This window comes from Streptomyces sp. NBC_01296 (genome assembly GCF_035984415.1).
Taxonomy (GTDB): domain Bacteria; phylum Actinomycetota; class Actinomycetes; order Streptomycetales; family Streptomycetaceae; genus Streptomyces.
In genome coordinates this window covers 5,463,068-5,518,306 of the sequence record NZ_CP130720.1, presented here as the reverse complement: position 1 = coordinate 5,518,306, position 55,239 = coordinate 5,463,068, and the positions used below count along the sequence as shown (strand labels likewise).

54 protein-coding genes, 4 tRNA genes and 1 pseudogene (2 of these 59 only partly in view) are annotated in these 55,239 nt (G+C 73.1%); 21 read left to right on the top strand and 38 right to left on the bottom strand.

The genetic code is table 11. The features are described from left to right. The 3 genes from OG299_RS25110 to OG299_RS25100 all read left to right on the top strand — a co-directional run. On the top strand, positions 1-1,053 hold the 3' portion of the coding sequence (locus tag OG299_RS25110; protein WP_266629066.1) for a helix-turn-helix domain-containing protein. It extends 120 nt beyond the left edge of the window; 1,053 of the gene's 1,173 nt are visible here — the last part of the coding sequence; its start codon lies beyond the left edge, outside the window; the stop codon is at positions 1,051-1,053. A gap of 92 nt (positions 1,054-1,145) precedes the next feature. Then, positions 1,146-1,748 (top strand): oligoribonuclease, encoded by a 603-nt coding sequence (gene orn, locus OG299_RS25105; RefSeq protein WP_266629064.1) that lies wholly within the window; start codon positions 1,146-1,148, stop codon positions 1,746-1,748. A 106-nt stretch (positions 1,749-1,854) separates the two neighbouring features. Continuing rightward, positions 1,855-1,927 (top strand) — tRNA-His (locus OG299_RS25100). Positions 1,928-2,091: 164 nt separating this feature from the next. On the opposite strand, the gene OG299_RS25095 is transcribed toward OG299_RS25100, so the two are convergent. After that, positions 2,092-2,766, bottom strand: a complete 675-nt coding sequence (locus tag OG299_RS25095) for a hypothetical protein (protein WP_327362697.1) — start codon at positions 2,764-2,766, stop codon at positions 2,092-2,094. 62 nt (positions 2,767-2,828) lie between these two features. Continuing rightward, positions 2,829-3,650 carry an NAD(P)H-binding protein gene (locus OG299_RS25090; RefSeq protein WP_327362696.1) on the bottom strand — a complete coding sequence of 274 codons (822 nt, stop codon included), beginning with the start codon at positions 3,648-3,650 and terminating at the stop codon, positions 2,829-2,831. Positions 3,651-3,790: 140 nt separating this feature from the next. Between OG299_RS25090 and OG299_RS25085 the strand changes: the two genes are divergently transcribed. The 3 genes from OG299_RS25085 (at position 3,791) to OG299_RS25075 (ending at position 5,929) form a co-directional block, all read left to right on the top strand. Beyond that, positions 3,791-4,294, top strand: coding sequence for a MarR family winged helix-turn-helix transcriptional regulator (locus OG299_RS25085; RefSeq protein WP_327362695.1), 504 nt, complete (start codon positions 3,791-3,793; stop codon positions 4,292-4,294). A 133-nt stretch (positions 4,295-4,427) separates the two neighbouring features. Continuing rightward, on the top strand, positions 4,428-5,756 hold the full coding sequence (locus OG299_RS25080) for an MFS transporter (RefSeq protein WP_327362694.1): 1,329 nt from the start codon (positions 4,428-4,430) through the stop codon (positions 5,754-5,756). Between the two features lie 35 nt (positions 5,757-5,791). Further along, positions 5,792-5,929: a hypothetical protein gene (locus OG299_RS25075; RefSeq protein ID WP_327362693.1), complete on the top strand. Its 138-nt coding sequence runs from the start codon at positions 5,792-5,794 to the stop codon at positions 5,927-5,929. A 75-nt stretch (positions 5,930-6,004) separates the two neighbouring features. On the opposite strand, the gene OG299_RS25070 is transcribed toward OG299_RS25075, so the two are convergent. From OG299_RS25070 to OG299_RS25060, 3 genes are all read right to left on the bottom strand, one after another. Further along, positions 6,005-6,679 (bottom strand): NADPH-dependent F420 reductase, encoded by a 675-nt coding sequence (locus OG299_RS25070; RefSeq protein ID WP_327362692.1) that lies wholly within the window; start codon positions 6,677-6,679, stop codon positions 6,005-6,007. Positions 6,680-6,798: 119 nt separating this feature from the next. Further along, positions 6,799-8,184 (bottom strand): sensor histidine kinase, encoded by a 1,386-nt coding sequence (locus OG299_RS25065; RefSeq protein ID WP_327362691.1) that lies wholly within the window; start codon positions 8,182-8,184, stop codon positions 6,799-6,801. A 55-nt stretch (positions 8,185-8,239) separates the two neighbouring features. Continuing rightward, positions 8,240-8,929: a response regulator transcription factor gene (locus tag OG299_RS25060; protein ID WP_266629052.1), complete on the bottom strand. Its 690-nt coding sequence runs from the start codon at positions 8,927-8,929 to the stop codon at positions 8,240-8,242. A 79-nt stretch (positions 8,930-9,008) separates the two neighbouring features. On the opposite strand from OG299_RS25060, the gene OG299_RS25055 reads away from it, so the two are divergent. Further along, entirely contained in the window at positions 9,009-9,545 is a 537-nt protein-coding gene (locus OG299_RS25055; RefSeq protein WP_327362690.1) for a hypothetical protein, read from the top strand. Between the two features lie 10 nt (positions 9,546-9,555). On the opposite strand, the gene OG299_RS25050 is transcribed toward OG299_RS25055, so the two are convergent. The 3 genes from OG299_RS25050 to OG299_RS25040 all read right to left on the bottom strand — a co-directional run bounded on the left by OG299_RS25050 (position 9,556) and on the right by OG299_RS25040 (position 11,264). Then, positions 9,556-9,762, bottom strand: coding sequence for a cold-shock protein (locus OG299_RS25050; protein ID WP_266629049.1), 207 nt, complete (start codon positions 9,760-9,762; stop codon positions 9,556-9,558). A 129-nt stretch (positions 9,763-9,891) separates the two neighbouring features. Further along, a complete protein-coding gene (locus OG299_RS25045; RefSeq protein WP_443066183.1) occupies positions 9,892-10,797 on the bottom strand; it encodes a spermidine synthase in 906 nt (301 codons plus the stop codon). Beyond that, complete coding sequence (locus OG299_RS25040) at positions 10,788-11,264, bottom strand: hypothetical protein (protein WP_266629048.1); 477 nt, start codon at positions 11,262-11,264, stop codon at positions 10,788-10,790. The genes OG299_RS25045 and OG299_RS25040 overlap by 10 nt, the downstream gene beginning before the upstream one ends. A gap of 275 nt (positions 11,265-11,539) precedes the next feature. On the opposite strand from OG299_RS25040, the gene OG299_RS25035 reads away from it, so the two are divergent. Then, on the top strand, positions 11,540-12,835 hold the full coding sequence (locus OG299_RS25035) for an NsdA family TPR-like regulatory protein (protein WP_266629047.1): 1,296 nt from the start codon (positions 11,540-11,542) through the stop codon (positions 12,833-12,835). Between the two features lie 47 nt (positions 12,836-12,882). On the opposite strand, the gene OG299_RS25030 is transcribed toward OG299_RS25035, so the two are convergent. Together OG299_RS25030 and OG299_RS25025 are read right to left on the bottom strand one after the other, a co-directional pair. Then, complete coding sequence (locus tag OG299_RS25030; RefSeq protein WP_327362689.1) at positions 12,883-13,056, bottom strand: VOC family protein; 174 nt, start codon at positions 13,054-13,056, stop codon at positions 12,883-12,885. A gap of 66 nt (positions 13,057-13,122) precedes the next feature. Beyond that, positions 13,123-13,719: a histidine phosphatase family protein gene (locus OG299_RS25025; protein ID WP_266629043.1), complete on the bottom strand. Its 597-nt coding sequence runs from the start codon at positions 13,717-13,719 to the stop codon at positions 13,123-13,125. Between the two features lie 135 nt (positions 13,720-13,854). Here OG299_RS25025 and OG299_RS25020 point away from each other — a divergent pair, with 135 nt between their 5' ends. From OG299_RS25020 to OG299_RS25000, 5 genes are all read left to right on the top strand, one after another. Then, positions 13,855-14,691 (top strand): phosphatase PAP2 family protein, encoded by an 837-nt coding sequence (locus OG299_RS25020; protein ID WP_266629041.1) that lies wholly within the window; start codon positions 13,855-13,857, stop codon positions 14,689-14,691. Continuing rightward, the gene (locus tag OG299_RS25015; protein WP_327362688.1) at positions 14,630-15,775 is read left to right on the top strand and encodes a hypothetical protein; all 1,146 of its coding nucleotides are present in this window, start codon (positions 14,630-14,632) and stop codon (positions 15,773-15,775) included. Before OG299_RS25020 ends, OG299_RS25015 begins: the two co-directional genes overlap by 62 nt. Then, positions 15,763-17,328 carry a hypothetical protein gene (locus OG299_RS25010; protein WP_327362687.1) on the top strand — a complete coding sequence of 522 codons (1,566 nt, stop codon included), beginning with the start codon at positions 15,763-15,765 and terminating at the stop codon, positions 17,326-17,328. Before OG299_RS25015 ends, OG299_RS25010 begins: the two co-directional genes overlap by 13 nt. Further along, complete coding sequence (locus OG299_RS25005; RefSeq protein ID WP_327362686.1) at positions 17,325-18,659, top strand: AAA domain-containing protein; 1,335 nt, start codon at positions 17,325-17,327, stop codon at positions 18,657-18,659. Before OG299_RS25010 ends, OG299_RS25005 begins: the two co-directional genes overlap by 4 nt. A gap of 238 nt (positions 18,660-18,897) precedes the next feature. Beyond that, positions 18,898-19,248 carry a DUF8844 domain-containing protein gene (locus OG299_RS25000; protein WP_266629035.1) on the top strand — a complete coding sequence of 117 codons (351 nt, stop codon included), beginning with the start codon at positions 18,898-18,900 and terminating at the stop codon, positions 19,246-19,248. 41 nt (positions 19,249-19,289) lie between these two features. Here the strand turns inward: OG299_RS25000 and OG299_RS24995 are convergent, their stop codons facing one another. Further along, positions 19,290-19,556, bottom strand: a complete 267-nt coding sequence (locus tag OG299_RS24995; RefSeq protein WP_327362685.1) for a hypothetical protein — start codon at positions 19,554-19,556, stop codon at positions 19,290-19,292. A gap of 377 nt (positions 19,557-19,933) precedes the next feature. Between OG299_RS24995 and OG299_RS24990 the strand changes: the two are divergent. Both OG299_RS24990 and OG299_RS24985 read left to right on the top strand, forming a co-directional pair. Next, positions 19,934-20,540: pseudogene (locus OG299_RS24990) on the top strand (bifunctional DNA primase/polymerase). Then, positions 20,531-20,604 (top strand) — tRNA-Lys (locus OG299_RS24985). Before OG299_RS24990 ends, OG299_RS24985 begins: the two are co-directional and overlap by 10 nt. Positions 20,605-20,663: 59 nt before the next feature. Here the strand turns inward: OG299_RS24985 and OG299_RS24980 are convergent. After that, positions 20,664-21,857: a M6 family metalloprotease domain-containing protein gene (locus tag OG299_RS24980; protein WP_442817531.1), complete on the bottom strand. Its 1,194-nt coding sequence runs from the start codon at positions 21,855-21,857 to the stop codon at positions 20,664-20,666. 387 nt (positions 21,858-22,244) lie between these two features. Between OG299_RS24980 and OG299_RS24975 the strand changes: the two genes are divergently transcribed. Together OG299_RS24975 and OG299_RS24970 are read left to right on the top strand one after the other, a co-directional pair. Further along, positions 22,245-24,086 (top strand): putative bifunctional diguanylate cyclase/phosphodiesterase, encoded by a 1,842-nt coding sequence (locus tag OG299_RS24975; protein ID WP_327362682.1) that lies wholly within the window; start codon positions 22,245-22,247, stop codon positions 24,084-24,086. A gap of 130 nt (positions 24,087-24,216) precedes the next feature. Beyond that, positions 24,217-24,945, top strand: a complete 729-nt coding sequence (locus OG299_RS24970; protein WP_327362681.1) for an ALF repeat-containing protein — start codon at positions 24,217-24,219, stop codon at positions 24,943-24,945. A 47-nt stretch (positions 24,946-24,992) separates the two neighbouring features. On the opposite strand, the gene OG299_RS24965 is transcribed toward OG299_RS24970, so the two are convergent. The 4 genes from OG299_RS24965 to OG299_RS24950 form a co-directional block, all read right to left on the bottom strand. Continuing rightward, positions 24,993-25,181, bottom strand: a complete 189-nt coding sequence (locus OG299_RS24965; RefSeq protein WP_327362680.1) for a DUF397 domain-containing protein — start codon at positions 25,179-25,181, stop codon at positions 24,993-24,995. Continuing rightward, on the bottom strand, positions 25,141-25,716 hold the full coding sequence (locus OG299_RS24960; protein WP_327362679.1) for a helix-turn-helix domain-containing protein: 576 nt from the start codon (positions 25,714-25,716) through the stop codon (positions 25,141-25,143). Before OG299_RS24960 ends, OG299_RS24965 begins: the two co-directional genes overlap by 41 nt. Positions 25,717-25,882: 166 nt before the next feature. Then, positions 25,883-27,592, bottom strand: a complete 1,710-nt coding sequence (locus OG299_RS24955; protein WP_327362678.1) for a glycosyl hydrolase family 18 protein — start codon at positions 27,590-27,592, stop codon at positions 25,883-25,885. 254 nt (positions 27,593-27,846) lie between these two features. Further along, complete coding sequence (locus OG299_RS24950; RefSeq protein WP_327362677.1) at positions 27,847-28,971, bottom strand: LLM class flavin-dependent oxidoreductase; 1,125 nt, start codon at positions 28,969-28,971, stop codon at positions 27,847-27,849. A gap of 230 nt (positions 28,972-29,201) precedes the next feature. On the opposite strand from OG299_RS24950, the gene OG299_RS24945 reads away from it, so the two are divergent. Beyond that, a complete protein-coding gene (locus OG299_RS24945; protein WP_266629008.1) occupies positions 29,202-29,960 on the top strand; it encodes an IclR family transcriptional regulator in 759 nt (252 codons plus the stop codon). Between the two features lie 90 nt (positions 29,961-30,050). On the opposite strand, the gene OG299_RS24940 is transcribed toward OG299_RS24945, so the two are convergent. From OG299_RS24940 to OG299_RS24920, 5 genes are all read right to left on the bottom strand, one after another. Continuing rightward, a tRNA-Lys gene (locus OG299_RS24940) sits at positions 30,051-30,124 on the bottom strand. A 63-nt stretch (positions 30,125-30,187) separates the two neighbouring features. Further along, positions 30,188-31,867, bottom strand: a complete 1,680-nt coding sequence (locus tag OG299_RS24935) for an AMP-binding protein (protein WP_327362676.1) — start codon at positions 31,865-31,867, stop codon at positions 30,188-30,190. 39 nt (positions 31,868-31,906) lie between these two features. After that, entirely contained in the window at positions 31,907-32,500 is a 594-nt protein-coding gene (locus OG299_RS24930; RefSeq protein WP_266633527.1) for a lytic polysaccharide monooxygenase auxiliary activity family 9 protein, read from the bottom strand. A 212-nt stretch (positions 32,501-32,712) separates the two neighbouring features. Next, on the bottom strand, positions 32,713-34,782 hold the full coding sequence (locus OG299_RS24925; protein WP_327362675.1) for an SPFH domain-containing protein: 2,070 nt from the start codon (positions 34,780-34,782) through the stop codon (positions 32,713-32,715). Then, positions 34,779-36,137 (bottom strand): peptidoglycan-binding protein, encoded by a 1,359-nt coding sequence (locus tag OG299_RS24920; protein WP_327362674.1) that lies wholly within the window; start codon positions 36,135-36,137, stop codon positions 34,779-34,781. Before OG299_RS24920 ends, OG299_RS24925 begins: the two co-directional genes overlap by 4 nt. Before the next feature lie 228 nt (positions 36,138-36,365). Between OG299_RS24920 and OG299_RS24915 the strand changes: the two genes are divergently transcribed. Next, positions 36,366-36,439 (top strand) — tRNA-Lys (locus OG299_RS24915). Positions 36,440-36,629: 190 nt separating this feature from the next. On the opposite strand, the gene OG299_RS24910 is transcribed toward OG299_RS24915, so the two are convergent. From OG299_RS24910 to OG299_RS24850, 13 genes are all read right to left on the bottom strand, one after another. Further along, on the bottom strand, positions 36,630-37,385 hold the full coding sequence (locus OG299_RS24910; protein WP_327362673.1) for a class F sortase: 756 nt from the start codon (positions 37,383-37,385) through the stop codon (positions 36,630-36,632). 10 nt (positions 37,386-37,395) lie between these two features. Continuing rightward, positions 37,396-38,043: a hypothetical protein gene (locus tag OG299_RS24905; RefSeq protein ID WP_327362672.1), complete on the bottom strand. Its 648-nt coding sequence runs from the start codon at positions 38,041-38,043 to the stop codon at positions 37,396-37,398. Between the two features lie 78 nt (positions 38,044-38,121). After that, positions 38,122-38,901: an HAD-IIA family hydrolase gene (locus tag OG299_RS24900; RefSeq protein ID WP_266628998.1), complete on the bottom strand. Its 780-nt coding sequence runs from the start codon at positions 38,899-38,901 to the stop codon at positions 38,122-38,124. Between the two features lie 136 nt (positions 38,902-39,037). Then, the gene (locus OG299_RS24895) at positions 39,038-40,585 is read right to left on the bottom strand and encodes an alkaline phosphatase family protein (RefSeq protein ID WP_327362671.1); all 1,548 of its coding nucleotides are present in this window, start codon (positions 40,583-40,585) and stop codon (positions 39,038-39,040) included. 182 nt (positions 40,586-40,767) lie between these two features. Further along, positions 40,768-41,868 (bottom strand): 2-aminoethylphosphonate ABC transporter substrate-binding protein, encoded by a 1,101-nt coding sequence (locus tag OG299_RS24890; RefSeq protein WP_327362670.1) that lies wholly within the window; start codon positions 41,866-41,868, stop codon positions 40,768-40,770. A gap of 25 nt (positions 41,869-41,893) precedes the next feature. Further along, a complete protein-coding gene (locus OG299_RS24885) occupies positions 41,894-42,691 on the bottom strand; it encodes an ABC transporter permease (protein WP_266628992.1) in 798 nt (265 codons plus the stop codon). Beyond that, positions 42,678-43,733 carry a 2-aminoethylphosphonate ABC transporter permease subunit gene (locus OG299_RS24880; protein ID WP_327362669.1) on the bottom strand — a complete coding sequence of 352 codons (1,056 nt, stop codon included), beginning with the start codon at positions 43,731-43,733 and terminating at the stop codon, positions 42,678-42,680. The genes OG299_RS24885 and OG299_RS24880 overlap by 14 nt, the downstream gene beginning before the upstream one ends. Further along, entirely contained in the window at positions 43,726-44,775 is a 1,050-nt protein-coding gene (locus tag OG299_RS24875; RefSeq protein WP_266628990.1) for an ABC transporter ATP-binding protein, read from the bottom strand. The genes OG299_RS24880 and OG299_RS24875 overlap by 8 nt, the downstream gene beginning before the upstream one ends. Then, positions 44,772-45,500 (bottom strand): phosphonatase-like hydrolase, encoded by a 729-nt coding sequence (locus OG299_RS24870; protein ID WP_327362668.1) that lies wholly within the window; start codon positions 45,498-45,500, stop codon positions 44,772-44,774. Before OG299_RS24870 ends, OG299_RS24875 begins: the two co-directional genes overlap by 4 nt. A gap of 5 nt (positions 45,501-45,505) precedes the next feature. Beyond that, positions 45,506-46,627 carry a TIGR03364 family FAD-dependent oxidoreductase gene (locus OG299_RS24865; protein ID WP_327362667.1) on the bottom strand — a complete coding sequence of 374 codons (1,122 nt, stop codon included), beginning with the start codon at positions 46,625-46,627 and terminating at the stop codon, positions 45,506-45,508. Between the two features lie 158 nt (positions 46,628-46,785). Further along, positions 46,786-47,550, bottom strand: coding sequence for a GntR family transcriptional regulator (locus tag OG299_RS24860; protein WP_266628987.1), 765 nt, complete (start codon positions 47,548-47,550; stop codon positions 46,786-46,788). Positions 47,551-47,638: 88 nt separating this feature from the next. Further along, positions 47,639-48,379 carry a hypothetical protein gene (locus tag OG299_RS24855; protein WP_327362666.1) on the bottom strand — a complete coding sequence of 247 codons (741 nt, stop codon included), beginning with the start codon at positions 48,377-48,379 and terminating at the stop codon, positions 47,639-47,641. Positions 48,380-48,799: 420 nt separating this feature from the next. Beyond that, positions 48,800-49,888 carry an ROK family transcriptional regulator gene (locus OG299_RS24850; protein ID WP_266628984.1) on the bottom strand — a complete coding sequence of 363 codons (1,089 nt, stop codon included), beginning with the start codon at positions 49,886-49,888 and terminating at the stop codon, positions 48,800-48,802. A gap of 56 nt (positions 49,889-49,944) precedes the next feature. Between OG299_RS24850 and OG299_RS24845 the strand changes: the two genes are divergently transcribed. Continuing rightward, on the top strand, positions 49,945-51,072 hold the full coding sequence (locus tag OG299_RS24845) for a Gfo/Idh/MocA family oxidoreductase (RefSeq protein WP_327362665.1): 1,128 nt from the start codon (positions 49,945-49,947) through the stop codon (positions 51,070-51,072). 81 nt (positions 51,073-51,153) lie between these two features. Then, positions 51,154-52,326: an ALF repeat-containing protein gene (locus tag OG299_RS24840; protein ID WP_327362663.1), complete on the top strand. Its 1,173-nt coding sequence runs from the start codon at positions 51,154-51,156 to the stop codon at positions 52,324-52,326. Between the two features lie 133 nt (positions 52,327-52,459). Here OG299_RS24840 and OG299_RS24835 read toward each other — a convergent pair whose 3' ends face one another. The 4 genes from OG299_RS24835 to OG299_RS24820 all read right to left on the bottom strand — a co-directional run. Next, positions 52,460-53,317, bottom strand: coding sequence for a fumarylacetoacetate hydrolase family protein (locus tag OG299_RS24835; protein ID WP_327362661.1), 858 nt, complete (start codon positions 53,315-53,317; stop codon positions 52,460-52,462). 121 nt (positions 53,318-53,438) lie between these two features. Continuing rightward, complete coding sequence (locus OG299_RS24830; protein WP_327362660.1) at positions 53,439-54,119, bottom strand: YidC/Oxa1 family membrane protein insertase; 681 nt, start codon at positions 54,117-54,119, stop codon at positions 53,439-53,441. A gap of 104 nt (positions 54,120-54,223) precedes the next feature. Continuing rightward, positions 54,224-54,550: a DUF6412 domain-containing protein gene (locus OG299_RS24825; protein ID WP_266994679.1), complete on the bottom strand. Its 327-nt coding sequence runs from the start codon at positions 54,548-54,550 to the stop codon at positions 54,224-54,226. A 49-nt stretch (positions 54,551-54,599) separates the two neighbouring features. After that, positions 54,600-55,239 carry the 3' portion of a class E sortase gene (locus OG299_RS24820; protein WP_327364592.1) on the bottom strand. Its footprint extends 137 nt past the window's final position, so only the last 640 of its 777 coding nucleotides appear in the window; its start codon lies off the right edge, out of view — the gene reads right to left on this strand; it ends in the stop codon at positions 54,600-54,602.

Genomic DNA, 55,239 nt, shown 5'->3' with positions numbered 1-55,239 from the left:
CCACTTTCCGTGTTCGGCATCGACCGGCAGGACGCGGGAGTTCCACGCTATCGACTGCTCGTATGCGCCGGGGAAGACGGTCCGCTGCGGACCACCGGCGGACTCGAGCTCACCGCGCCGTACGGGTTGGAGGCGATCGCCCGGGCAGGCACGGTCGTCGTTCCGGCCTGGCGCTCGATCACTTCACCGCCGCCTCCGGAAGCGCTCGACGCACTGCGTCTGGCGCACGAGGAGGGCGCCCGGATCGTCGGACTGTGCACGGGAGCCTTCGTACTCGCCGCCGCCGGTCTGCTGGACGGCCGGCCCGCGACGACGCACTGGATGTACGCGCCGACGCTGGCCAAGCGGTACCCGTCCGTCCATGTCGATCCGCGCGAGCTGTTCGTCGACGACGGTGACGTACTGACGTCCGCGGGCACCGCGGCCGGAATCGACCTGTGCCTGCACATCGTGCGCACGGACCACGGCAGCGAGGCGGCCGGGGCACTGGCCCGCCGGCTCGTCGTCCCGCCGCGCCGCACCGGCGGCCAGGAGCGCTATCTCGACCGGTCGCTGCCGGAGGAGATCGGCGCCGACCCGCTGGCCGAGGTCGTCGCCTGGGCGCTGGAGCACCTCCACGAGCAGTTCGACGTGGAGACCCTCGCCGCCCGGGCGTACATGAGCCGGCGCACGTTCGACCGGCGCTTCCGCTCGCTGACGGGCAGCGCGCCGCTGCAGTGGCTGATCACCCAGCGGGTGCTCCAGGCGCAGCGGCTGCTGGAGACCTCCGACTACTCGGTCGACGAGGTCGCCGGGCGCTGCGGGTTCCGCTCGCCGGTCGCCCTGCGCGGGCACTTCCGGCGGCAGCTCGGGTCCTCCCCGGCCGCCTACCGCTCGGCCTACCGGGCGCGCCGGCCGCAGGCCGACGTGTCCCAGGTGGCCGAGATCCAGGGGAACCCGGTACCGCACCAGCGCACACCGCAGCCCCAGCGGGCCGCGGCGGCCCTGGCCGCGGCCGGCCCGACGGTGACCGAGCTGTACGCCCCGAACCGGGTCCTGCGCGAGCACGCGTAGCTATCGCGACGGGCACTGCCTGACGAAGGTCCCCCGCATCGGTCGTCACCGATGCGGGGGACCTTCGGCGTAATCCGCATAAGCTGGGCCGCATGAACGATCGCATGGTGTGGATCGACTGCGAGATGACCGGGCTCTCGTTGACGGACGACGCACTTATCGAGGTGGCCGCACTGGTCACCGACTCGGAGCTCAACGTGCTCGGCGAAGGCGTGGACCTCGTGATCCGCCCGCCGGACGCATCCCTGGAGACCATGCCCGACGTGGTGCGCGAGATGCACACCGCCTCCGGCCTGCTCGACGAGCTGGCCGGCGGGATCACCCTCGCGGACGCAGAGGCGCAGGTCCTGGCGTACGTACGGGAACACGTGAAGGAGCCCCGCAAGGCTCCGCTCTGCGGGAACTCGGTCGGCACCGACCGCGGCTTCCTGCTGCGTGACATGCCCGCGCTGGAGAGCCACCTGCACTACCGGATCGTGGACGTGTCCTCGGTCAAGGAGCTGGCCCGCCGCTGGTACCCGCGGGCCTACTTCAACAGCCCGCCGAAGACCGGCAACCACCGGGCGCTCGCGGACATCAAGGAATCCATCGCCGAGCTGCGCTACTACCGGGAGGCGGTCTTCGTGCCGCAGCCCGGGCCCGACTCGGACACCGCCCGGGCCATCGCCGCCAAGCACACCCTGTCCGCCGAATAGGACCCGGCAGGACCCTCCGGAGACGGGCCGGGGGAAAGGGGGGCGCGAGCACCCTTCCGGACCCTGTACCCTTTTCTTCGGCCGGTCGGTTCTCCGACCGGACATGGTGGGTGTAGCTCAGTTGGTAGAGCACCTGGTTGTGGTCCAGGTGGCCGCGGGTTCAAGTCCCGTCACTCACCCTGCGAGAGGGCCCCGGTCCGCGAAAGCGGACCGGGGCCCTCTGCGTTTTCCGGGCGCGCCGGCGCTCCGGGCGGCGAGGACCTTGGTGCCGCGTCCCCGAAGTGGGGATGATCGTCGCCGCCCGGCTTGGGCGTGCACGCCACCAGCCGGTTCGAGGCGGGTCTCAAGGCGGCCCAGCCCGGCCGGCTCGGGCCCTCCGGGGCCGGGCGGACTCCCGGTCGGTGCGCCGCCGTTGGCCCGCGTAGACGAGGGCTGCGGCGGTCAGGGCGTAGAGGCCGGCGGTGATGCCCAGTCCGAGGGGGTCGACGCCGCGGTCGTCCGTGGCCTCGATCCAGGGATCCAGGCCGCCCAGCCGGTCCTCGAAGAGGACGACGCGCTGCCCTGTCGTGAACTGGCCGTGGCAGTTCTGGATGTCGCCCAGTTCGGCGCGGCTCCCCGAGTCGTTAACGACCCGGCAGAAGTGCCGGACGTCACCCTTGGCGCTGACCCGCTCCCCCGCCTCGACGACCACCGCGCCGGTCCGCTCACCGAGCTGCTTCATGTACGTCTCGTTGAGGTTGGACCCGGCGAAGAGGCCCAGTGCGAGGAGGGAGAACCCGACCAGGGTCGCGGCGCCCGCCCGGTTCCAGACGGACCCCGCCACGATCGGACCGGTTGCCGCCGCGGCCAGGACGATCAGGACCCCGACCCACAACATGCCGTACGGATACTGGCTGAGGAAGCCGCCCACCGTGGCCGCCGTAGGAGTCAGCGCGGCCCAGAACAGCGTGTTCGCCGTCCGCCGCGACCGCGGGGCCGCAGCCTCCCCTGCGCGCCCGGATATTCCGAATGCCTGCATGCCGATCCCCTCGAGCCCCGTGCCGCACCTCCCCGACACCCTACGCAGGGCGATCACCGCGGTCAGGCGCGGAAGGCGTCCGCGTGGTCCTCGGCCCAAGTTTCGAAGGAGCGGGCCGGGTGGCCGGTGAGGCGCTCGACGGCGTCGGTGATCTCGGCCGGGAGCCCGTCGCTCTCTGCCCAGTAGTCGAGGAGCGCATCGGCGTAGGGGCCGGGTATGTAGCCCTCGACCGCGGACTTCCACTGCTCGGCGGTGACGGGCTCGAAGGGCACCGGGGCGCCGAGCACCCCGCCGAGTATGGCCAGTTGGGTTGCGAAGGTCAGGGACTGCGGGCCGGTCAGGTGGTACGCGCGGCCGCCGAGGGCGGGGTCGGTGAGGACGGCGAAGGCGGCCTCGGCGAGGTCGGCCTCATGGACCGAGTCGCAGTGGGCGCCGGGGTAGGGCAGCTGGACCGTGCGGCCGGATTTCAGCGACCAGGCCCAGCCGAGGGCGTTGCTCGCGAACGAGCCGGGGCGCAGCAGGGTGGTGCGCAGCGGGGAGGCCAGCAGGGCCTCCTCGACGGCGAAATGGGAGGCGGACAGCGCACTGTCGGCGGCGCCCGGCCCGAGCACCGAGGAGGAGGACAGGAGCACGACGTGCTCGACTCCGGCGGTGACGGCCTCGTTCACGAAGTCGCCGATGGCGGCGGCCTCGGCGTAGAGGAAGACCGACCGGACGCCGGCCAGGGCGCCGGGAAAGGTCGAGGGATCGGTGAGGTCGCAGTGGACGGCATCGGGCGTGTCCGGCTCGCGGGAAGCGAGGCGGTGGGGGATGCCGCGGGCGGCGAGGAGGGAGACGAGGCCGCGGGCTACGGCGCCGCGGGCACCGGTGACGAGGATCGACATGGCGTGTTCCTGTTCCTGTTCTTGTTGCTGTTCCGGTTGCTGTCCCGGCGTGCGGCGCACGCTAGGATGAGTACGTGGCACAGATTCTGCACGACCAATATTCTGTGTCACGCAGATAAATTTCAGGCATGGAGAAGCCGATGTCAACCGATTCCCCTCGTTCGAGTGACTCCCGTGCTGAGTGGAGCCGCGCCGAGCTGCTCACGCGCATCGTCACCGAGAGCCAGCGGCACTACGCCGACTACTCGCTCTTCAACCAGGCCATGGCCGACCACGTCGGGCTGCACCCCACCGACATGCAGTGCGTCGCCCTCCTCGACATGGAGCCCGGCCCCGTCAGCACCGGCGACATCGCCCGCCTCACCGGCCTGACCTCCGGCTCCGCCACCCGCCTCGTCGACCGCCTGGTCAAGGCCGGCATCGTCGAGCGGCACGCCGACCCCCACGACCGCCGCCGCTCCCTCGTCTCCCTCGCCCCCGAGGCCCGCCGACGCATCGAGAAGGCCTGGGACACCCCCGGCCGTGCCTTCGGCGCGGTCCTGGAGAGCTACTCCGACTCCGAACTCGCCGTCATCGCCGACTACCTGCACCGCGCCGCCGAGGTCGGCCGGTCCCAAGCCCAGCGCCTCAACTCCGGCGGCTGACCTCCGGACCCCGCCTCCCCCGGGCGGGCACGCGGGTCTGCCGAAGCCGGCATTCCGCGGCTACGGTCCTGCCTGACGGGCAACGGTGCGCGCCGGAGACACGGGAGGGTCGGCGTGCGGATGGAGGTTGTCCGTGTCCGGATCCGACGCCGCCCCCGGCGGCTTCCGCGGAGTGTTCGCACTCGGCGGCAGCGCCCTGCCCGTCTACGCGTTCCTCGCGCGGCTGCCCGCCGCGCTGTGCCCCATCGGGACGCTCCTGCTCATCAACGAACGCGACGGAATCGGCGACGCCGGCACCGTCGCGGCCGCCCTCTGGCTCGGCCAGGCCCTCGGCGGCCCGGTCATCGGCCGACTCGCCGACCGCCGCGGCCACCGCCCCGTGCTGCTCGTCGCCTGCGTCGCGAACGCCGCCGTCCTGGCGGCCCTCGTCGCGGCCGTCCTCGGCGGGCTGTCGCTGCCCGCCCGGCTGGCCTTCGCCGTCGCCGCCGGGCTCACCGTGCCCCAGGTCGGCCCGCTGGCCCGGGCCCGCTGGGCGCACCTGGCGGGCGAGGACAAGGCCCTGATCGGTACGGCCCTGTCCTTCGACACCACCCTCGACGAGGTCGGGTTCGTGGTCGGGCCCGCGCTCGCCGGGATCCTGGCCGTGACCGTGCACCCGGCCTCCGCGCTCGTGCTCGCCGCCGGGCTGATCCTGCTCTTCGGGACCCTGTTCGCCGTCCACCCGACCGCGCCCGGCCCCCTCGGCGCACCGGATGCCGATGCACGTGCCGACGTACGACTGTGGTCGCCGCAGCTCGCGCTGCTGTGCGCGATGGCCGTGTTGCAGGGCGCCGCGTGGAGCGGGGCCAACACCGGGGTCAACGCGCTCGCCGAGTCGCTGGGCGAGCCGGGAACGGCCGGGCTGGTGTGGGCGGCCATGGCCGTGACCAGCTCGATCGCCGGCTTCGTGACGATCGCCCGCCCCGCGTCCGCGGACCTGGCCGTACGCCTGCGCCGCACCATCGGCGTACAGGCGCTGCTCACGCTGCCGCTGCTCGCCGTGTCGGGGCTGCTCGGCGCCACTTTGGCCGTCGCCGGCATCGGGCTGGCCGTGGCCCCGCACCTGATCGCGCTGTTCGGGCTCGTCGAGCGGGCGGGCCCGGCGCAGCGCATGGGCGAGGCCATGACCGTGGTGGGCAGCGGCCTGATCGTCGGTCAGGCGCTGGCCGCCGCGGCCGCCGGGCCGCTGGCGGGGGCATACGGGCACCGGGCCGCATTCGCCGTGTCGTGCGCGGCGGCGGCCGCCTCCGCGGTGCTCGCGTGGGCGGCCGCCGGCCGGGGGGCCCGGTCTCAGCCGGGTGAACCGGACGTCGCCGCGAGGCCCTTGGCCAGTCCGGCCGCGTCCATCACCGGAGCCACCTCCACCTCCGCGTTCTGCCCGAACAGGTCTTCCAGCAGCGGCGGCAGATCCGAACTCTCCTGAAGGTCGAAGACGATCCAGCAGGACCGGACCCCCTCATGGAGACCGAAGTAGGCGGCTTCGGGCTTGACCGTGTCCATGAGTTTCTTCACGGCGAGCGGGAGGGCACCGGTCTTGATGGCCTCATTGGTGGCGGCCGTGTCCATGTGCGCCCTGAGCATGACTTTCATGCCTGACTCCTTCCGTCAGGGCCCACACTCGGCGCGCCCACCGCGACCGGCAACAGCTCGGCGCCCATCCGGGACGGGCCCTCAGCCGCCCTGCTGCGCGCCCTGGATGTGGAAGTTGAAGTCCGTGTGGCCGAGGGTGCCCATCAGGCGGAGCCAGATGGGGAGGAGCATCTCGGTGCCGCGGGCCGTCTCGATGCCGCCCAGGTCCAGGACGCTCGCCTCCGGCCAGCCGAAGGAGTACAGCAGCTCGCGTACGGACTTCTTGGCGTCGGCGTCCTCGCCCGAGAGGAACACGGTGTGCTCGCCCGGCACGCGCGCCGGTTCGACCATGATCCGGCAGTTCATCGTGTTCAGCGTCTTGACCACCCGCAGCCGCGGGAACGTCCGCTGCAGCAGCTCGCCCAGGCTGTCGTCGTCCACCGGGTCGAGGGTGGGCGGGAACCCCTGGGAGAAGTCCAGCGGGTTGGCGATGTCGATCAGCACCTTGCCGTCCAGGTGCGCGGCGTCCGCCTCCGTCAGGGCGGCGACGCTGACCTGCCCGCCGGTGGCGTTGACCAGGGCCTCGCCCTGCCGGGCGGCTTCCGGGAAGGAGGCGAGGCCGACCTGCGGGTGGGCCTCCTGCCATTCGGCGTACTCGGTGCGGGCGAGGGTGGCCCGGGGGTCCCGGGTGCCGATGACCACCTCGTGTCCGAGCGAGACGAGGCGGCCGGCCACCGTTCGGCCGACGATCCCGGTGCCGAGGACTGCGTAGCGCATGACCAGTTCCATTCCGTTCGGGGGAAGGACAACCAACCACTCCGTACGGTATGCCGCCCGCGCCCGCCATGGGCGAAGTCCGGCGAACCGGGCGAACCGGCAAACCGGTGAACCGCCCGTCAGCCGCCGCGGCGCTTGCGGCGGCCGCGGCGCGTCCGCACGCCGCCCGCGCCGCCCCGCACCCGGTCGTCGAGGGCGATCCACACCCTGACCTCGGTCCCGCCGAGCATCGAGCGGCCGATCCGCACGTCGCCGCCCGTCGATTCCGCGACCCGGCGCACGATGTCCAGGCCGAGGCCCGTCGAGCCGTCCCGCCCGCCGTCGTTGCCGCGGCGCAGCGCCGCGTCCGGATCGGCTATGCCGGGCCCTGCGTCCGAGACGAGCACGATGACCGCGTCCCCCGCGTCGTGGACGTCCACCGCGAACGGGGTGCCCTCGGGGGTGTGCCGGAACACGTTGCCGAGCAGGGCGTCGAGGGCGGCCGCGAGCTCCGGCCGGGCGACCGGGAGCCGTACCGTACGGTCCACGCCCGCGAGCCGCACCTCGCGGCCCTCGTCCTCCGCCAGCGCCGACCAGAAGTCCATCCGGTCGCGGATCACCTCCGAGGCGTCGCAGCCCGCCCCGGCCCCGCCCGCGGCGGCCGCGGGTGCGCGCTGCTCACGGGCCGTACGGATGATCGTGTCGACCTCCCGTTCCAGCTGTTCCACCGCCGCCCGGGTCTGCTCCGCGGCCGGCCCGTCGCCGAGCGAGGCCGTGTTGAGCCGCAGCACCGTCAGCGGCGTCCGCAGCCGGTGCGAGAGGTCGGCGGCCAGCTCCCGCTCGTTGGCGAGGAGTTCCACCACCTGGTCCGCCATCGAGTTGAACGCGACGGCCGCCGAGCGCAGTTCCTTCGGCCCGTCCTCCGGCACCCGCGCCCCCAGCCGGCCCTCCCCCAGCTGGTGCGCGGCATCCGCGAGCCTCTCCGCCGGCCGCACCAGCCGGGCGCCGAGCCGGTCGGCGACCGCCACCGAGCCCACGATCAGCGCCAGTCCGACGCCCGCGAGGACCACCCAGGCCGTCGCGACGCCGTTGCTGACCTCGCTCTCCGGTACGAAGATCTCCACGACGGCGATGTCCCCCGACCCGAGGGCGGTCGGCTGGAGCAGCGCCGAACCGCCGCCGGCCAGCGGCGCCGTCATCGCCCGGCCCATCCGCCGGGTCTCCGCGACGGCGTGCGCCCCGGCCCGGCCGGTGCCGATCTCCACCGGCGCGCTGCCGCCGATCGCGGGCACGTGGACCGCCATCCGCTGGGCCGCGCCCATCTGCGTGGACTCCACGGCCTTGCGCAGCTGCACCGGGTCGGTGGTGATGGACAGGGTCGGCCCGATGGTGGCCGCCTGCCGCTCGGCATTGGAGAAGGCCCGGTCGCTGGCCATCTCCTGGACGACCAGCCCGAGCGGCACGGCGAAGGCCACGACCACCATGGCCGTGACCGCGAGGCACACCTTGACCAGCGCCCATCTCATCGCGCGCGCTCCGCCCCCACCGCGCCCACCAGGTTCACCGCGGCGTTCACCGCGTTCACCGGGGCGGCTCGAGCTTGACGCCGACCCCCCGCAGGGTGTGCAGATAGCGGGGGCTGGCAGCCGTTTCGCCCAGTTTGCGACGCAGCCAGGACAGGTGTACGTCGATGGTCTGGTCGTCCCCGTACGACTGCTGCCAGACCTCGGCGAGCAGCTCGCGCCGGGCCACGACCACCCCGGGCCGCCCGGCGAGGAAGGCCAGCAGGTCGAACTCCCGCCGGGTCAGGTCCAGCACGGCCCCGTCCAGCTCGGCCTGCCGCCGCAGCGGGTCGATGGCCAGCCCGCCCACCCGCAGGACCCGCGAGGGCGGTTCGGCCCCGGCGGCTGCGCGGGCGCGGCGCAGGACGGCGGACATCCGGGCGGAGAGGTGCTCCACGGAGAAGGGTTTGATCAGGTAGTCGTCGGCGCCGTCGTTGAGGAGCCGGACGATCTCGGCCTCGTCGTCGCGCGCGGTGGCGATGATCACCGGTACGTCGGTGATGCCGCGCAGCATCTTGAGCGCCTCCGACCCGTCGAGGTCGGGCAGCCCGAGGTCGAGGATGACCACGTCGAACCGGTGGTGGGCGACCTCGCGCAGCGCCTCGAGGGCCGTACCGACGCTCCGCACGGTGTGCGAGGCCTCGGTCAGGTGCCGGATCAGGGCGGAACGTACGAACTGGTCGTCCTCGACCACGAGCACACTTGCCATGGGCGGCACCGTAGTCCATTCGGGGGACCACGCGGGGTGTCGGGACGCCTCTGGGGCGAGTGGTGCAGTATGTGCCCTGATGCACCGAGGACTTGTTCATGCTCTCGCCTGGACGCTGGCGACCGGGGCGGCGGTGACGCTGTCCTGGTGGGGCGTGCACACCGTCATGTCCGGAACGGCCTACGATCCGCCGCTGGCGGTGCCGCTGACCACGCAGCCGCTGTCCTCCTCGACGCACAGCGCGGCGGCGCCGTCGCCCGAACCGGCCCCGGACTCCCCCTCCCCGTCCCCCTCGGCGTCACCCTCCGCCGCCGCCTCCTCCGCGAAGCCCGCGCAGAAGGCGGCCCCGCCGAGCCCGCGCCCGGAGGAGCAGCAGGGCGACGGCGGGGATCCGGGCAAGGTGAAGGCCTATCCGGTCACGGGTGGCCGGGTGGTCTTCGACCTCGCAACGTCCTCGGCCGAGCTGGTCTCGGCGACGCCGGACGCCGGCTGGCAGATGCAGGTGTGGAAGCAGCCGTACTGGATCCGGGTCACCTTCACCAAGGCGGGCCGGGAGATGTCGGTCTTCTGCACCTGGAACGGCCACCCGCCGCTGGTGGAGACGTACGAGGGCTAGCCTGCGCGCGTCAGGACATGACCTTGATGTTCGTCGCCTGCGGGCCCTTCGCGCCCTGGCCGAGGTCGTACTCGACCTTCTGGTTCTCCTGGAGCTCCCTGAACCCGCCCGACTGGATCTCGCTGTAGTGGGCGAAGACGTCCGCGCTGCCGTCCTCGGGCGCGATGAACCCGAATCCCTTCTCCGCGTTGAACCACTTGACGATGCCGTAAGCCATGCCGCTGTCTCCCTGTTGTCGATACCCGCTCGCCCGACGGGGCGTCCGAGACGAAGACCTACCCGCCCCCGCGGCGTTCGGAGCGCAAGGTCATCCGAACGAGGGCGTGTCGCGGCAGGTCACGACCCCTCAGCGGAAGACGGACGGCGGGGGCTCGGGCGAGGCCACCGCCGAGGCGTCGGCGACCGGGGCCGCTCCGCCCGCGAAGTCGGCGAGGGCCCGGCCGTGCTCGACCCGGCCGGGATGCGGGTCGCTCGCCACCCTGCGGGTGAACTCGGCGACCGGCAGCTCCCGGTCGGCGGCCGCCAGCACCGCATTGCCGAACCGTTTCCCCCGCCACACCACCGGGTCGGCGGCCAGCGCCAGGTGCTCGAAGCGGGACGCGGCCGTCGCGATCTGGCCCTTCAGGTGCGCGAGCGGCGGACCGTCCGCGAGGTTGGCCACGTACCACCCGCCCGGCGCGAGGGCGCGGCGTACGTCGTCCAGGAACTCGGCGCTGGTCAGGTGCGCCGGGGTGCGCGCACCGCTGAACACGTCCGCGATCACCAGGTCCGCCCAGCCGTCCGGCACCTTGGCCAGGCCCGCCCGCGCGTCCACCGCCCGGACCCGGACCCGCGCCTGCGGGTCCAGCGGCAGGTGCTCCCGTACGAAGGCCACCAGCGCGGCGTCGATCTCCACGACCTGCTGGGTCGAGCGGGGGCGGGCGGCGGCCGTGTAGCGCGCGAGGGTGAAGGCGCCGCCGCCCAGGTGCACCACGTTCAGGGGCTGCCGGGCGGGCGCGACGAGGTCGATCAGGTGGCCGATCCGCCGCTGGTACGCGAAGTCCAGGTACCCCGGATCGGCCAGGTCCACATGCGACTGCGGGGCTCCGTCGATGAGCAGGGTCCAGGCGTCCGCGCGCTCGCGGTCGGGAGCCAGCTCCGCCGTGCCGCCGCCCACCTGCCCGACGACCGCCTCGGAGGTACCGCGCCCGCGCGCTCTGCTGCTGCCTCTGCCCTTGCCTGCCACCACCCCATTGTCGCCGGTCAGCGGCAGTTGTCCGCCGCCTCGATGAGGCGGGCCGCCTCCCCGAGCGCGGCGCGCAGCACCTCCGGGTCGGTGACCGGACCGACGGCCTCCGGGGGCAGCAGCCAACCGGTGTCACCGGCGGTGGGTGACACGTCGACGTCACCGAAGCGCATGCCGCGCCCGTTGGTCTGGGTGCACGCGCTGCCCGGCAGGTCCCAGGCGTCGGCGGTGCCGGGCGGGACCAGGAAGCCGAGGGTGTCGCCGGACCCGTCGTGCAGCACGGGGCCGACCCCGCCGGCCAGGCTGGCGGCGCGGCGGATGATGTCCACGGCCTCCAGGCCTTGCCGGGTGGGCACGGTGACCAGGTCCGGCGCCTCCGCCGGGACGACGACCGCTGCGACCGCGACGGTCACGACACCCGGGGCGGCCGCGACGGCCGGGACGGGGGTCGCGCCCGAAGACGCGGGCGCGGTGTTCATTCCAGTGCTCTCCATGCCGCCCTCCACCAAGGGAACCCCTCCTCGATCCGCGTACGAGCGGGGCGGGAGTCAGCTCACACCCCGCATGGGCTCAACGCGCCAAAACGTCAACGGGTGCGGCGGCAAGACGCTGCAAAGGATGGCAGTTCATGGCGGATCGCGGGTGAGATATCCCTTTTGTAGCCAAACACCGCATGAGTCGCCCGCCGCTGGCGGTACGTTCATGCGCGCCGGGCCCGGCTCCATCCCGCGGTACCGGCGGTGCGTCCCTTGCCAGAGAGGCCACGTCCATGGCGGCGTTCCCCCACTCACCCAATCAGACGTTCCGGCGGCTGCGCGGGCAGCACTCCCCGGCCGAGTTCGCAGCCATGGTGCGCCGGGCCGCGAAGGAGATCGGAGAAACGGTTTCCTGCGACGCCCGCTACATCGGCCGGGTCGAGTCCGGCGAGATCCGCTGCCCCAACTACGCGTACGAGCGGGTCTTCCTCCACATGTTCCCCGGCCGGACCCTGGCCGATCTGGGCTTCTCCCCGCGCGAGGCGGTGCGCGGCCGGTCGGCGCAGCGCACCGGCCCCTTCACCCACAAGGAGAGCGACGTGCTGCGTCGCGCGTTCATGGCGGGCGGCTCCGCGACCGTGGCGGCCGCGACGATCGGCCTCCCCCTGCTCGGCGACACCCGTCGGCCGCCCTCCCGGGCCGGCGAGTCCGAGGCGGCGGCGGTCGAGGAGGCCGTACGCCAGATCCGGCTGCTGGACGACCGGCACGGGGCCGACGCCCTGTACCGCAGGGCCGCCGAACCCCTGCGCGCCGCGTACGCGCTGCTGGACGCGGGAGCCGCCCGGCAGTCCACCGAGGACCGGTTGCACGCGGGCGCCGGTGAACTGGCCATCTCGGTGGGCTGGCTGGCCCACGACTCCGGCCGCTTCGAGGACGCCCGCTCGCACTACGCGGAGGCCCTGGCGACGGCCCGGGTCGCGGGGGACGCGGGCCTGGAGGCGCACGCGTTCAGCAACATGGCCTTCCTGGCCCGGGACTGCGGGCGGCCGCGCGAGTCGGTACGGGCGGCCCAGGCGGGCCGCCGCGCCGCCCGCTCCCTCGGTTCCCCCCGGCTGCTCTCGCTGCTCGCCCTGCGCGAGGCGGGCGGCTGGGCGGGCCTGGCGGACCGCAAGGCCTGCGAGGAGGCGCTGACCCGGGCGCACACGGAGTTCTCCCGCGGCGCGGCGGGCGCGGACCCGGAGTGGATGTCCTTCTTCGGCGAGGCCGAGCTGGAGTCCCTGGAGTCGCGGTGCTGGGCGGCGCTCGGGGAGCACGCCCGTGCGGCCCGGCACGCCCGCCGCGCGGCGGACCTCCAGGATCCGCACTTCGCCCGGAACGTGGCCCTCTACACCGCCGAGCTGGCCGACGACCTGGCCCGGGCCGGCGCCCCGGACGAGGCGGCATGGGCGGGCGGGCGGGTCCTGGACCTGCTCGCCGAGGTCCAGTCCACCCGGATCCGGTCCATGCTGTCGGGGACGGCCCGCATCCTGGTCCCGCACCAGCGCAGCCCGCGCGTGGCGGACTTCCTGACCCGCCACGCCACGGCCTGACGGGCCGCACGGCCTGACCGGCCCCGGCCCGGCCGTCCCCGATCCGGTCAGCCGCTGACGTACTCGTACACCGCGCCGTCGGGGTGCCGGAGCACGGCCCGCCGCCCGTTCGGCGTGTCGGCGGGCGCCGCGACGACCTCGGCGCCGGGCGCCTCGCCCCGCGCGACGACCGCGTCCAGGTCGGCCACACGACGCCGCACTACCACGGATGTGATCGTCACGGCCCCGTCCTCGCAGCCGCATCGATCCCTCAACCACCCTCCCCGGTACGGGACTTCGGGCTGCTGTCAGCCGTCCAGGTGGCCCGTGTCGTTCCAGCGCTCCAGCGCGGGGGCCCCGTACGCCCAGCCCAGGACCGAGAGGGAGGCGGGCTCCAGGCGGATGCGGGCGCCGAAGGAGGCCTCGAAGCCGAGCCAGCGGGCGGCCAGGGTGCGCAGGATGTGGCCGTGGGCGAAGACCAGCACGTCGCGCTCGGCCGCACGGGCCCAGGCGACCACCTCGTCCGCGCGGGCCGCGACATCGGCGACGGACTCGCCGCCCGGGACGCCGTCGCGCCAGATCAGCCAGCCCGGGCGGACCGCCTGGATCTCGGCCGGGGTCATGCCCTCGTAGTCGCCGTAGTCCCACTCCATCAGCGCGTCCCACGGCTCCGCCTGGGCGCCGAAGCCCGCCAGGTCGCAGCTCTCGCTCGCGCGGACCAGCGGGCTGGTGCGGACCTCCACGCCGGGCAGGCCGTTCCACGGGGCGCGGGCCAGCCGCTCGCCGAGCAGCTTCGCGCCCCGCTTGCCTTCCTCCAGCATGGGCACGTCCGTGCGTCCCGTGTGCTTGCCGAGCTGGGACCACGCCGTCTGGCCGTGACGGGCCAGGAGGATTCGGGGGGCCATAGGAGATTCTCCCGGTACGTAAGGGCGTAATGATTCGCGTGCTTTTGTGATGGTTCGGGCGATTGCGTCGTCCGTCCATCATCCATCACATGAACACCAGGCAACCCACCCTGTCGCACAAGCGTCCTACACCGTATGACTGATCGGCAGAAGCCCACCCGCTGGTGGGCCGAACTGCTGCTCCTGGGGCTCGTCTACGGCGCGTACACCGGTGGCAGACTCCTCGCCCGGGGCGACGTGCACCTCGCCGTCGGCCACGGCCTCTCGATACTCCGGGCGGAGGAGCTGCTGGGGATCGACTTCGAACGGCCGCTCAACCGGATGTTCTCCCACCAGGGACTGCTCGGCATACCCGCCGACTTCGTCTACGCCTCCCTGCACTACCTCGTCACCCCGGCCGTACTGGTCTGGCTGTACCTGCGCCGGCCGCAGCACTACCGCAGCGCCCGCACCTGGCTGGTGGCCTCCACCCTCCTCGGGCTCGTCGGCTTCAGCCTGATGCCCACCTGCCCGCCCCGGCTGCTGGACACCGCGTACGGGTTCACCGACACGATGGCCCAGTACAGCGCGTACGGCTGGTGGGGCGCCGAGGCCAGTGCGCCGCGCGGGCTCGGGGGCCTGACCAACCAGTACGCGGCCATGCCGAGCCTGCACGTCGGCTGGGCCCTGTGGTGCGGGGTCCTGCTGTGGCGGCACGGGCGCCACCCGCTGCTGCGGGCGCTCGGCATCGCCTATCCCGCCGTCACCACGCTCGTGGTCATGGGCACGGCCAACCACTACTTCCTGGACGCGGCCGCCGGAGCCGCCGTGATGGCCGCCGGGTACGCGATCGCACGCCGACTGTCCTCTCGTACGGCCGGTTTCCGCGGTAAGACCACGATTGTCAGTGGCGGATGGGACACTTCCGCCCGTGAGCTCCTACCCGCCCAGCGGCCCGCCCCGGAAGACGACTCTGCGGCAGCGGCTCGCTGACCTGCGCGGCCCCGCCGTGCCGCCCCGCCCGCTCGACGCCCGCGCGCTGGCGGCGCTCGCCGCCAACCCCGGATGCGGCAGACGGGCCCTGCTCGACGGCGCCGGCGTGGACAAGACCGCCCTGGCCGCGGCCCTCGGCTCGCCCGCCGCCTTCGGCCAGTCGCAGTTCGCCATCGTCCGCGGGAACTCCTTCGAGGCCAGGGTCAAGGGCGACGGCGGAGCCGCCCTGCTGGAGCTGGTCCACCGGCACCTGGGCGCCGGAGCCGAACCGCCCGGCCCGGGCGCCCGCGTCCCCGACCTGACCGCCGCCGGGCCCGAGGGCCGCGCCGCGCGCACCGCGCTCGCCCTGCGCGAGGCCACCGCCGCCGGGGCCGCCACCGGGGCCTGGACCCTGCTGGACCACCCGATGCTGGCCCTGGAGGTGGCGGGCACCCCCGCCTATCTGGAGCCGGATGCCGTCGTGGTGCACCCCGACGGCCGCTGGACCGTCGTGGAGATCAAATCGTTCCCGCTGATCGACGGGGCTGCCGATCCCGCGAAGGTGGGCGCCGCCGCCCGGCAGGCCGCCGTGTACGTCCTGGCCCTGGAGAACACCGCCGAGAAACTGGCCTCCGCCGTGGTCGGGCACACCGTGCTGCTCGTCTGCCCGAAGGACTTCTCCAACCTGCCGACCGCCGCGCCCGTCGACGTCCGCCGGGAGCGCGCCGTGACCCGGCGCCAGCTGGAGAGGCTGACGCGGGTCGAGGAGCTGGCCGCGGCCCTGCCCGAGGGGCTCAGCTTCGACCCGGCGCGGCCCGCCGGGGAGCTGACCGAGGCGGTCTCGGCCGTCTCCGCCGCCTACGCCCCCGAGTGCCTGGCCGCCTGCGAACTGGCCTTCCACTGCCGGGAGCGGGCCCGCGCCGCCGCCGAGGTGACCGCCCTCGGCCGCTCCGTACGGGGGGAGCTCGGCGCGCTCACCACCGTCGAGGAGGCCCTCGCGGCCGCCGCCGGCGGCGGGTGCCCCGACGACCCGACCGCGGCCGCCCTGCACCAGGCGGCCCGGCTGCGCGCCGAGGCCCTGGAGGCGGCCGCATGTCCCTCCTGAACACCCTCGCGCGCCTCGAAGCCGTCCGGGCGGGCCGGGCGCGGGCGCTGGCGACCGTACGCCACCGGCATCTGAGCGAGCGCCCGCTGGTCCTCGTACCCCTGACGACGGCGGGCGAGGCCGGGGCCCCGCTCGGCGCGCTGATCGGCACGGATCCCGCCGAGCCGCGGCTCCTCGTGGTGGCGCAGCCGCGCGACCGGGACCTGCGCTGGGCGTTCCTGGCGGAGCTGGCGGACGTGGTCCTGCCGTACGTGGACGGGTACGCGGACGACGTCGAGTACGTGGAGCGGACCGAGACCGACCCGGAGACCGGCGCGAAGAGCAAGGTCTCCGCCGAACTGTGCCTGGACGCGCCCCAGGTGGTCGTGCCGAGCCGGGCCGGCATCGAGTACGTCCGGCTGCTGGGGCGGTCGATGCGGTTCCGGCGGACGGCCGAGGACGATCCGGAGAACCCGTATCCGGCGCCCACCCGGGTTCCGCTGCTGGGGCGCTGGTTCACGCACCTCGGCGAGCGCTCCCGGGTCCCGGGGGCCTCGATGCTGCTCTCGGCGACGGAGCTGCTGGGGCGCCACTGGGCCACCGGCCAGAGCAACCTGGAGGACCAGCACCTGGGCGCGCTCCTGTCGTGGATAGCCCCGCCGGAGGGGCAATCGGGCGCGGAGGCGGCCCTGCGGGCCGAACTCGGCCGCGACCGGGACGGGCAGCTGCTGGTCCCGCCCGCCGGACCGGCCACCGACCCGGCCTTCGACAACAAGCTGCTCGCCCCGGCGATGGCCCGCTACGACGCGGCGCGCACCGCGGGCGGCGGGCCGGCCCTGGACCGCGCCGAGGCGGCCGTCCGCGAGCTCGTCGCGGAGCAGATGCGGCCGACCTGGACGGCGGTGTGGCAGTCGCTGGAGCTGCTGCGCGCGCTGCCGCCCGGGGAGCGGGCCGAGGAGCGCTGGACCCGCGACCGCTGGTCGTACACCGGCCACCGGGACCGGGTCCGGGCGGGCGAGCCTCCGCAGCCGCGCCGCGACGACGCGGTGACGGCGGCCCGGAAGCTGGCGACGCGGGAGACCGAGCAGGTGCGGCTCGACGCCCAGGAGGCGCTGGACGATCCGCTGGTGATGGCGGGCCGGCGGCTGTCGGGTGAGGCGTTCGCGGGCGAGGTCACCGAGGTGGTGATGGAATGGACGGAGTCGAAGCGGCCGAGTCCGCGCCCGCTGGTGACGGTGGCCACGGAGGACCGTCCGCAGCTCGCGGAGGGCGGCGGGGGCAAGGTGTTCCGCTCGCTGGAGGGCCGCCCGCAGGCGGCGCAGTTCGTCCGCTTCGAGGAGGACGGCCGGCTCGTGCTGCGGCTGCTGGACAAGATGGGCCGCGGCCGGGAGCCGGAGCCGGGCTCGGTGCCGGACAAGGGCGACCGGGTCTGCTGGACGCTGTTCGAGCACGACGCGCGCGGCGGCCCGAAGCTGCCGGAGCCGGAGCAGACCCCGTGGACGCACGGCGGACCGCCGGGATCCGCGACCGCCGCTCCGCTTCCCGACGCCGTGACGGACGAGGACATCCTGTGAGCACCGCATTCGACCCGGGGGCCGCGGCCGCCGAGGCGACCGCCGCCATCCTGCGCGACACCCTGCACGGGAGCGAGCGCGGCGTGGTCGTCGACTCCCCGCCGGGGGCCGGCAAGTCCACGCTCGTGGTGCGGGCCGCCCGGGAGCTGGCCGCGGCCGGGCGCCGGCTGATGGTGGTCGCGCAGACCAATGCGCAGGTCGACGACCTGGTGCTGCGGCTCGCCGACAAAGACCCGGAGCTGAAGGTCGGCCGGCTGCACAGCAGCGACAGCGACGCGTACGACCCGGCGCTGCGCGAGCTGCCCTCGGTCACCCTCTCGGCGAAGCCGGGGGACCTGGCCGAGCTGCCGATCACCATTTCGACGGCGGCGAAGTGGGCGTACGTGAAGGACACGGAGCCCTGGGAGCACGCGATCGTCGACGAGGCGTACCAGATGCGCTCGGACGCGCTGCTGGCCGTGGCCGGGCTGTTCGAGCGGGCGCTGTTCGTCGGCGACCCGGGGCAGCTGGACCCGTTCAGCGTGGTCGGCGCAGAGCAGTGGGCCGGGCTGTCGTACGACCCTTCGGCGAGTGCCGTCAGCACCCTGCTGGCCCACAACCCGCAGCTGCCGCAGCACCGGCTGCCGGTGTCCTGGCGGCTCCCGGCGTCGGCCGCGCCGCTGGTCTCGCGGGCGTTCTACCCGTACACGCAGTTCCGCAGCGGTACGGGCCCGGGCGAGCGGCGGCTGTCGTACGGGGTCGCGGGCGACGGCTCGGGCCCGGACCGGGTGCTGGACGAGGCCGCCGAGTCGGGCTGGGGGCTGTTGGAGCTGCCTGCGCGGCACACCCCGCGCACCGACCCGGAGGCCGTGCGGGCGGTGGCCCTGGTGGTCCGCCGGGCGCTGGACCGGGGGGCGGTGACGGCGGACGAGCAGTCCGAGGTCCCGGCCCCGCTGACCGCCGACCGGATCGCGGTCGGCACGGCGCACCGCGACCAGGCGGCGGCGGTCCGCGCCGCCCTGGCGGAACTGGGCGTCGCCGGGGTCACGGTGGACACCGCGAACCGGCTCCAGGGGCGGGAGTACGACCTCACGGTGGTGCTCCACCCGCTGTCGGGCCGCCCGGACGCGACGGCGTTCCACCTGGAGACGGGCCGCCTGTGCGTACTGGCCTCGCGGCACCGGCACGCCTGCGTGGTCGTGGCCCGGGCGGGGATAGCGGAACTGCTGGACGACCATCCGTCCACGGAGCCGGTCCAGTTGGGGGTGACGATGAAGTTCCCGGACGGCTGGGAGGCGAACCACTCGTTCCTGGCCCACCTGGCGGAGCACCGCGTGGCATGGCGGCCGTGAACCGCATCGACCCGCCGAACCCGGCGCCGGGCCAGGGACGGTGCCACGGCCGCCGGACGGCTCGCAGGCGAATCATTCGGCCCTGGCGCACCCGGCCGAGCACCGCGTGGCACGCAAGCCCTGACGCCGTGGGGCCGGCGCAGCGGCCGGTCGCGGCCTGAGGGGCGGCGCTCTTGCGCGGCGTTGGACAATGGAGGGTGGCCCGGAAGGATCCCGAACGCGCAGCAGGAGGACACGCATGGCAGAGCCCGAGCGGACGACCGAGCGGAAGCTGCGGCCCGCGCCGCTGCTCTTCGAGCCCTCGGAGGCCGCCACGGACCCGGAGCACTTCTTCGACCTCGAGTCGATCGAGGACCCTCGGGAGCTGCTGGCCCGCGCCACCGAGCTGACGCTCGCGTTCCGGGCGGCCCAGGACCGGGCGGTGGAGTTCCAGGCGCTGGCCGCGGCGCAGCTCGCCGATCCGCGCCGGTTCGACCGGCTGCCGCCGGCGGCGATCGCAGCGCAGGCGGAGTGGACCGAGGACTACGCGCGCAAGATGATCGAGTTCGGCGAATCCCTCCAGCGCGAGGCAGGCCCGGAGGCTCCCTAGGGGGTGTCCGGGGGCTCGGGACGGGCTCGGGGCCGGCTCGGCTACTGGGGGGCCTCGCGGCACGCCGCGGTCGCGACGATCCCCGCCACGCCGGCCTGGGTCAGCCCCTTGGCGCAGCCGTCCTCGTCTCCCACGAGGCCCACGTAGCACGCGATCCGGATGGCGTCCGTGACCTCGGCACCCTGCAGCTGGACGATGTTCTGGCAGGCCTCGATGTCGGCGTGGGCCGCCGGAGCAGCGACGGCGACGCCGCCCAGGGCGAGGGCCAGGGCGGCGAGGACACCGGGGATACGAGCCGAACGACGCATGGGAACGCACCTGCTCTCGGTCGGTGCCGCGGTCCCGGGTGTCCCGGACCGCGCGCGGGGGCGGCGGCCGGGCCGCGCCCGAGGGCGGAGGCCGGATTCCCCGTGCCGGAGAGCGGGCTCACCGGCGGGCCGAGCGGGCGAACCCCCGCCCATACGACGCTAGAACAGTTCCGGAACGCACGCACTCGCGACCGGGGGCGCCGCCCTCGCGCCGCCCCCGCGCCGCCCTCGTGCCGCCCTCGTGCCGCCTCGCGCCGGGTGCGGCGTTCGACGCACCTGGCATATGCGGGGCGCAACATAGCCCACCATCCCCCGCCCTGTCCCGGTTTTCCGTAACTCCCGGAAACCGGATCGCTACGCCCGGTAGACCGGTCCACATGACGACGCTGACGACGGCACCCGCCTGCACCACCCCCGACGCACGCACCGCCTCCCACGTCACCCCCCAGGGCGCCGCCTGGCTCGCCTCCGCGTCGGCACATCCGCACAGCACCCTCGCCCTCTGGGAGGGCCGGGCCACCGCCCCCGCCACGCTGCCCTGCGGGACCGCCTTCGACGTCGTCAACGTCCCGCTCGTCCTCGGGCGCCGCATGCTCGACCTGCTGCGCGCCGAAGGCCCCGGCTCCGGGCCCGTCGCCGTGCACCGCGGGCGGATGCTGCTCTTCGCCGCCACCGGGACCGCCCACCGGCTCCCCGCGCTGCTCGCCTGGATGGGGGACCCCCCGACGAAGTCAGGGGGAGAATGGGGCGGCTCGGCGCCCGCACCCCTGTGCCACGGCCGCGGCGACGCCGTCACCGTGCCTCCGCTCGCCGCCACCCCCGGGCCGTCGCGCTGGCTCGTCGCCCCCGACACCCGCACCCCCTGGCTCCCCGGACCCGAGGCCCTCCTGTGGGCGTACGTCCGCGCCGCCCGAGCTGCGGATATCGATTTTTCCTTCCGGCCATCTCCCTGCTAATGTCTTCCTCGTCAGCAAGCGCCGCTAGCTCAGTTGGTTAGAGCAGCTGACTCTTAATCAGCGGGTCCGGGGTTCGAGTCCCTGGCGGCGCACAGACGGAAGAAGGCCCCCACGCAAGTGGGGGCCTTCTTCGTGTTCCGGCAGAACCGCCCTACGTGGTGATCTTGACCGTGTACGCGCCCGACGAGGTGCGGTCCGCCACCTCGATCCTGATCCGCTCCCCCGGCACCGTGAACGTCTGCCCCACCTCGAGCGGTGCGTCCGCCAGCGGCGGGTACACCGAGCGGTCCCAGCACGCCTCCGTGTCCGGATGCCCGTCGAGCACCTCGATCGGCCCGCCGCCCGACGCCGCTTCGTTGCGCACCCGGTAGACGAGGACCCCCTCCGTGCAGGTGTCCCCGTCGTTGCCGGCGGACCCCCGCGCCTCGACGGCGATCGCACTGCCGGTGCCCGTACGGATCACGGCGAGCCGGGTCCCGCCCGTGGCGCCCGCCACCGGGGCCTGCGCCAGCGGCAGCAGGGTGTGCAGCGAGGAGCCCGACTGCACGCAGTCCACCTGGGACGCGTCGAGCCAGCCGAGCTTCCACTTGTGCCAGGCGAACAGGTCCGGGGCCATCCCGAACTGGCTGCCCATGACGTCCCAGTCCCCGACGTGCGTGTCCCAGTCGCCCTTGCCGTCCGTGGGCCGGTGGTAGAGGTCGGGCAGGTCGAAGACGTGGCCGGTCTCGTGCGCCAGCACGTTCCGGTCCGGCGGGTGGCGCTCGAAGACGGTCACGATCCGCCGCAGGTCCGTCCCGTCCGCCCTGATCGGCCGGTCGAAGTTGACGACCTTGGTGGCGTCCGAGTCCACTCCGGGCGCGTCCGGGTCGGCGACGAAGTACACGACGTCGTACTGGGAGAAGTCCACCTCCCGGTCGGCGGCGGCGACCGCGTCCCGCAGGTACGCGGCCCGGTCCTCGGCCGCCCAGTCGCGCTGTATCCCGTACGCCGTGGACGGCTTGGGCATTCGGATCCACTGCTTCTGCGGGTGCGGGACCAGGTGGAACCTGCCGTACGAGGCCCGCTCGAAGAAGTCGCCGGTCGCGGGGAAGTAGTCGCCGGTCAGCTGCTCGGTCGTCAGGGTGGTCCGGTGGTCCGGGAAGGAGAGGAAGACCATGACCGCGTCGAGGGTGCGCTCCGGCTTGGGGTAGGCGCGGTTCCAGGTGTCCAGGCCGAGGGAGTGGTGTGCGGACGTACGGGTCAGGGCGCACGGCGCGGCCCCCGGAACGGCGACCGCGGGACCCGCGACGAGCGACATGGCGGCGAGCGCCGTCAGGGAGGTGAGCGCGGCCGCCGCGCTTTTCATGCGGGAGCGTTCCACTCCCCCGGGTGTCTGCTGTCGCGGCACATCGACCTCCGGTGGTGGATTCGTACCATCTCGTCCCACCTTGAGGCGATTGTCTTACTAATGCCCTGTTCCGCTGCCCCACACGAGTGAGGACCGCGGCAAGCCGGTGACCCCGGGGTTCACCCACATGCCTACAGAACGTCACGACCGATCACGGGAGATCAACGGGAGGCTTCCGCTGCTCAGAGCTGTGCAGAAACGATCGCCCGGGGTCCCGCCGACGAGGCGTCAGCACGCCGAAGTCCCGTGCCCCGCACGGCGACGCCGCTGGATAGGGCCGTACGGTGCCTCTATGATCGGCACACTTTCCTGCACGGACACTCACGAGCACTGCGGGAGCCAACGGTGAGCGGAACCTCAGAGGGAACCGGTTCGGCGGCCGACAGCATCCGATCGGCCATTACGGAGCGTTACCAAGCGGTGCCGGCCGTGCCGACGTCGCCGCCCCGCACCGAGTCCGAGCTGCACGATTACCGGGCCGCCTTCAACGCGGCCCACCTGGCGATGGCCGTCGTCGACCGCTCCGGCTACGTCGTCGCCGCCAACGCGGCGCTGGCCGGGCTGCTGGGCACCGAGCCGCACGCGCTGGTCGAGCAGTGCGCGGCCGACCTGGTCGACCTGGGCGCCGAGGCCCGCACCTGGCAGGCCTACCAGGAGGTGCTGCGCGGCCGGCAGGCCAGACTGCGCTGCACCCGCCGGCTCAAACACCCGGACGGGCACTCGCTGTGGACCGAGGTCACCCTCGGGCCCGTGCCCGGCACCCGGGACGTGCTGCTGTCCGTCGCCGACATCAGCGACCGCCGCGACCTCCAGGCCCGGCTGCGGCACCTCCAGATGCACGACCCGGTGACCCGGCTGCCCAACCGGGCGCTGTTCTTCGAGCGGCTCTCGGCCGCCCTGGAGGCCTCCTCGTACGAGCAGGGCGGCACCGGGCGGATCGGCCTGTGTTACCTCGACCTCGACGGGTTCAAGGCCGTCAACGACACCCTGGGCCACCGGGTCGGGGACCGGCTGCTGACCGCCGTCGCGGCCCGGCTGACCCAGTGCGCCGACCAGTCCGGGTACGGGCGCACCGGCGGGCACCTGGTGGCGCGGCTCGGCGGCGACGAGTTCGCCCTGCTGGTCGAGGACTCCACCGGCACCGAGCAGCTCGCCGACCTGGCGCGCAGCGTACTGGCCGCCGTACAGGAGCCGTTCGACCTCGCCGGGCAGCGGCTGTCGGTCTCGGCGTCGATCGGCGTCGTGGAGCGGGCCACGGACGGGACCTCGGCGACCGGGCTGATGCAGGCCGCGGACACGACCCTGTACTGGGCCAAGGCGGACGGCAAGGCCCGCTGGACGCTGTTCGACCCGGAGCGCAACGCGCACCGCATGACCCGCCAGGCGCTCAGCTCGACGCTGCGGCCGGCCGTGGAGCGGGGCGAGTTCGCGCTCGAGTACCAGCCGCTCGTGGACCTGGAGAGCGGTGCGGTGCGCGGGGTGGAGGCCCTGGTGCGCTGGAACCACCCGCAGTTCGGCACGCTGACGCCGAATCGGTTCATCGGAATTGCGGAAGAGGACGGCTCCATCGTCCAGTTGGGGCGGTGGGTGCTGCGGACCGCGTGCCGGCAGGCCCGGCGCTGGCAGATCGAGCAGCCGAGCGACTGCCCGGTCTTCGTCTCCGTCAACGTGGCGGTACGGCAGGTGTGGGACTCGGACCTGGTCGGCGACGTGGCGGGAATCCTGGCGGAGACGGGACTCGCCCCGCAGCTGCTCCAGCTGGAGCTGACCGAGTCGGCGGTGATGGGCTCCGCCGGGCGGCCGCTGCAGGCCCTCCAGGCGCTGAGCGACATGGGGGTGCGGATCGCCATCGACGACTTCGGCACCGGGTACTCGAACCTGGCGTACCTGAGCCGGCTCCCCGTATCAGTTCTGAAACTGGACGGTTCGTTCGTCAAGGGATTCCGCTACGAGGACGGGACGCACCCGAACCCGGCCGACGAAACGATCGTCGAAGCCCTGGTCCAGCTCGCCCACCGGCTCGGCCTGACGGTGACCGCGGAATGCGTGGAGACCGCCGGACAGGCGGCACGGCTGCGGCGCGTCGGCTGCGACACCGGCCAGGGCTGGCTGTACTCGCGGGCGGTGGCCCCGGAGCTGATCGCCGAGATGATCGGCACCAAGCCAGGTGCGGAGAACCGCCTCTAACGGCATTCCGCTTCCCTGCTCTGCGGTCACTTTGGCACCATTTGGGCGTTGGACAGACCGAAATCCCCCTGAAACGATCACCGGGCGAAGGGCTTTGACCAACTTCCGTGATTTGTGGGGGAACACCAGTATGAAGCTCACCCGTTCCGCGCTCGCCCTGACCGTCGGCGCTCTCGCTCCGGCCCTGCTGCTCGCCACCCCGGCCCTCGCCGCCGGCTCGGCCGCCGCCGCGCCCGCCAAGGTGGCGGCGGTGACGGCCGGCGAGTCGCCGTACGACACCATGTCGGACGCCGAGCTGCGCGCCGAGGTCACCCGCATCCTTGCCACCAACCCGGGCAAGGGCGTGACCCAGGAGGCCAACAAGGCGCTCGCCGGCACCACCGAGGACGTACGCACCTTCCTGAAGACGGGCCTGGCGAAGGCCCAAGACGACGACAACAAGGTCGCCATCCTCAAGATCCTGTTCGGTAAGCCGGGCAAGGGCGTGACCCGCGAGGCCAACGCGGCCCTCGACGGCACCCCGGCCGACCGCATCGCGTTCCTGGCCACCGGCTTCGCCAAGGCGCAGGACGAAGACAACATGGTCGCCATCGGCAGGATCCTGTTCGCCAACCCGTCCACCGGCAAGGCCGTCAAGCGCGAGGCCAACGCCGCCCTCAACGGCACCCCGGCCGACCGCACGGCCTTCCTGAAGACCGGCCTGCGCCTGGCCCAGGCCGAGGACGACCGCGTGGACGTCGGCCGGATCCTGGCCCGCCCCGGCATCAGCGACGCCCTGCGCGCGGCGGCCCAGAAGGTCGTGGACGGTACCCCCGAGGAGCTGCGCTACTTCATCACGGTCGGCCAGTACCAGGTCTGACCGCCTGCGGCAGCCCCCGCCGAGGGGGCTGCCGCTCCGGCATACGGTCAGAGGCTCCGGACGAACGCGCCGAACGCCTCCGGGGCCACTGTGAAGGCGGGGCCTTCGGGGTTCTTGGAGTCCCGGACGGCGACGAGACAGGGCTGGGCGGCCACCTCGATGCACTCGCCGCCGGTTGTTCCGCTGTAGGACGACTTACGCCACAGCGCGCCCGCCAGGTTCTGGTTGCTTCCCATAGCGTTCCTCCATTACGCGAGCGATCAGCGTGGCCGAGCGCTCCGGAGGGAGCGCTGCGGCTTGCAGTCGAGCGTTGCCGAACGAACGTTCCTTGATCACTGATGGGTTGGCCGTCATGTACCCCTGAGCGTAGCCCTCCTCGTAAATCACTTCTGGGTCGTCATCAAAGCGGAGGAGGGTGAACGACCCGAGCATTCCAGTATGTTGTCCGGCCGAAAAGGGCAGCACTTGGACCTGCGCCCACGGGTGCTCAAGGAAACTCAGCAGATGAGTGAGCTGCTTCCGCATCACGTCACGGCCGCCGACCTCCTGATGCAATACGGCCTCCGTCAGCGCCGCGTCCACCCGTTCCGAGAAGTCCCGGGTCGGCACCCGCTTCGTGCACTCCACCTGGCCGATCAGCGAGCTCGTGCAGTAGATGATGTCGCCCAACTGCGCCTGTTTCAGCCCGGCGGCCTCCCTCAGGCGGCGCAGTTCGTAGCCGTAGCAGTCCAGCGGCGAGGCGCTGGGGTCGAGGTCGCGGGCCAGGGCCATGGAACGGTCACCCCCATGGAGACGCGGGTCGGATTCGCCTGTGGCCGGCGGTAGCGATCCCGACACGGAGCGATGTCCGGAATCCGGCAACCATGTGACACACCTCCGCCCCGCACCCGGGATGCGGGGTGCGGAGCGGGGTGTCGCTCGGCGCGGGGTGGGGGGATCAGCAGGCGCCGAGGTCCTTCCAGACACCCCACTCGCCCGTGGTGCCCGGTGTCTCGTTCTGCGTCCACCACTGGGCCTTGTACTTGCGGCCGTTGTAGGAGACCTCCTGGCCACCGGTGTAGACCGTGCCCGCGACGTACGCCGAGGTCGAGCCGCAGCCCGTGGTCGGCGGGGTGGTCGGCGGCGTCGTGGGCGGAGTGGTCGGCGGGGTGGTCGGAGGGGTGGTCGGAGGCGTGGTGGGCGGAGTCGTCGGAGGCTGCGTGGTGCCGCCGAGGGCGTCCGAGATCTGGTTGAGCAGCGTGGTGTTGGCGTCCAGGCCGAGCAGGGAGTACATCATCGCGCCGGCCAGGCCGCGCTGCTTGCCGTAGTCCACCCGGGCCTGGACGGACCGCTGGTTCAGGCCGGTGAAGAACTCGCCGTCCTTGTAGAAGTACGAGGCCTTCGCCTGGTCGTCCCAGAAGGTGGTCGCCGGGTTGTCGACGATCCCGCCGAGCTCCTTGTAGTTGGCGATGCCGGCCTGCTGGCTGGTGGGCCGGGCCGCGGAGGGGCCGGTCGCGCTCTGGGCGAGGCCGTTGGTGGTACCGGCCGGGACGCCCTTCCAGCCGCGGTAGTAGAACTCGTAGCCCAGCGTCAGCTTGTCGGCGGGGAAGCCGCCGGCGATGCCGTACGCCGCGTTGCCGTCGAGCCAGGAGTCGATGGCGTTCTTGATGCCGTACTTCTGGGTGCCCGGCGCGATCGGGTCGGTCGGGTCGGCCGCCGAGTTGTCCAGCGGGGACTGGTGGTACGTGGGCCCGTCGCCGTCCCAGGCGCCGTGCATGTCGTACGTCATGATGTTCGCGTAGTCGAGGTACGAACCGATCTTGTCCGTCTCGATGTACTTGATCTTGTCCTGGCCGGCCGGGAGCGCCGCGGTCAGCAGGTACTTCTTGCCGCCGTTGGCCGCGCCGTACGCGTCGAGCTGCTCGCGGAACTCTTTGAGCAGAAGCGTGAAGTTCTGCTTGTCCTCGGGGGCGTAGTGGTTGCCCAGGTGGCCGCCGGAGGAGCCGGGGTACTCCCAGTCGATGTCGATGCCGTCGAAGATGCCGGCCGCGGTGCCCGGGCCGCCGTAGCCGCCCTCGGCCGGCAGGTTGCCCTTGATGTACTGGTCGATGCAGGAGGAGACCAGCTTCTTGCGGGAGGCGTCGGTCTTCGCCGCGTCGCTGAAGTACTTCGAGTAGGTCCAGCCGCCGACCGAAATGTTGATCTTGAGGTTCGGGTACTTGGCCTTCAGCTGCTTGAACTGGTTGAAGACGCCGACGATCGGCTGGTCCCACTTGTCGGCGACGCCGCTGACGCTGTCCGCCGCGCTGAAGGACTTCTGGTAGTCGGCGTACGAGTCGCCCGCGCCGTCACCGGCGCCCGGGTTGTTGTCGTCGCCCGCCGCCTTGTTCGCCTCGAAGCAGGTGAGGTTCGTGGGGTGGATGTTGCCGAACGAGTAGTTGATGACGTCCAGCTTGCCCGCTATGCCGCGGGTGTCGAGGTGCTTGGGGTAGAAGGCGTTCCCGTACACGCTCCACTGGTCGTAGTAGGCGATCTTGACGTTGCCGCCGCCCGCGGCGGTGGTCGCACCGGCGGCCTGCGCGGCGGCGAGCCCCGCGAAGCCGGCCAGCGCTCCGGCTGCCAGCGCGGCCGTGGCGGCGGCCGCTATGAGGGGTTTACGGAAGTGCATGAACTGTCTCCGGGGGGTGGGAGGGGGGAGCAAGAGGTTCGGGTGGGAGAAGTGATAGCGATCACCCGAGGGTCGCGTCAATGGTTTGGACCAAAGAAGGACTAGACCACTCGCCCGACAAATTCCCTTGTCAGAGGCCTGTGGGCACAGCAGAAACCGCCCGCCACCCCGGGTGACGAGCGGTTTAAGGGTGCCTTAGGACACCCTCGCGCAAGGTTTCGGCAACAAACCAGCCGAACTCCGTTTGCAGGCGGTCAATCGGCTCGCGGCGCCTCCACGGGCATCCCGTACACATCTGCGACGAGCTCGTAGGAGCGCAACCGGGCTGCGCCGCTGTGTGCGTTGGAGGTCAGCATCAGCTCGTCGGCGCCCGTGCGCTTGACCAGGCCGTCGAGACCGGCGCGGACCTCGTCGGGGGTGCCGTGCACGACGTTCGCCAGCCAGCCGTCCACGAACTCCCGCTCCGGCGGGGAGAAGTCGTACGCCGCCGCCTCCTCGGGCGTCGGGATCAGCCCGGGCCGCCCGCTGCGCAGCCGCAGCATCGACAGCGCCCCCGTGAGCACCTGGGCCCGGGCCTGCCCGTCGGTGTCGGCGGCGAGCGCCGAGACCCCGATCACGGCGTACGGGGCGTCCAGTACGGCCGAGGGGCGGAAGGCCTGCCGGTAGAGCTCCAGCGCGGGCAGGGTGCCGGCCGCCGAGAAGTGGTGGGCGTACGCGAAGGGCAGGCCGAGCTCGGCGGCGAGGCGGGCGCTGAACCCGGAGGACCCGAGCAGCCACAGCGGCGGCCGCCCGGCGGGACCCTGCACGGGGCCGGGCACCGCATGCACGCGGGCGTACGGGTGCCCGTCGGGGAAGTCGTCGTCGAGGAAGCGGGTCAGCTCCACGAGCCGGCGGGGGAACTCCTCGGCGGCCTCGTCGAGGCGCCCGGGTCCGCGCAGGGCCGCGGCCGTGCGGCCGTCGGTGCCGGGCGCGCGGCCGAGCCCGAGGTCGATCCGCCCGGGGGCGAGCGCCTCCAGGGTGCCGAACTGCTCGGCGACGGCGAGCGGGGCGTGGTTGGGCAGCATGACCCCGCCCGAGCCGAGCCGGATGCGGGAGGTGTGGGCGGCGAGGTGCGCCAGGATCACCGCCGGGGAGGAGCTGGCCACCCCGGGCATGGAGTGGTGCTCGGCGACCCAGTGGCGGTGGTAGCCGCGGGACTCGGCGAGCCGGGCGATCTCGACGCTGGTGCGCAGGGAGTGGTGGGCGGTGCTGCCGCTGCCGACGGTGACGAGGTCGAGCACCGAGAGGGGCACCGGCGCGTGGCCGCGTACCGCCCCCCGGATCGGATCTCCGCGGCCGTCCCGGTCCGCACCCCGACCCGCGTCCCCGGTGTCACTCATAGTCGCTCCCGTCTCGGTTCGCCGTCCGTACGAAGAACTCGAACCATCGGCGGCCTGCGGTCATTCCCGGCATCCCGGGGCAGCAGGCGTGACCTTGGCATATGCCTCCGGATTAGACACAGGCAGGGGGACATGATTGAGCCATCAATCTCATCAACAGGCGCTCCACGTGGGCCTCTTGATGGCTATCGTGGTAGGGCAAGCGGTAACAACCTGCTAGGGGGAAAACCGTGGCGCTGAAGCCCGAGCCGACCGCGCCGTTCCACTCGGTGCAGTACGCCCTGCGCGTACTCGAAACGATCGCCCGCCACACCGGCGGTGTGACCGATGTACAGATCGCGCGTGAGACCGGCCTGCCGGCGGTCCATCTCGCTCCGATGCTCCTCATGCTGCGTCGCGAGGGGTACGTCCTCGAGGTGGCGGACGGCGCCTATGCCATAGGGGACTCCCTGGTCCTGCTCGGCTCCGGCATAGACAGGCAGCAGGCCCTCCAGAACAAGTTGCAGGACACTCTGGACCGGCTGCGGGACTCGGTGGGCGCGGCGGTCTACATCAGCCGGTACGTGGACGGCGAAGTGAAGATCACGCAGTTCGCGGACAGTCCGCGCACCCCGAAGGTGCACGAGTGGGTCGACTTCCGCTCCGCGGCGCACGCCAGCGCGGTCGGCAAGTGCCTGCTGACCCAGCTCGACCAGAACGGGCGGCGCGACCACCTCTCGCGGCACAAGATCGCCCGGCTCACCTCGAAGACGATCGTGAACGAGCGGATCCTCTTCTCCAAGCTGGACAGCCAGCCGGCGACGGTTCCGGTGCTGGACCTGCAGGAGTACGCCGTGGGCACCGTCTGCGCCGCGGTACCGATCACGGCCGGGGCCTCGGTGGGCTGCCTGGCCCTGTCGATGCCCGTCGAGCACGCGCACCGGCTGCGGGCCGCCGCGGACGCACTGAACCGGAAGGCCGCGCCGCTGCTGCTGTCGCTCACTTTGTGACACCGGCCACGGACGGGCGGGGCAGCGGGAGAGGGCCCCGAAAACACTTCGGGCGGTTCCCGGTGAACCGGAAACCGCCCGAAGTACAGGTGCGCCGCCAGGGACTCGAACCCCGGACCCGCTGATTAAGAGTCAGCTGCTCTAACCAACTGAGCTAGCGGCGCCTGACAGAGAAAATACTACCTGCTCCTCAGGGGTGCTCAAAACCAATACCCACGGCTCGCGGATCAGCGGTCCAGGAGCTCGCCGCGGCCGTGCGCCTCGTACGCCGCCAGCAGGCCGGAGAGGTCCGCCGGACCCAGGGGGCGGTAGCCGGGGGCGCCCGGCGGGGACCACCAGACCGGGTCCGGGCAGCGGAAACCGGACCGGCGCAGGGCGACCCGGTGGACCTTGTTCGTCGCCGTGGTCGGCATGGACTCCACGATCCGGACGTAGCGCGGGGACATCTTCGTACCCAGGTCCGGCTGGGCGGCCAGGAACGCGGAGAAGGCCTCCGGCGAGAACCGCTCCCCCTCCTCGAGGGCGACCGCCGCCATCACCTGGTCGCCGGCCGCCTCGTCCGGCACCGCGTACACGGCGACCGCGGCCGCCGGGGACCAGCGCGCCAGGATGTTCTCGATCACCGCCGCGGCGAGGTTCTCGCTGTCGACCCGCAGCCGGTCGTCGGTGCGGCCCGCGAAGTAGAGGAACCCGTCCGCGTCGCGGAAGAAGAGGTCGCCCGTCCAGTACCAGCCCTCCCGGGTCCGCGCGGCCTCCGCCTCGGGGTTGCGCCAGTAGCCCTCGAACAGGCTCCGGCCCCGGTTGACCAGCTCGCCGATCGCCGCCGTGCCGTTGAGCAGGCGGCCCCGCGCGTCCAGGACGGCGGGCGGGCACTCCGCGCCGGTCTCCGGATCGATCACGGCCAGGTCGTCCCCGGCCCCCGCCCGCCCCAGGGCGCCCGCCGGGGTGTCCGGGGTGCGCTGTACGGAGGCGCCGCCCTCGGTGGCCCCGTACCCCTCCACCAGCCGGACCCCGAACCGTTCGGCGAAGCGGGCCGCGTCCACCGCACCGGCCTCGGTGCCGAAGCCGAGGCGCAGGCCGTGCGAGCGGTCGTCCGGGCGGGGCTCGGTGGCCAGCAGGTACTGGACGGCCCGGCCTACGTAGGTGAAGTACGTCGCCCCGTACGCGCGGACGTCGTCCAGGAACGCGGAGGCGGAGAACCGGGGGCGCAGCGCCACGGACGCGCCCCCGGCGAGGGCGGGCAGCCAGTCGGCGATGACCGCGTTGCCGTGGAAGAGCGGCATGCAGATGTAGTGGACGTCGTCCGGGGTGACCGAGAACTGCCGGGCCAGGGAGTCGCCGGCGGCGGCGATCCGGCCCTGGCTGCACAGGGCGGCCTTGGGGGCGCCGGTGGAGCCCGAGGTGAAGTAGAGGAGGAAGCGGGAGCCGGGACCCGGGGCGGCGATCACCGCCTCGCCCGGCTTCGCGGCCGCGTACGGGGCGAGCAGCTGCGCGTACTCCTCGGTGCCGGTCACCAGGATCCGCACGCCGGGCAGGTCGAGCCCGCGCAACAGCGGCAGGTGGGCGCGCTCGGTGACCAGGATCCGGCAGTCGGTGTGCAGCACGTCGCGCGCCAGCTCCGGGCCGCGCCGGGTGGGGTTGATCCCGGCGACGGCGGCCCCGGCGAGGGCCGCCGCGCCGAGCCAGAACGGGAACTCGGGGGTGTTGTCGAGCAGCACCCCGATGTGCGGTTCGGCGTCCGCCGGCAGCAGGTCGACGAGCAGCGCGGCGCGCGCGGCGGCCTCCTGGGCGGTCCGGTGGCGGCTGAGGACGGCGGTGTGCGTGCTGCCGCCGTACTGCAGCCCGGGCCGGTGGTCGCCCCATTGGCGTGCGATGAGCTCCGCGACGGTTTCGGGTGTCGTCCGCATGCCGCCGGAGATTAGCTGACGTGTCGTCAGAATTGAAGGTCAGAACTGGACGTCGGAGCAGGCGTAGAAGGCCATGGGGGTGTCGTTGACCGTCCAGACGGCCAGGATCATGTGCCGGCCGGTCTTGCCGCTCGGCATGGCGCCCTGGTGGACGGTGGTCATGGCGGGCCGGGCGCCGTTGTAGGCGACGGTGAGGAAGGGCTGGGACTCGAGGGCGGCGCGGGTGAGGGGCTTGGTGGGGTCCCAGCCGTTCTTGGTGACGTAGTACTTGAAGTCGGTGGTGGAGTGGTTGGCGGTGAACTGCCACCGGAAGCCGTAGCTCTGCCCGCTGGTCACCTTGGTGGTGGGCCAGGCGCCGCCGCGCGGGTCGTCGAGCTGCGCGAACTCGCTGTGTCCGCCGGCGCATATCTGGCCGTCGGCCGGACCGGCGGCCGGGAAGCCCTTGTAGCCCTCGACGCTCTGCGGCTCCCACTGGATCGGGCCGCAGTCGGAGACCGTCTTGTTGGCGCAGAGCTTCTGGCGGCTGATGGGGGTGTCCGTGTAACCGTGGCTGCTCGCGGTGGGGGCGGCGAGGAGCGCCAGGGAGGCGACGACACCGAGGCCGAGCGTGGCGGCTCCGGCTCGTCTGGGCAGGTGAACGGGCATGCGGATGGGACGCATGATGCTCCTTGAACGTGGGGGGAGTTCGGCCAGAGCGTGCGCACGCGTGGGGATGTAGGTCTAGACCAAGTCCCAGACTATTGACGGGAGTTGGCCATGTCCAGACCAATGGGGGAACGGGTGGCCCGGTCGATCCCGGCCACCCGTTCCGTATGCGCTGCGTCTCTTGCCCCGTTGCTCCCCCCCTACTCCGGACGTCCCGTGTAGAAGGCGACGGTGAGGTCCTTCACGAGGGCCTTGCGCTCGTAGTCGTCGAGCTCGACGAGCCCGCGCGAGGTCAGCCGGTGGACGGTGTCGTCGACGGCGTCCACGATCGAGGTCAGCACCGTGTCCCGGTGCTTGGCGTCGATGGCCGCGACCCGGCGCCGCCGCATGGCCTCGGCGACGTCGGGGGCGTACTCGATCCGGGTCGGCTGGGCCGAGTACACCTCGATGCCGACCGCCTCGGTCTCGGTCGCCAGCATCCGGGTCAGCGCGTCGCCCACGGCCTCGGCGTCGCGCAGCGTCGGGGCGTCCTCGTGGAAGGCGTCGGCGGGCAGCTGCGACAGGACCCTGGCCATCGCCGATTCGACCTGCTCGGCGAGGTAGTCGGTGTGGTCCTCGACGGCGAGGGTGGCCCGGGCGGTGTCCTTGACCTGCCAGACGACCTGGACGACGACCCGCAGGGCCAGGCCGCCGGAGTCCACGGCCGGCATGGGCTCGCTGCGCCAGTGCCGCAGCCGTACGTCGACGCGGCGGCGCAGCAGGAGGGGGCTGACCCAGGTGAGGCCGGTACGGCGGACCGTGCCGCGGTAGCGGCCGAAGAGGGTGAGCACCCAGGCGTGGCCGGCCTTGGCGCGGCCCAGTCCGCCGAGTGCGAGCAGCGCGACGATGCCGAGGAAGGCGAGCGGCGGCCAGTGGGTGGCGCGGAGCCCCTGGTAGGCGCGGGGGGTCGCGCCGAACGCGGCCACGAAGGCGGCCGGGACCGCCCCGGCCCGCCAGAGCACCGCCAGGCAGCCGGCGAGGGCGAGCCCGCCGACGCCGACGCCGACCCAGCCGGGCAGCACCGGGCCGCGGTGCTCCCGGAGCCGGTCGTCGCCGCGCGGGACCCGGCGGTCGGGGGCGGAGCGGGGGGCGCGGGGCCGCGGGGCGGCGGCCGGGGGCCCGGCCGGGACCGGGGCTCGCCGGGACTCCGCGGGGAACGGCAGGTGCACCGGCACCTCGGTGACCGCGGCCCCGCGGACGGGCGCGATGCGGGGCAGGCCCTGCGTGTCGGACTCCTCGCGCTCCGGCCCCATCCCGCGGGCCACGGCCTGCGCGACGATGTCCGCGACCGCGGGTCCGGGCACCCCGGCGCGGCCGGCCTCGGCCGCGGGCTCCGGACCGTACGGCCCCGCGGGCCCTGCTTCGCCGTGACCGTGCCCGTGCCCGGACCCGTACGCGGACTCGGAGGCGGCCTGGAGGCCGAGCCGGCCGTACGCGTGAGCGGACTCGGGATCGCCCTCGTCGCCGGCCTGGTCGTGCGGGTGCGCGGGCTCGGGCTCGGCTTGGAGGCCGACCACGCCGTGCGCGGGCGCGCGGCCGTCCGCCGCGGGCTCGGGATCGGGATCGGCCCGGGGGCCGGCGGGCGGCCACGCCTCGGGGTACCGCTGCGCGGGGCTGTCCGTCACCGGCCCGGCCTCGGGACCGGCGGGCGGCCAGACCTGGCCGTGCGGGGGCAGGGGCTCACCGCCACCGCCGAGGACCCGCAGGCGCAGCGTGGCCACGCCCGTGTGCGCGGCCTCGTCCGGGCCGGGCCCCGCCGGGGCCGGTACGCAGAACAGCGGATCGGGTTCGTGGCCGTACGAGCCCCTGCCGGACTCGGCGCGGTCGACGGCCCCGGCCAGTGCGGGCACCGGCTCGGCCTCGGCCCGGATCCGGGCGGCCGGGACCTCGCTCCGGGCGGCATCGGCCGCCGGGCGCCCGTGCGGCAGGGCGACCTCGCGGGGCGCGGCCAGCAGCCTGACCGGAGTCCCCGCCACCCACCCCCGCCCGCCGAACCGCCCCTGCCCGCCGGAATCCGCCGCCCCGGCGACGCCTTGCGCCGCGTGCGGGAGCGGGTCCGAGGCCGGAGCGGCCTGCGCCGCGGGCGGGGTCGGGGGGTGGGGCGGGATGGGGTACAGGTCGCCCGTGCCCCGCAGGGCCGGGGCGGCCGGGGTCGCGGCTGCCGCGGAGGGGATGCGGAAGGTGCCCGTCGTCGAGGTGGTGTGCGTGGGGTACATCGTTGCCTCCGTCATGCGAACAGCCGGCGCCAGGTTTCCGGGCCCGGGTAACCGTCGGCCGCGGCGCCGCGCCAGCCCTGGGCGCGCTGGAAGGCCTCGACGCTGCGGCGGTGGGCCTCGCTCCAGTGGGACCCGGGGCCGGACGTGTAGTTCTTGCCGAAGCCCTTCTTCACCAGCTGTCGGCCGAGGACGGCGATGAACGGGTGGGAGGACCCGGGGCGGAACACCGACGGGCCCGGATAGGCCGCTGCCCCGGCAGGGCCCGGCGCGGCGTCCACCGTCGGCCGGATGTCATTGCCCTTGTGTTCGACGAGCAGTTGCCAGGTGTGCGCGCCCGGGATCCCGTCGGCGTCCGTGCCCGTCCAGTCCTGGGCGCTTTGGAAGGCCTGGGTGGCCAGCCGGTCGGCGTCGCTCCACGCCGTGCTCGCGCCCTTGGGGTAGAAGCGGCGGCCGCCCCGCTCGATCAGCATCCGGCCCAGCTCGGCGACGTACTCGTTGTTCGCGCCCGGGCCGAACTGCGTGGCGCCGGGGAAGAGCGTCGGGACCGCCGGCTTCGGGTCGGTCGCCGGGTCCGGCTCCGTGATGCCGCCCGTCACCCCGTTGAACCGGTACGGCAGGTACTTCGTCGCGTTGTTCCAGTAGCCGTACGGGGTGGCCCCCTTCCGCGTGTTCGGGCGGGTCTGCTCGTAGGCGACGTAGTGCGTGCGCGTCTCGTCGACCCACCCGCCGAAGAGCACCACGTGCGAGCCGTTGGTCGGGTCCGACGGGTTGTGGAAGAGCAGCATGTCGCCCGGCAGCAGCTCCTCCTTGGAGATCTTGGTGGCGAATTTGTCGAGGCTGCCGGTCCACTCGTTCGTACCAAGGTTCCAGGCCATCGAGACGAAGCCGGAGCAGTCCTGCCGGTAACCGTCGGACCAGTACGTGGACATGCTGTACGGGACCTTCGCGTCCAGCCACAGCTTCGCCCGGGTGATGATCGAGGTCCGGTCGATGCGCTTGACCGCCGAGGGGGCCCCGGGTGTGCCCGCCGGCTTCGCCGGCGCCGGGCGCCCGTGCAGCGGGGACCGGCCGCCCTGCGGGGAGCCGGGGGTGTCGGCGGAGGGGGTGTCGGCAGAGGGGGTGTCGAGGGAGACCGGCTCCGGGCCGGGCACCGGGGTGGCCGCCGCCAGTGCGGCCGAGCCGCCACCGCTCAGAACCACGCCCGCCGCGGTGGCCAGCACCAGCACCCGGCGGGTCCCGCGGGCGGCCGGGTGGCCGCCGTCACGAAGCGGTATGGCCCGCGCGCGGGCGAGGGCACGACGGCGCTGCGTACAGCCGAGGCAGGCGCAGTCGCCTGCGGGCTCGTACTCCTCGAAAGCGGGCATCGGCATCGGTGCAGGCATCTGCACATGCATCGGCGGCTGGATCGTCATGCGGTTCCGTCCACTCCCCTGCTCGTCGCGGGTCCGGCGGGCCACACATCTGTCGGGGCATCAGATGCGGCTCGGCCCAGACATATCGTGCACGATAAACCCCTCAAACATGGGTTAATCGGACAAGGCGGGCGCGGCTTGTCACGAGCACCACTCGAGGTGGGGTAGAGTTTTCCCTGTCAGCAAGCGCCGCTAGCTCAGTTGGTTAGAGCAGCTGACTCTTAATCAGCGGGTCCGGGGTTCGAGTCCCTGGCGGCGCACAGACAAGGGAAAGCCCCTCGCAGCGAAAGCCGCGAGGGGCTTTTTCGTCGTGTCGCCCGGCCCTAGAGTGGCGGGCGGGCCTCCCGCGCCGGTCCCCGGACTCCTCCCGCGGTCCGGGCGCGCCGCGCGGTCGAGGACCGGTCGGCCGGCGGTGCCGGGGCCGGTGCGCGCGACCGTGCGCGTGCCGCCTCACGCCGCCGCGCCGGACCGGGCCCCCGCTCCGGCCCCCGCTCCGGCGCCCGCCCCGGTGCCCGCACCTGCGCCGGTCCCCGTACCCGGCCTCGCGGGCGGGGTCGTGCCCGTCAGGTAGGCCGAGACGACCACGTTCGCCGTGTACTCCTTCGCCGCCTTGTCGTACGTTCCCCCGCAGGTCACCAGGCGCAGCTCGGCCCGGCCCGGGATGCGCGGGCCGTAGGCCCGGTGCGCGTCGAAGCGGGCCCGCTCGTAGACCCGTACGTCCTCGATCGTGAACTCGGCGACCGACCCGTCCCTCCGCACCACGCGCACCGTGCCGCCCGGGCGCGCCGAGCTCAGGCCGTAGAACACCGCCGGCTTCGAGGCCGTGTCCACGTGCCCGACGAGCAGCGCGGTCCCGGCCTCGCCCGGCTTGGCGCCGCCGCCCCACCAGCCGACCGTGCCGGGGCGGTCGAAGGGCGGCGGCTCGATGGCGCCCTGGGCATCGAGGCCCCGGGAGATCACGGGGGCCTGGATCCCTGTCGACGGCATGTCGACCCGCGTCGGCACGGACGCCGCCAGCGGGGTGTGCGCGACGGGCAGCCCCGGGACCGGGATCGACGAGCCGCCGGCCAGTCCGGCGGACGGGCTCGGCGGGACGCCGGTGATCTCGCGGCCCCACAGCCACAGGCCGAGCACCAGTACGGACCATGCGGCGAAGGTCAGCAGCCGCCCGCCGCCGGAGGACCTGGGCTCCCCCGAGTCCGTCACCGGCGGGCCCTCACTCGCCGCTGCGGCGCCGGCGCAGCGTCAGCGCCCGGAACGCGACGGCCAGGGTGGCCGCGGCGGCGAGCACGGCGCCGATCACGGTGTGCGGGAGGCCGGGGCCGTCGCCCCCGTGGTTCTTCTTGGCCGCCGCGGCCTGGTCCTGCGCCGCGAGCTCGGCGGACATGCCGCCGCCGCCCGCGTGGACCGGCCAGACGGGAGACTGGTGGGGGTTCGGCCGGTCGCGCTCCTTTTCGCGGTCCTTCTCGCGGTCCTTCTCGCGGTCGTCGCGGCGGCGGACGACCTCGATCGACCCGCGGACGTGGTCCTCGCCGCCGTCGCACTTCACCCGGATGTCGTGCCATCCGGGCTGGGCCTGGGAGCTGACCATCGCGTCGCCCGTCAGCGTCTTGTCCCCGTCGCGGCCGGAGGACAGGTGGACCTCCGACACGAAGACGGCGGACTTGGCGGACGCCCATTTGTCCTCACAGCCGCGGACGCGCACCTTGACCTGCGCCCCCGGCTCGGCCTGGTGCGGATCGACCGAGACGCTGCCGCGGTTCTCCTCGCCCGCCGCGAGGGCGGTGGGCGAGGACACGGCGGTGAGCGCCGTCAGGGCGACGGCCACCCCGGTGGCACGGAGAGCGATCAGAGCACTGCGCATGGTGAACCTCCTCACAAGGAGGTTCACGCGCGGCGCGGCGCTCCGCATCCGGAGCGCCGCGGGCTTGACCCGTTCGGATCAGACGAGATCGACCAGGTCAGCGATGGAGGCGACGGTCTTGGTCGGGCGGTAGGGGAACTTCTCGGTGTCCGCGGCGGAGGTCAGTCCGGTCAGGACGAGGAAGGTCTGCATGCCGGCCTCGAGCCCGGCCAGGACGTCGGTGTCCATCCGGTCGCCGATCATCGCGCTGCTCTCGGAGTGCGCACCGATGGCGTTCAGGCCGGTCCGCATCATCAGCGGGTTGGGCTTGCCGGCGAAGTACGGCTGCTTGCCGGTCGCCTTGGTGATCAGTGCGGCAACGGCGCCGGTGGCGGGCAGCGGTCCCTCGGTGGAGGGGCCGGTCTCGTCGGGGTTGGTGCAGATGAAGCGGGCGCCCCCGTTGATCAGGCGGACCGCCTTCGTCATCGCTTCGAAGCTGTACGTGCGGGTCTCGCCCAGGACGACGTAGTCGGGCTCGTGGTCGGTCAGGATGTAGCCGATGTCGTGCAGTGCGGTGGTGAGGCCGGCTTCGCCGATGACGTACGCGGTGCCGCCCGGGCGCTGGTCGTCGAGGAACTTGGCGGTGGCGAGCGCCGAGGTCCAGATGTTCTCGACGGGGACGTCGAGGCCCATGCGGAGCAGCCGGGCCTGGAGGTCGCGGGGGGTGTAGATGGAGTTGTTGGTCAGGACCAGGAAGGGCTTGCCGGAGTCGCGCAGCCGCTTGATGAAGGCATCGGCGCCCGGGATCGGGGTGCCCTCGTGGATGAGGACCCCGTCCATGTCGGTTAGCCAGGATTCGATCGGCTTGCGCTCTGCCACTGGACTGTTCTCCGCTCTCGGTGGCCGTGACCTCCGGCCTGTCACCTTCGGCCTGTGACCGCCGGTCTGTACCACCCTATCGGGGCAGGGCCGTGGACGCTTCGGGCGTCCACGGCCCGGACCGCGGGGGCCTGGATCAGCCGAGCTTGACGTTGTCGACGGTCCAGTACCAGTTGTTGGTGCCGGCGTAGCGGAAGCGGATCTGGACGTCGGTGGCGCCGGCGGGGACCTGGAGGGCCAGGGACTCCGCCTTGGCGACCGCGTCGGCGGTGTAGCTCTTGACGACCGTCGGCGTACCGCCGTTGTAGGAGACCAGGACCTGGGCGGTCTGGCCGGCCTCGTGCTGGTAGTGCGTCTGGAAGGTGAGATGTGCAGGCGAACCCGTGGTGCCGCCGGTCACGGCCCACTTGGGAGTGATCAGGGTGGAGTCGTAGGAGCCGGTGTGGGACTTGTCGTCCCACTCGTCGGAGTCGGCGACGGCGAACACGTCACGGGAGCGGACGTTCAGCTCGCGCCACTGGTCGCGCTGGGCCTGGCTCCAGAACTCGTCGGTCGCGAAGGCCCAGCCGGCCCACTCGGTGACGCCGCCGGTGCCCATCTTGGAGTTGTCGATCGACCAGCCGGCCGGCGGGGTGTGCGTGAAGCCCTTCACGCCCGCCGGGATGCCCGTCTCGTCCACGCGGGCCTGGAGGCCCGGCCGCAGGGTGTCGAACGGGTCGTTGTCGTCGGGGGCGTTCAGCGGGATGCCGTCGATCGCCGGGCCGGGGTCGACGCCGACCTGCGCCATCGCGGTGGCCGCCACGTCGACGAGCTTGACGTCGCTGCGGACCGAACCGGCCGGGATGCCGGCGCCCTTGGCGATGACGAAGGTGCCGCGCTCCTGCAGGGTGGAGCCACCATGGCCGCCGGCGTCGGTGTGCCCGTGGTCGGTGGTGACCAGGATCTTCCAGTTCTCCTGGGCGTACGCGGGGCGGTTCTGGACGGCGGTGAGCAGCTGGCCGACCATCACGTCGACGCGGCCGATCGCGTCGAGATACTGCCGGCTGGCGGCGCCGTAGGAGTGCCCGGCGCCGTCGACCTGGCCGAAGTACACGAAGGCGGCGTCCGGGTTCTGGCCCTGCAGCTCGGCGGAGGCCGCGGCGGCGATCTTCGGGTCCTCGGTGCCGTAGCCGTCGCGGTCGCCCTTGAGGCTGAGGCGCTTGTCGACCTTGGCGGAGAAGATCGGGCCGCCCGCGTCGGTGGAGGTGATGGGCTCCCAGTCGGCGGCCGCGTACGTGTTGAGCGCCGGCTTGGCGTTCTCGATGCGGGTCAGGAAGTCCGGGTAGGCCGTGTAGTTCTTGCCCGTGAAGGAGTTGTCCTTCACGCCGTGCTTGTCGGGCCAGACGCCGGTGGCGATGGTCGACCAGCCGGGGCCCGACGAGGTGGCGGCCATCGGGTTCGCGTACAGGGTGCTCTTGGCGGTCAGGCCCTGGGCCATCAGGCCTTGCAGGTTGGGGGCGTTGGCGGCCTTGACGCGGTCCAGGACCGTGCCGTCGATGCCGATGACGAGGACCTTGTCGGTGATGGTCGCAGCGGTGGTGGCGGCCGTTTCGGCAGTGGCCGTGTGCGTGCCGAGGGCGGTGGCGAGCAGGGCCGTGGCGGTGGCGGTCACGGCGAGGGCGCGTCCTGACAGGACAGTGGGCACGTACTCCTCCGGGAGTAATCGTGGGGAAGGCGCAGGTGGACTTGCATGGGGGCGTACCTGAGGGCGTACGCCGCGATGTGCGCGTGGACGTGCGCCGGGTCCGGACCGAAGGTGCGGTCTTCGGTCCAGACCCGTTATGCAAGCGTCACTTTCCTGGTCGTGGGTGACCAGGAGGCAACCAGTCAGCTTCCGGTGGCCGACTTCCACGCGTCCACGTAGCCCGCGAGGTTCTTGTCGATGTCGGCCCAGTCCGGCTCGAAGACCTCGACACCGGTCATCAGCTTGGTGAGTTCGACGGCGTTGGCGTCGGTCGGCTTGACGTCGGTGCGCGCGGGGAAGCCGCCGCCGACCTCGCTGACCAGCTTCTGGGCGTCCTCGCTGAGCAGGTAGTCGAGGAGCTTCCTGCCGTTCTCGGTGTGCGGGGCCTTGTCCACCAGGCCGGCCGCGTACGGGAGGGCGAAGGTGGTCGGCTTGCCGCCGTCCTTGGCGGGGAACCAGATGCCCAGGTTCGGCATGGACTTGGACTGCGCGAAGTTCATCTGGACGTCGCCGTTGGCGACGAGCAGCTCGCCCTTGTCCGTCTTCGGTGCGAGCTTGCTGGTGGAGGAGGACGGGCCGACGTTGTTGGCCTGGAGCTTCTTCAGGTACTCCAGCGCCGGCTCCTTGCCGCCGAAGTCGTGCATCGCCTTGATGAGGACGGCGGTGCCGTCGCCCGCGACGCCCGGGGTGGAGTACTGGAGCTTGCCCTTGTACTTGCTCTCCAGCAGCTCCTCCCAGGTCGTGGGCGCCTCGGTGAGCTCCTTCTTGTTGTGGACGAAGCCGAAGTAGTTGTTGACGACCGAGGTCCACTTGCCGTCGGCGGCCTTGTTCGCGCCGTTGACCTTGTCGGAGCCCTGCGGCTTGTACGCCTGGAGCAGGCCCTTGCCGTCCGCCTGCTGGATGAACGGCGGCAGGGTGACCAGTACGTCGGCCTGGGTGTTGGTCTTCTCCCGGACGGCGCGCTGCACCATCTCGCCCGAGCCGCCCTCGACGTACTTGACCTCGATGCCGGTCTTCTTCGTGAAGTCGGCGAAGACCTTGTCGTACCAGCCGTCGCCCTTGTCGCTCTTGAGGCCGTCGGCGCTGTAGACGGTGACGATCTTCTCGCCGCCGCCCTTGGAGCCGTCGGAGGACGAGCCGCCGCAGGCGGTGAGGCCGGCGGCGAGGGCGAGGCTGCCGGTGACGGAGGCGGTGATGCGCAGGAGGCGACGACGGCTGTTGGCGGTTCTGACGTAGCTGGACATGGAACTTCCTTACGGGGAAAGGGAGTCAGCGGTACGTGGCTCTGGTGCGGATGCGGGAGACGGCCAGGAGGACCAGCAGGGTGGCGGCCATCAGGACCACGGCGACGGCGGAGCCGCCGAAGAGCGAACCGCGGTCGGTGGCGGTGAAGATCCGGACCGGGAGGGGCATCCAGTCCGGCGGGTAGAGCATCATCGTGGCGCTCAGCTCGCCCATGGACAGGGCGAAGCAGAGTCCGGCGGCCGCCGTCAGCGACGGCAGCAGGAGGGGGAGCTTGACCCGCCACAACACGTACGCGGGACGGGCGCCCAGGGAGGCCGCCGCCTGTTCGTACGCGGGGTCGAGACGAACGATGGCGGCCGAAACCGACTGGTGGGCAAACGCCGTGACAAGAATCGTGTGCGCCAGGATCACGATTGAGCCGGTGCCGTTGAGCAGCAGCGGGGGCTTGCTGAAGGCGACCAGGACGGCGAGGCCGACGACCACGGACGGCACGGCGACCGGCAGCATGAACAGGGCGTCCAGGGTCCGCTTTCCGCGCCGTTTCAGTCCGGCGGCGGCCAGCGCGGCCCAGGTGCCGACGGTGAGCGCGAGCAGGCTGGCGACGAGGGCGGTCACCAGCGAGGTGGTCAGCGCCTGGAGGGATTCGCCCCGTACGGCGGAGGCGTAGTTCTCGGTGGTCGGGCCGGAGGGGAAGGCGCCGGACCAGTGGGTGGAGAAGGACGCGGCCACCACGACGAGCAGCGGCAGCGCGAAGAGGGGGAGGAAGAGGAGCCCGAACAGGCCCCAGGCGGCCCAGCGGCCGGCCTTGCTATGCACCAGCACGCTTGCTCACCACCCGGTAGAGGCCGAACAGGCCGACGGAGATCGCGATGTTGACGACGGCGACCACGCAGGCGGCCGAGTAGTCGGATTCGAGTATCGCCTTGCCGTAGATGAGCATCGGGAGGGTGGTGACGTCCTTGGCTCCGGTGAACAGGACGATCCCGAACTCGTTGAGGCACATGACCAGGACGAGGCTGCCGCCGGCGGCGAGCGCCGGGAGGGCCTCGGGGAGGATCACGCGCCGGACGATCCGGGCGGGCTTCGCCCCCAGCGACGAGGCCACTTCGAGCTGGGCCGTGTCGAGTTGGGAGAAGGCGGCGAGCAGCGGGCGCATCACGAAGGGCGTGAAGTACGTGATCTCCGCGAGCAGCACGCCCCACGGGGTGGTGAGGAAGTGGAAGGGCCCGTCGGCGGCGCCGGTCACGTCGGTCCAGAGCCCGTTGGCCATGCCGACGGTTCCGTAGATGAAGAGGAGGGCGAGGGTGATGAGGAAGGAGGGGAAGGAGAGGAAGACGTCGATGAACTTCGCGACGCCGCGCGCCCCGGGGAAGGGGACGAAGGCGATGATCAGCGCGAGCGCGAAGCCGAGGACGAGGCAGCCGACGGTGGCGCCGGCGGCCAGCCAGACCGTGGTCCCCAGCGCCTCGCGAAACGCGTGGGAGCGGAAGACGGAGGCGTAGGCGTCGAAGGCGCCGCCGCCGTTCTCGGGGGTGAGGGACTGCTGGACGACCAGCGCGAGCGGGTAGAGGAAGACCAGCGCGAGCACGGCCACGGGCGGTACGGACCACAGCCGGCGCGGGACGCCGCGCCGGCCCTGCGGGGTGGTGGTGTGGCCGGCGGTGACGGTGCCGTGCCCGGCGACGGTGGGGCCGTGCCCGACGGTGGAGCCGGCCGCCGGTCGTCCGCCGGACGGCGCGGGCGCTTCCGGCGCCGGGGCCTGAGCGCCCTGCGGGGTACCCGACGCGGCGTCGGCGTGCTCCGGGGTCCGAGTGCCCGGCAGGGCAGTTGTTCGCCGCCCGTGCAGGCGCGGGGCCTCAGTCATCCGACACCCCTGCGGCCAGCAGCACGGCGTCCCGCGGTTCGAAGTGCAGCGTCACCGTGTCGCCCAGCGCGGGCGTCTCGCGCAGCTCCGGCAGGTCCGCCTTGACGCGATGGCCGTCGACGTCGACGTACAGCCGGTGCGTCGAGCCCCGCCACTGCACCTCGGCGATCGTGCCGGTCAGCGCGTTGGGCCCGGCCCCGAGGCCGAGCAGGTGCGGCCGTACGCACAGGGTCGCGTTCGCGCCGGGGACGGCGCGCCCGCGGTCCAGTTCCAGGGGCCGCCCCGCGAAGAGCGCCCCCGAGTCGGCGACGGTGACCGGCAGCAGGTTGGCGTTGCCGACGAACGACGCGGTGAACTCGGTGCGCGGCGCCCGGTACAGCTCCTGCGGAGTGCCGCAGTCCTGCAGCCGCGCCTTGTCCATGACCGCGATCCGGTCGGCGAGGGTCAATGCCTCCACCTGGTCGTGCGTGACGTACAGAATCGATACGTCGGGCAGTTCGCGGTGCAGCCGGGCCAGTTCGGCGAGCATCCCGGAGCGCAGCTGCGCGTCGAGCGCGGACAGCGGCTCGTCGAGCAGGAGAACCCCGGGCCGGATCGCCAGCGCGCGGGCGATGGCCACGCGCTGCTGCTGCCCGCCGGACAGCTCGCGCGGGTAGCGCTTGGCGTACGCCGCCATCCCGGTCATCTCCAGCGCCTCGGCCACGCGCCCCGGGATCTCGGCCTTGGGGGCCTTCTGCGCCTTGAGGCCGAACGCCACGTTGTCCTCCACCCGCATGTGCGGGAAGAGCGCGTACTGCTGGACGACCATGCCGATGCCGCGCTTGTGCGGCGGGAGCGCGGTGACGTCCCGGCCGCCGATCAGCACCCGGCCCGCGGCGGGCCGTACGAAACCGGCGACCGCGCGCAGCGCCGTGGTCTTGCCCGAGCCGGAGGGGCCGAGCAGCGCCATGACCTCGCCCGGCTCGACGGTCAGGTCGAGCCGGTCCAGCACGGTGTTGCCGCCGTACGCGACGCTGACCCCCTCGAAGCGGATGCCGCTCACGCCGACTCCAGCAAGACCGAGGGCAGTTCGGCGATCGAGTCGAGGACGTGGGTCGCGCCGTGCTCGGTGAGCGCGGCGAGGTCGTGGGCACCGGTGAGGACGCCGGCCACGATCCCGGCGCCGGAGCGGCGGCCGCTGAGCATGTCGTACGCGGTGTCGCCGGCGACCACGACGTCCCGTACGTCGTCGGCGGCGCCGGTGCGCAGGAACGCGGCGAGCACCATGTCGGGGTAGGGCCGGCCGCGGCCGCCCGCGTCGGCGGGGCACAGGGTGAGGTCGGCCAGGCCCTGCCAGCCGAGGGCGTCGAGGATGGCGTCCTGGGTGACGCGGGCGAAGCCGGTGGTCAAGGCGACGGTCCGGCCGTCGGCGCGGAGCTTCTCGATGGCCTGGCGGGCGCCGGGGATCGGGGCGATGAGCCCGCCGTCGACGAGCTCGCCGTACGCCTCCTCGAAGGCGGCGTTGGCGCGCTGGGCCATCTCCTGCGTACCGAAGAGGTGGCGGAAGACGGAGATCTTCGACTCGCCCATGGTGTCGCGGACGTACTGGAGCTTGGCCGCGTGGTCGGCGGTGCCCGGCTCGACGCCGATGCGTTCGGCGGCGCGCTCGAAGGCGCGCTCGACGAGGCCGTCGTCGGCGACGGTGGTGCCGGCCATGTCGAGGACGACCAGGCCGTGGGAGGCGTTGTTCGTGCTGCTTGCGCTGCTCGCGCTGCTCATGTTGCTCATGTCCTCTACCAGCCCAGTTCGTTCGCGGTGGTCTCGGCTATGGCGGGCGAGCAGGTCATCCCGCGGCCGCCGGGTCCGGTCACCAGCCAGACGCCGTCGGCCACCTGCTGGCGGTGGACGACGCGGGTGGTGTCGGTGCACTGCGCGTACACGCCCGCCCAGCGGCGCCGGATCTGCGGCAGCGGGCGGCCCAGGAAGGACTCGACGACCTCGGTGAGGTACGCGTACGGGTCCTCGAGGGTGTCGAACGCGAAGGGGTGCTCGTACTCGTGGGTGTCACCGATGGTCAGTCCGCCGTCCTGGCGCTGGACCATCAGCAGCTGCATCTTGTGCGCGGCGGCGATCGGCGCCTGCGCCTGCTCGGCGTTGAGGGCGTCGAGCGCGTCGCTCCGGTACGCGGGGTAGTAGCGGAAGCTGTCGGCGTCCGCGATGGAGGTGGTGAGGTCCTCGCCGAGCGGGGCGGTCTGCATCATCTGGAGCCGGACGCGGCGCACGGGCAGGTCGGGGACCAGCTCGCGGACGAGTCCGGACAGCCAGGCGCCGGTGGCGAGGATGACGGCGTCGCCCTGGTGGACGTCGCCGTGGTCGTCGCGGACGGCGCCGTTGCCGACGACCTCGCGCACCTCCCGTCCGGGCAGGAACGTGTACCGGCCGCTCGCCTCGAGGGCCTCGCGCAGGTGGAGCTGGGCGGTGCGCGGCTCGACTGCCGCGTCCCGCTCGCACCACAGGGCGGCCTCGAAGGCGCCGCGCAGGGCGGGGTTGATCTGCCGCGCCTCTTCGGCGGTGACCAGTTCGTAGCCCCGGGCGGCGGCGTCGGGGCGGGCGGCGGCCGCCTCGGCGACCGCGTACTCGCGGGCGTTGCGGACCGGGGTGAGGGAGCCGATCGCACGGAAGCCCAGGCCGGGCACCTCCGCGCCGATCCGCTCCCAGAGCTCGCGGGCCCGCAGGGCGGTCTCGAGCTCCTCGCCCCCGGCCCGTCCACTGACCCAGATCTGGCCGAAATTGCGCAGTGACGCGCCTCTGGCCTCCGCCTCTCGCTCGATCTGGACGACCTCGTGGCCGCGTTCGACTGCTTGCCAGGCGTGCATGGTGCCGACCACGCCGCCTCCGACGACTATGACTCTCACGCGCTCCACGGTGGTCGCGGCCCGTGGACCGGGGGGATCGCGGTGGCAACGGGACGGTGAACAGCCCTCGACACTTGGACTAGACCCGTTACCTTCTCGTGATCTGAATACGCCTGGAGTACGCCCCTTTTCGGCCCCTTGGCGGTGATCCCTCGGGACTATTCGGGGCGCAGGTGGGTCGTGAAGCTGAACCGGTCGCCACGGTAGAGCGAACGCACCCGTTCCAGCGGACGCCCGTCCTGGTCCCGGGAGAACCGGTGGATGAGCAGCATGGGGAGGGCCGGCGGGGTGCCGATCAGCAAGGCCTCGCGGGGGGTCGCGAGGACGGTCTCCAGCTTCTCGTCGGCGTCCCCGAACGAGATCCCGAGCCGGTCGAGGAGGTACCCGTAGAAGGAGGAGTCCGGCTGGAATTCGGTATCGAGGCGGGGCGCCCGCGCCACCCGGATGTACGTGCTCTCCAGGCCCACCCGCTCGTCGTCGGCGAGCAGGACGCGCTCCAGGTGCCAGACGGGCTCGCCGGGCTCGGCGCCGATGCCGGTGGCCAGCTCGGACGGGCAGGGGAACTGCTCGAGCCCGATGAGGTTACGGCCGGGCCGGCGGCCCTGGCGCCGTACGCCCTCGGTGTAGCTCGCGAGGGAGAGGGGCTGTTCGAGCTTCGGACCGGCGACGACGGTACCGCGGCCGGAGCGGCGGAGCCGGCCCTCCAGGAGCAGCTCGCGCAGGGCCTGCCGCACGGTCTCGCGGGACACCTCGTACCGCTCGGCGAGATCCCGCTCGGTGGGCAGCAGCCCGCCCTCGCCGAGGTCGTCGAGGAGATCCGCGATGAGGGCCTTGACGGCGTAGTACTTGGGGATGCGGCCGTGCTCCGGAATCCCGGACCGAACGGGCGAGCCGGGGCGGTGATGCAGGTTCTGTTCTTCCACCCTCGGACTGTACGCGGACGGGGTGTACGCAGATCAGCGCGACGGGGTACGGGGGGTGGGGCGGCGGCCGGGGTGCGCGGCGGCCGGGCTACGCGGGGGTGCGCAGTCGGCGGGCCGTCAGCAGGAGGCCGCCGCCGGCGGCGAGGGCGGCGGCCGCGCCGGCGGCGAACACCCAGTCGCGGGGGCCGGTGTGGGCGAGGGAGCCGGCCGCGCCCGTCTCCTCCTCCGGGCCCTCGACGGAGAACCGGTAGCCGCCGGCCTCGCCGACCCAGTCGCCGTCGTCGGCCCGGCGCTGCACGAGGGCGGCGTCGGCGACGACCTCGCCGGCGGGGGCGCCGGGCGCGAAGGCCAGGTGGACCGTGACGGTCAGGGAGCCGCCGCCGCGGACGGCGAAGCCGGAGAAGGCCTCGCCGCCGTCGAAGACGGCGATGACCTCGTCGCGGTCACTCCGCTCGAGGCTGACGGGGAGGGTCCCGCCGGAGGTCTCGAACTCCATCCGGAAGTGGGCGGGGAGCAGGGCGCGGGCCTTGTCCGTGAACACCACGACGGGGTGGATGGCGGTGCACTCGGAGTTCGTCGTGTTCGTGAGGTCCAGGAACCAGGTCTGCGGCCCGCCGCCGGCCCGGTACACGGCCGGCCCGCCGCGGATCCGCGCGCCGATCGGGAAGGCGGTGCTCTTCCCGTCGCCGCAGGTGGCCTCGATCCGGGACGGCAGCGCGGGCGCGGGGTGGGCGCCGCCGCCGTTGCCGATGTCCGCGGCGGCGTTCGGCGCGGAGAGGGCGACGGCGACCAGGGCGGCGGAGAGGGCAAGGGCTTTGCGCAGTCGCATGGAAGACCTTCGCTTCGCTGCTCGCCGGACGGGAGGATGGTCGGACGAGGCGACAATCACCCCGGCCTCCCCGCACCCTCCCACGCCCCCGCACCCCCCTCCCCCCGCCACGCCACCCCGCCCCCCGCTTACGCCTGATCGGCCCACCGGGCCGGGCCACCGCCACCACGGGCTCGCCGCGGGCGGCGCACCCACCGCCGGGCGGCGCCCACACCGACACCGCACGCCCGTCAGCCACGGCACCGGCCCGACCCCAACGCGCAGGGCCTCGCGTTGCATGACGTCGCGCCAGACATCAGCCGCCGCATCACGGCCCCGGGGGGACGGACGTGATGCACGGACGGCCGCGATGCACGCACGGCCGCCGCGGGAGGCTGCGGATCGCGCCGGGCACCGCGCACCGCGCCCGGCGGTGGAGCCTCAGCGCACGCGGCCGAACAGCGGGGCCAGGGCCAGTTCCGCCGCGCCCTCGGCGACGCCGTCCTCGGACGCGGCGACCTCCGGAACCGGGCCGCCCAGCGTGCGGGCCGCCAGGACGCGGCGGACGCCCTCCGTGAAGACCTCCGGGGCGGAGTCCACCACCCGTCCCCCGAGCCACACCCGGTCCACGTCCAGCAGCGCGACCACGTTCGCAGCGCCCTCGCCCAGGATCCGCGCCGCCTCCGGAAGGTCGCCGCGGGCCACCGCCGCGAGGCAGAGCACCTCCGCGCAACCGCGGCCTCCGCACCGGCAGGGCGGGCCGTCCAGGCTCAGGACCTGGTGTCCGAACTCCCCGGCCGTGGACCGCTCCCCCCGGTAGACCTCTCCGTTGAGCCGGAGCCCGGCCCCCAGGCCGGTGCTCAGGTGCAGGTAGAGCGAGGTTTCGAAGGCCCGGCGGCCGGGGGCGGCGGCGCCCGCGCTGGTGTCCTTGTCCAGCACCACCGGCGGGGCGTCGGGTCCGAGCCGCTCCGCCACCGCCTGGCGCAGCGGGAACCCCTCCCAGTCAGGGTGTCCCGTCACCCGCCCCAGTACGCCCGCCTGCCAGTCCAGCGGCCCCGGCACAGCGACGCCCACGCCCAGCAGGGACCGCGTCCCCGCCTCCCCGCACAGCTCGATCACTGCGCGTGCGACCGCCTCCGCGGTGGCCTGCGGTCCGGCCCCGAAGTCCAGGGGGCCCCGGATCCGGTCGACGACGGTGCCCGCGATGTCCACCTGCACCGCCCGCAGCTCGTCGCGGTCCGCGTGGACGCCGACGGCGTGCCGGGCACCCGAGACCAGCCGGAGCAGCGTCCGCGGCTTGCCCCCGGTGGACGCGCCGCGCCCGGCTTCGGCGACCAGCCCCTCCGCCCGCAGCCGCGCCACGATCTTGCTGACGGCCTGCGGGGTGAGACGTGTGAGGGCCGCGAGGTCGGCGCGGCTGAGGCCTTCGAGATGCGCCTCGCGCAGCAGGCCGAGCACCAGCGCGTCGTTGTGCCCGCGCAGCGCCGGTAGGTTCACGCCGCTTCCGTTGCCCTTGCTCTCCCTGTCCACGTCTCCATTGTCCACCCTCCTTGCACTTAGGCAACACTGTTGCCAAAGTAGGAGGCATGACCGCCACCACCTCCCCCTCCTCCCCCTCCGCCCCGCTCCGCGTCGGCCTCGTCGGCTACGGACTCGCCGGTTCCGTCTTCCACGCGCCGCTCGTCTCCGCCACGGACGGGCTCGTCCTCGACACGGTCGTCACCTCCGACCCCGGCCGGCAGGCCCAGGCGCGCGAGGCGTACCCCGGCGTCCGGATCGTCGGCTCCGCGCAGGAGCTCTGGGACCTCGCCCCCGCCCTCGACCTGATCGTCGTCGCCTCCCCGAACAAGACCCACGTCCCGCTCGCCACCGCCGCACTGGACGCCGGCATCCCGGTCGTCGTGGACAAGCCGCTCGCCGCCACCGCCGCCGAGGCCCGCGAACTGGCCGCCCTCGCCGACAAGACCGGCACATTCCTGTCCGTGTTCCAAAACCGCCGCTGGGACAACGACTTCCTCACCCTGCGCCGCCTCCTGGCCGACGGCGAACTCGGCGAGATCCAGCGCTTCGAGTCCCGGTTCGAGCGGTGGCGCCCGCAGCTCAAGGGCGGCTGGCGCGAATCCGGGGCCCCGGAGGAGATCGGCGGCCTGCTGTACGACCTCGGCAGCCATGTCGTCGACCAGGCACTGGTGCTGTTCGGCCCGGCCGTACGCGTCTACGCGGAGACCGACGTGCGCCGCCCCGGCGCCGAGGCGGACGACGACACCTTCATCGCCGTCACGCATGCGAACGGGGTCCGCTCCCACTTCTACGTCAGCGCCACCACCGCGCAGCTGGGGCCGCGCTTTCGCGTACTGGGTTCCCGCGCGGGCTACGTGAAGTACGGGCTGGACCCGCAGGAGGCGGCCCTGCGCGACGGGCAGCGGCCGGGCGTCGGGGAGAGCCCGTGGGGCGTGGAGCCCGAGCACCTGTGGGGCCGGGTGGGCTCCGGCGAGTCCCCGCTGACCGGCGGCGGGGCCCCCGTGCCGACCGTGCCGGGCGACTACCCCGCGTACTACGCGGCGGTGGCGGCGGCCCTGCGCGAGGGCGGCCCGGCGCCGGTCACCGCGCACGAGGCGGCGCACTGCCTGGCCGTACTCGAGGCCGCGCGGACGTCGTCCCGGGACGGGGTGACCGTCGAGCTGAACCCGGGCACAGGCCCTGCCTTGTCCTGAAAATGGACAGTTTGCGGGTCACGGGCGATCTATCCTGCACAAGTTGAAGATCGTCACGCGTGTGAAGAATGGAATCTGTCTGTGAAGCTGCCCCGGATCGCATCGGTCGTCGCCACCGCCGCGATAGCCCCGGCCGTCCTGCTCGCCTCGCCGGCATTCGCGGCCGACGCCTCGTCGCCGGCCGCGCCGGCTGCGCCGAGCGCGCCGAGCGTGCCGGACCGGGGGGCCGAGGAGCAGGAGCAGGCCGGGAAGCCCGCGGACAAGCCGGCCGAGAGCCCGGCCGAGGACCCCCAGGCCGCGAAGGACCGGGCCGCCGTCCAGGCGATCCTCGCGGACCCGGCGAGCGGGCCGGGCGTACGCGAGGCGGCCGAGAAGGCGCTCAAGGGATCGGCCGCGGACCTGCGGAAGTTCCTCGAGGTGGAGTGGGCCCGGGAGCAGCTCACCGACGACCGGGTACGGGTCTCGCAGATCATCGGCGTCGGCGGCCCGGCCGTGCAGAAGGCCGGCAAGGCCGCTCTGAAGACGGACACCCAGGCCGCGCTGACCGAGTTCCTCACCAAGGGGCAGCACACGGCCCGCTTCGAGGACGACCTGGTCGAGCTGACGCGGATGCTCCATGGGGCGGGCCGCGGGATCACCGAGGCGGTCAACCGGCTGCTGGACGGCGGGACGCCCGAGCAGGTCCGCGAGTTCGTCGCGACGGGGCAGCACAAGATCCGGGCGGTGGACGACCGCGTGGCGCTGCTGACGATGCTCGACGGCGCCGGCCCGGGCCTGAAGGAGGGCATCCTCGCGCTCCTGAAGGGGAATCCGAGCCCGGAGGCGCTGCGCACGTTCGTGACGACCACGCAGCACGAGCTGCGCGACGACGACAACATGGTCCTGATCTGGGCGATGCTCAACAAGGCCGGCCCGGAGCTGAAGAAGGCCGCGATCATCGCGATCAACGGCACGCCCGCGGACCGCGTCGAGTTCCTGAAGACCGGGCAGTTCACGGCGCGCGACAAGGACAAGGCCGCCGACGCGCAAACCGGCAAGCCGGACGCGGGCAAGGACAGCGGCGTCCGGCAGACGGTGGCCACCATCGCGACGTCGGGCGGCAACACCCACGTGACCGCGACGGGCGGGTCCGGCGCGCTCGCGAACACGGGCACCCAGACCGCCCTGATCGCGGGCGGCGGCGCCGCCGCGCTCGGCGCGGGCGCCGGTCTGGTCTTCGCCGGCCGGCGTCGCCGCGGGTCCTCGAAGGGCTGACCGGGCGGCGCCGCGTACGCGCGCATCCGCTTGCGACCGGATGGCGGAGGGGGGCCGCCCAAGGCGGCCCCCCTCGCTCGCTTCGTCGGCTCGCTTCGTCCGCTCGCCCGTTCGCCCGCCCGCTCTCTCGCGGCTACGCGCTCTTGAACTCCTGGCGCTGACGCCCGAGGCCCTCGATCGCCAGCTCCACGACGTCACCGGCCCGCAGGTACGGCTTCGGCTCCGGCTGGCCCATGGCCACGCCCGCCGGGGTGCCGGTGACGATGACATCGCCCGGGTACAGGGTCATGAACCGGCTCAGGTACCGGACGACCTCGCCGACCGGGAAGATCTGGTCGGCGGTGTTGCCGTCCTGCTTGAGCTCGCCGTTGACCCACAGCTTCACGTCCAGGACCTGCGGGTCCTCGACCTCGTCGGCGGTGACCAGCCACGGGCCCAGCGGGGTGAACGTCTCGCAGTTCTTGCCCTTGTCCCAGGTGCCGCCGCGCTCGATCTGGAACTCGCGCTCCGAGACGTCGTTGACCAGCGTGTATCCGCCCACGTGCGCCAGGCCCTCCGCAGCGGAGGACAGGTAGCGGGCGGTGCTGCCGATCACGACGCCGAGCTCGGCCTCCCAGTCGGTCTTCACGCTGCCGCGCGGGATCAGCACGGTGTCGTCCGGGCCGACCACGGTGTCCGCGGCCTTGAGGAACAGGATGGGCTCGGCCGGAGGCTCCGCACCGATCTCGGCCGCGTGCCCGAAGTAGTTCAGCCCGATGCCCACGATCTTGCCGATCCTGCCGACCGGCGCACCGATCCGCAGACCCTCCGCGTCGAGCACGGGGAGCTCCCCGGCCGCCGCCGCGTCCCGTACCCGGGACAGCACGGAGTCGTCGGCGAGCAGGGCGCCGTCCACATCCGTGATCAGGCCGGACAGGTCGCGCAGGGTCCCGTCCTGGTCGAGCAGCGCGGGACGCTCCGCTCCGACCGGTCCGACACGCAGCAGCTTCATGGGCATTCTCCCGTGGTCGTGGGTGGTCGGCCCATGGGCGAGCCCGGGCCTGCCGATGGGTTGCGGCCATCGGAGAATTGGTTGATCCTCCAAGATGGCAACCCAATCCGCAAGACCCTGTTCACAGACTGGAACGCTCGCGCTCTTCGACCGCCTCCTTGCGGTACTGGAGCCAGGCCCGCTCCGCCACGGACCAGGCGGTGGTGGTCACCAGGTACAGCCCGGCGGCCAGCGGCACCACTCCCGCCGTGATCAGCGTCCCGAACGACAGCAGCGGCAGTACGCCGCCCAGCTTGCGCAGCATCGCCTGCTGCTCGGCGCTCACCTCGGCGGCGACCCCGGGCTTGCCCTTCGCGCGGGGGACGGCCACGACGGGTGCCGAAGCTGCCGCCGCAGCGGCCGAGGCGGCAGTCCGCCGTCCCCGTACCGCGCTCCACGCGGCAACCGCCGCGATGGCCGCGAACAGCGCGAGGAAGACCAGCCCCTGCGCCCCGAAGAGGCCGCCGTCCCCGAGGGCATCGCTCCACCGGGCCCCGAGCGGGGCGGCGAACAGCCGGTGGTCCAGCAGCTCGCCGGACGAGGAGAAGGCCCGGTACATGAGGAAGAACACCGGCAGCTGGAGCAGCATGGGCAGGCAGCCGGCCACCGGGGTCGCACCGCGGAACGCGGCACGGTTCAGCGGATGCAGCGCGAGCCGTACGAGCACGGTGAACAGCACGATCGCGGCAGCGGTCGCGGACTCGGCCAGCACCGGCTCCAGGAACCGGCCCAGCTCGACAACAAGAGAGGTGAAAACGGACACGCGGGCCCTCCGAGGGGTCTCGTCAACGTCGAAAAAATGCATTTCGGCGCGACGGCCACGAGGGGCACGACAGCAAACAGAGCAAGAGTGGAGAGCAGGTGCCCCTACGCGGCCGTCAGGACGAGACGACCGGGCGCCCTGGGCCGCGACCGGCCCGAGGCATCGGGATCACGCTGCGGCAGGAACGCGGTGCGCTGCTCGCGATCACGTATCGCTGTACGTATGCGGTGGGGAGGCACAGGCTGTACCAGCCGGGCGGCGAGGGCCGCGGCACCCACGGTGACGGTGGCGGCGAGGGCGACCACGACGGCACCCAGTCCACCCAGCCCGCCCTCCCCGGCGAACAGCCCGAGGAACCCGAGGATCCCGGCGAACAGGAGCAGGGACATCAGCAGCGGCATCAGCAGCCGCCCACGATCATGCCGAGTCATGCAGTGCCCCCCTCCCGAGATCCGTACTCACCGCATACAAGAACGCGGGTCATCTCCGCATGGTTCCCCACACCACGAGCCGATATTTGGAGGTGTACTCGGGCGTGCAGGTGGTGAGCGTGATGTACGCGCCGGGCTCGCCGTACCCGTACTCCGGCCGGACCGTACTGCGCGGCACGGGCGCGATCACGCCGGTGTCCCGCTCGCTGGTCTCCGCCAAGACCTTCCCCACCACGTACGTGTACCGCTGTCCCCGTACGTCGACGATCAGCTCGTCCCCGGCCCGCAGCCGGTTGATGTACCGGAACGGCTCGCCGTGGGTGTTGCGGTGCCCGGCGAGCGCGAAGTTCCCCTCCGCCCCGGGCTGTGCGGTCCCCGGGTAGTGCCCGACGTACCCCTTGTCCAGCACGGCCCGCTTGTCGACCCCCTGCGCGACGGGCACGACGACACCGAGCCGCGGGATGCGCAGCACCCCGTACGCCGACTCCTGGGCCGGCGGCGCCTTCGCGCCGGCGGGCGGGGCCGGCTCGGCGGAGGCGGAGGCGACCGTCGCCCCGGACGCGGAGACAGAAGGCGACGCGGCAGGCACCGGAGCCGTGGAGGGATCGGAACCAGGATCGGAAGGAAGGGCCCACTCCCTCTCCAGGTTCCGGACCTGCTGGTGGGCGGCGGCCAAGGCCTGCCGGTTG

Bases quoted from the DNA above. Each gene is read 5' to 3' on its own strand.
- orn (WP_266629064.1), top strand. From the start codon at position 1,146: ATGAACGATCGCATGGTGTGGATCGACTGCGAGATGACCGGGCTCTCG.
- OG299_RS25095 (WP_327362697.1), bottom strand. From the start codon at position 2,766: ATGCAGGCATTCGGAATATCCGGGCGCGCAGGGGAGGCTGCGGCCCCG.
- OG299_RS25090 (WP_327362696.1), bottom strand. From the start codon at position 3,650: ATGTCGATCCTCGTCACCGGTGCCCGCGGCGCCGTAGCCCGCGGCCTC.
- OG299_RS25085 (WP_327362695.1), top strand. From the start codon at position 3,791: ATGTCAACCGATTCCCCTCGTTCGAGTGACTCCCGTGCTGAGTGGAGC.
- OG299_RS25075 (WP_327362693.1), top strand. From the start codon at position 5,792: ATGGAGACCGAAGTAGGCGGCTTCGGGCTTGACCGTGTCCATGAGTTT.
- OG299_RS25070 (WP_327362692.1), bottom strand. From the start codon at position 6,679: ATGCGCTACGCAGTCCTCGGCACCGGGATCGTCGGCCGAACGGTGGCC.
- OG299_RS25065 (WP_327362691.1), bottom strand. From the start codon at position 8,184: ATGAGATGGGCGCTGGTCAAGGTGTGCCTCGCGGTCACGGCCATGGTG.
- OG299_RS25060 (WP_266629052.1), bottom strand. From the start codon at position 8,929: ATGGCAAGTGTGCTCGTGGTCGAGGACGACCAGTTCGTACGTTCCGCC.
- OG299_RS25055 (WP_327362690.1), top strand. From the start codon at position 9,009: ATGCACCGAGGACTTGTTCATGCTCTCGCCTGGACGCTGGCGACCGGG.
- OG299_RS25050 (WP_266629049.1), bottom strand. From the start codon at position 9,762: ATGGCTTACGGCATCGTCAAGTGGTTCAACGCGGAGAAGGGATTCGGG.
- OG299_RS25040 (WP_266629048.1), bottom strand. From the start codon at position 11,264: ATGGAGAGCACTGGAATGAACACCGCGCCCGCGTCTTCGGGCGCGACC.
- OG299_RS25035 (WP_266629047.1), top strand. From the start codon at position 11,540: ATGGCGGCGTTCCCCCACTCACCCAATCAGACGTTCCGGCGGCTGCGC.
- OG299_RS25025 (WP_266629043.1), bottom strand. From the start codon at position 13,719: ATGGCCCCCCGAATCCTCCTGGCCCGTCACGGCCAGACGGCGTGGTCC.
- OG299_RS25020 (WP_266629041.1), top strand. From the start codon at position 13,855: ATGACTGATCGGCAGAAGCCCACCCGCTGGTGGGCCGAACTGCTGCTC.
- OG299_RS25010 (WP_327362687.1), top strand. From the start codon at position 15,763: ATGTCCCTCCTGAACACCCTCGCGCGCCTCGAAGCCGTCCGGGCGGGC.
- OG299_RS25000 (WP_266629035.1), top strand. From the start codon at position 18,898: ATGGCAGAGCCCGAGCGGACGACCGAGCGGAAGCTGCGGCCCGCGCCG.
- OG299_RS24995 (WP_327362685.1), bottom strand. From the start codon at position 19,556: ATGCGTCGTTCGGCTCGTATCCCCGGTGTCCTCGCCGCCCTGGCCCTC.
- OG299_RS24980 (WP_442817531.1), bottom strand. From the start codon at position 21,857: ATGAAAAGCGCGGCGGCCGCGCTCACCTCCCTGACGGCGCTCGCCGCC.
- OG299_RS24970 (WP_327362681.1), top strand. From the start codon at position 24,217: ATGAAGCTCACCCGTTCCGCGCTCGCCCTGACCGTCGGCGCTCTCGCT.
- OG299_RS24965 (WP_327362680.1), bottom strand. From the start codon at position 25,181: ATGGGAAGCAACCAGAACCTGGCGGGCGCGCTGTGGCGTAAGTCGTCC.
- OG299_RS24960 (WP_327362679.1), bottom strand. From the start codon at position 25,716: ATGGCCCTGGCCCGCGACCTCGACCCCAGCGCCTCGCCGCTGGACTGC.
- OG299_RS24955 (WP_327362678.1), bottom strand. From the start codon at position 27,592: ATGCACTTCCGTAAACCCCTCATAGCGGCCGCCGCCACGGCCGCGCTG.
- OG299_RS24950 (WP_327362677.1), bottom strand. From the start codon at position 28,971: ATGAGTGACACCGGGGACGCGGGTCGGGGTGCGGACCGGGACGGCCGC.
- OG299_RS24935 (WP_327362676.1), bottom strand. From the start codon at position 31,867: ATGCGGACGACACCCGAAACCGTCGCGGAGCTCATCGCACGCCAATGG.
- OG299_RS24925 (WP_327362675.1), bottom strand. From the start codon at position 34,782: ATGACGGAGGCAACGATGTACCCCACGCACACCACCTCGACGACGGGC.
- OG299_RS24920 (WP_327362674.1), bottom strand. From the start codon at position 36,137: ATGCCGATGCCCGCTTTCGAGGAGTACGAGCCCGCAGGCGACTGCGCC.
- OG299_RS24905 (WP_327362672.1), bottom strand. From the start codon at position 38,043: ATGCGCAGTGCTCTGATCGCTCTCCGTGCCACCGGGGTGGCCGTCGCC.
- OG299_RS24890 (WP_327362670.1), bottom strand. From the start codon at position 41,868: ATGTCCAGCTACGTCAGAACCGCCAACAGCCGTCGTCGCCTCCTGCGC.
- OG299_RS24880 (WP_327362669.1), bottom strand. From the start codon at position 43,733: ATGACTGAGGCCCCGCGCCTGCACGGGCGGCGAACAACTGCCCTGCCG.
- OG299_RS24870 (WP_327362668.1), bottom strand. From the start codon at position 45,500: ATGAGCAACATGAGCAGCGCGAGCAGCGCAAGCAGCACGAACAACGCC.
- OG299_RS24855 (WP_327362666.1), bottom strand. From the start codon at position 48,379: ATGCGACTGCGCAAAGCCCTTGCCCTCTCCGCCGCCCTGGTCGCCGTC.
- OG299_RS24845 (WP_327362665.1), top strand. From the start codon at position 49,945: ATGACCGCCACCACCTCCCCCTCCTCCCCCTCCGCCCCGCTCCGCGTC.
- OG299_RS24835 (WP_327362661.1), bottom strand. From the start codon at position 53,317: ATGAAGCTGCTGCGTGTCGGACCGGTCGGAGCGGAGCGTCCCGCGCTG.
- OG299_RS24825 (WP_266994679.1), bottom strand. From the start codon at position 54,550: ATGACTCGGCATGATCGTGGGCGGCTGCTGATGCCGCTGCTGATGTCC.